A 53,897-nucleotide genomic window follows, 5' to 3' on the forward strand; every position below is an offset into this window, starting at 1 on the left:
CTCGTGACCGGCGATCCGCACGACGACGTCGATCCCGACGAGGCGACTCGGATCTCGCGCCGCGAGCGCGCCGGGTCCGGCGACAGCGCGGAAGACGTGACGGCCCGCTCGCGACGACGGGATCCGGAGCCGCCGACCCAGCTCGCGCGACGACGGATCGACGACGCGCCGACGGCACCTGCGGCCGAGCGGCGGCGTCGCCCCGACGCGACGACCGTCCGCGTGCGCGGCTCCCGCGCCGCAGACCCCGCGATCACGGCCGAACGACCGCTCGTGCGCACCGCAGCCGTACCGGACGGCGCCTTCGACCCGGTCGCGCCGCGAACCGCCGAGCCGTTCGTGGCGCGCCGCAGCCCGGCGTCGGCCCGTCGTCCGCAAGGGCCCGCCCCGGACCGCGCCGCCCGCTCGCGCGAGCGACGCCGCGGTCGGCGCCGGGCGTTCCTGCTCCTCGCCGGGATCGGGGTGGGCGTGGTCCTCGCCGCCGGCGCCCTGGTGCTTCTTCTGCTCTTGTGAGGCCGCGGGCGGATCCGACACTCGTTTGACCCCCCTCGGTGCCAGCGCGTATCATGGATCGGGTGTGCGTCCGCGCGCGCCGTCTGCCGTGTCTCGGCATGCCAGACGGGTCCGCGAGGTCGCCTCATCCCGGGAACGGTCTGCGAACAGGCCACCCCCACGGCATATCCGACAACGCGTGCAGCACGATTGTTCTGCACGTCGGATCTGTGGTGAAACCACGAACGCTGTCACCGTGCAGCACCTGTGCGACGGCTCCAGCCCCGCGCAGCACAACGAGAGTAGAGAGAACGTGCCAACCATTCAGCAGTTGGTTCGCAAGGGCCGCAGCCCCAAGGTCGCCAAGACCAAGGCTCCGGCGCTGAAGGCGAACCCGCAGCAGGCGGGCGTGTGCACCCGCGTGTACACCACCACCCCGAAGAAGCCGAACTCGGCGATGCGCAAGGTCGCCCGTGTCAAGCTCCGCAACGGCACCGAGGTCACCGCGTACATCCCCGGTGAGGGCCACAACCTGCAGGAGCACTCGCTGGTGCTCGTGCGCGGCGGTCGTGTCAAGGACCTCCCCGGTGTGCGTTACAAGATCGTTCGCGGCGCCCTGGACACCCAGGCCGTCAAGAACCGCAAGCAGGCCCGTAGCCGCTACGGCGCGAAGAAGGGTTGAGTTAGATGCCTCGTAAGGGACCCGCCCCGAAGCGCCCCGTTGTCAACGACCCGGTCTACGGTGCACCGATCGTCAGCCAGCTGGTGAACAAGATCCTCGTCGACGGCAAGAAGTCGCTCGCCGAGTCGATCGTGTACAACGCCCTCCGCGGCGTCGAGGCCAAGAACGGCCAGGACGCGGTCGCCACGCTGAAGAAGGCCCTCGACAACGTGCGTCCGACCCTCGAGGTCAAGAGCCGCCGCGTCGGCGGGTCGACCTACCAGGTGCCGGTCGAGGTCAAGCCGCACCGCGCGAACACCCTCGCGCTGCGCTGGCTCGTCAGCTACGCCAAGGGTCGTCGTGAGAAGACGATGACCGAGCGCCTCCAGAACGAGATCCTGGATGCCTCGAACGGCCTGGGTGCCGCGGTCAAGCGTCGTGAGGACACCCACAAGATGGCCGAGTCGAACCGGGCATTCGCGCACTACCGCTGGTAACCCGCGCTCCGCGTCGCCGCGTTTCGACTCGCGGCTTCGCCGCTCGCTCAACGACCGGAACCCACGGTCGTTGAGCGAGCAGCGCGAGACGAAACGCATCCATCCGTCACTACACGTAAGGACACCCCGTGGCACAAGACGTGCTCACCGACCTCAAGAAGGTCCGCAACATCGGCATCATGGCGCACATCGATGCCGGCAAGACGACGACGACCGAGCGCATCCTGTTCTACACGGGCGTCAATCACAAGATCGGCGAGACGCACGACGGCGCTGCCACCACCGACTGGATGGAGCAGGAGCAGGAGCGCGGCATCACGATCACCTCCGCTGCGGTGACGTGCTTCTGGGAGGGCAACCAGGTCAACATCATCGACACCCCCGGGCACGTCGACTTCACGGTCGAGGTGGAGCGCTCGCTCCGCGTGCTCGACGGTGCCGTCGCCGTCTTCGACGGCAAAGAGGGCGTGGAGCCCCAGTCGGAGACCGTGTGGCGTCAGGCCGACAAGTACAACGTCCCCCGCATCTGCTTCGTCAACAAGATGGACAAGCTGGGTGCTGACTTCTACTTCACCGTCGACACGATCGTCAGCCGCCTGAAGGCGAAGCCGCTCGTGCTGCAGCTGCCCATCGGAGCCGAGAACGACTTCGTCGGCGTCGTCGACCTCATCTACAAGCGCGCCCTGGTGTGGCCCGGCGACGCCAAGGGCGACGTGACCATGGGCGCCAAGTACGAGATCGAAGAGATCCCGGCAGACATGGTCGACAAGGTCGAGGAGTACCGCGAGAAGCTGCTCGAGGCCGTCGCCGAGTCCGACGACGCGCTGCTGGAGAAGTACTTCGGCGGCGAGGAGCTCGCCCCCGAGGAGATCAAGGGCGCGATCCGCAAGCTCACCATCGCCGGCGAGGCGTACCCGGTGCTCTGCGGCTCGGCGTTCAAGAACCGCGGTGTGCAGCCGATGCTCGACGCGACGGTGGACTACCTCCCCTCGCCCCTGGACGTGCCCGCCATCGAGGCGCACGACCCCAAGGACGAAGAGAAGATCATCGAGCGTCACGCCGACCGCGACGAGCCCTTCGCGGCCCTCGCGTTCAAGGTCGTCTCGCACCCCTTCTTCGGTCGCCTGACCTACATCCGCGTCTACTCGGGACACCTGGACTCCGGCTCGGCGGTCGTGAACTCGACCAAGAGCAAGAAGGAGCGCGTCGGGAAGATCTTCCAGATGCACGCCAACAAGGAGAACCCGGTCGACTCGGTCACCGCCGGTCACATCTACGCCGTGATCGGTCTGAAGGACACCACCACCGGTGACACCCTTTCGGACTCCGACAGCCAGGTCGTGCTCGAGTCGATGACCTTCCCGGAGCCCGTCATCGAGGTCGCCATCGAGCCGAAGACGAAGGCCGACCAGGAGAAGCTCTCGCTGGCCATCCAGAAGCTCGCCGAAGAGGACCCGACGTTCCGCGTCGAGCTCAACGCCGAGACCGGTCAGACCGTCATCAAGGGCATGGGCGAGCTGCACCTGGACATCCTCGTGGATCGCATGAAGCGCGAGTTCAAGGTCGAGGCGAACGTCGGAAAGCCCCAGGTGGCCTACCGCGAGACGCTCAAGAAGACCGTCGACAAGCACGACTACACCCACAAGAAGCAGACCGGTGGTTCGGGTCAATTCGCCAAGATCCAGTTCGGCCTCGCGCCCATGGAGGTCGAGGGCGACAAGATCTACGAGTTCGAGAACAAGGTCACCGGTGGTCGCATCCCCCGCGAGTACATCCCCTCGGTGGATGCGGGCTTCCAGGACGCGATGAACGTCGGTATCCTCGCCGGGTACCCGATGGTCGGTGTGAAGGCGACCCTCCTCGACGGCGCATCCCACGATGTCGACTCGTCGGAGATGGCGTTCAAGATCGCCGGTTCGATGGGCTTCAAGGAGGCCGCCCGCAAGGCCGGCCCCGTGATCCTCGAGCCGGTCATGGCCGTCGAGGTGCGTACGCCTGAGGAGTACATGGGCGACGTCATCGGCGACCTGAACTCGCGTCGTGGACAGATCCAGTCGATGGAAGACGCCGCCGGCGTCAAGGTGGTGCGCGCGAGCGTGCCGCTGTCGGAGATGTTCGGATACATCGGCGACCTGCGCTCGAAGACCTCGGGCCGCGCCGTGTACTCGATGGAGTTCGAGAGCTACGCCGAGGTTCCCAAGGCCGTGGCCGAGGAGATCATCCAGAAGAACAAGGGCGAGTAGCCCTGCTTCCGGGGCCGTCACGGCGGCCCCGGAAGCTCGCAAACTGAATACAGACCCGTCTATTAGACTGACAACCATCCCCGTAGACGACCGGTCGCAATCCAGCGCCCGGAAGATCTACACGACGTCCTGAGGAGGACCCAGTGGCTAAGGCCAAGTTCGAGCGGACCAAGCCGCACGTGAACATCGGAACGATCGGTCACGTCGACCACGGCAAGACCACGCTCACCGCGGCGATCTCGAAGACGCTCGCCGACAAGTACCCGTCGGCCACCAACGTGCAGCGCGACTTCGCGTCGATCGACTCGGCGCCCGAGGAGCGCCAGCGCGGCATCACGATCAACATCTCGCACGTCGAGTACGAAACCCCGAAGCGCCACTACGCTCACGTGGACGCCCCGGGTCACGCCGACTACATCAAGAACATGATCACCGGTGCCGCCCAGATGGACGGCGCGATCCTCGTGGTCGCCGCCACCGACGGCCCGATGGCCCAGACGCGCGAGCACGTGCTGCTGGCCAAGCAGGTCGGCGTGCCCTACCTGGTGGTCGCGCTCAACAAGGCCGACATGGTCGACGACGAGGAGATCCTGGAGCTCGTCGAGCTCGAGGTCCGCGAGCTCCTGTCGAGCCAGGACTTCGACGGTGACAACGCCCCCGTGGTGCAGGTCTCCGGTCTGAAGGCGCTCGAGGGCGACGACAAGTGGGTCCAGTCGGTCCTCGACCTCATGGAGGCCGTCGACGAGAACGTGCCCGACCCGGTGCGCGACAAGGACAAGCCGTTCCTGATGCCGATCGAGGACGTCTTCACGATCACCGGTCGTGGAACCGTCGTCACCGGCCGTGCCGAGCGCGGCACCCTGGCCATCAACTCCGAGGTCGAGATCGTGGGTCTGCGCCCGACGCAGAAGACGATCGTCACCGGTATCGAGATGTTCCACAAGCAGCTCGACGAGGCCTGGGCCGGCGAGAACTGTGGTCTGCTCCTGCGCGGCACCAAGCGTGACGACGTCGAGCGCGGCCAGGTCGTCGTGAAGCCCGGTTCGGTCACCCCGCACACGAACTTCGAGGGCACCGCCTACATCCTCTCCAAGGACGAGGGTGGGCGTCACAACCCGTTCTTCACGAACTACCGCCCGCAGTTCTACTTCCGCACCACCGACGTCACCGGCGTCATCACGCTGCCCGAGGGCACCGAGATGGTCATGCCCGGCGACACCACCGACATGACGGTCGAGCTCATCCAGCCGATCGCCATGGAGGAGGGCCTCGGCTACGCCATCCGCGAGGGTGGCCGCACCGTCGGTGCCGGCACCGTCACCAAGATCCTGAAGTGAGCCGTGCCGGGTCAATGCGCGCATAGCGCGCGTTGACGCGGCGTCGGCTCAGATCGAGTAGCCGCCGTCAGGCGGCGTATCGAGATCTCCTCGCGAGATCTCCACTCGAGATCCACGAAGCCCCCGGGGGAAACCTCGGGGGCTTCGTCGTGTCCGTACCGGCGCTCTCCGGCGTGTCGTTCCTGGGAGTCGACCCAGCGCGACACGCCCGGGTTTGCGTGGGATGTCGACCCGCGGCTAAGCTAGTCAGGTTCCACATTCCGGCGTGCGCTTCTGTGCGCCGCCGGATCACTGCCAGGGCAGTGCATAGGCGGCGCATCGAACTCTTCGAGCCAGACGCGCGAGGACCTAGGCCGCGGGTAGCAGAACACCACACCGACACCTCCTCGAGCGGGATGCACTCCCGTGCGTGCGAGTGCCGGCCGGACACCCGATGTCCGGATTGACATCAGAACAGCGGTGCAGCAGAACCCGCGAGAGCGGGACGAAAGTGCCAGGGCGCGAAAGCGCCGTGTGCGTCCGATGCCTGCGCTGTGCCCCGCAAGGGGAACACCGCGGTAAGACGCGAGAAAGAGAGTGAGCAGACAATGGCGGGACAGAAGATCCGCATTCGCCTGAAGTCGTACGACCACGCAGGTCTCGACTCCTCGGCGCGCAAGATCGTCGACACCGTGACCCGTGCGGGCGCGACGGTCGTGGGCCCGGTGCCCCTCCCGACCGAGAAGAACGTCGTGTGCGTCATCCGGTCGCCCCACAAGTACAAGGACAGCCGCGAGCACTTCGAGATGCGCACCCACAAGCGCCTGATCGACATCGTCGACCCGACGCCCAAGGCCGTCGACTCGCTGATGCGCCTCGACCTGCCGGCCGACGTCAACATCGAGATCAAGCTCTGAGGTCCGATCCATGGCTGACATCAACACCAAGGTTTCCAAGGGCCTGCTGGGCACCAAGCTCGGCATGACCCAGGTCTGGGACGCGGACGGCAAGCTCGTCCCCGTCACCGTCATCGAGGTGGCCCCCAACGTGGTCACCCAGGTCCGCTCGGTCGAGAAGGACGGCTACAACGCCGTTCAGATCGCCGCGGGCCAGATCGATCCCCGCAAGGTCAACCAGCCCCTCACGGCCCACTTCGAGGCCGCGGGCGTGACCCCGCGTCGCCACCTCACCGAGATCCGCACCGCGGACGCTGCTGACTACTCACTCGGTCAGGAGCTCACGGTGGACGGCGTCTTCGCATCGGGCCAGCTGGTCGACGTCGTCGGCACCAGCAAGGGCAAGGGCACCGCGGGTGTCATGAAGCGCCACAACTTCAAGGGCGTCTCCGCTTCGCACGGTGCGCACCGCAACCACCGCAAGCCCGGTTCGATCGGCGCCTCGGCGACCCCGAGCCGCGTCTTCAAGGGCATGCGCATGGCCGGCCGCATGGGCGGCGAGCGCGTGACCGTCCTCAACCTCACGGTGCACGCCGTCGACGCCGAGAAGGGCCTGCTGCTCGTCAAGGGCGCCGTCCCCGGCGCGCGTGGCCGCACCGTCTACGTCCGCAACGCAGTGAAGGGTGCCTGATCTCATGGCCGACTCGACTCTCGCGCTCGACGTCCGCAGCGCCGACGGCAAGAACGCCGGTTCGGTTGAGCTTCCCGCCGCGCTGTTCGACGTCAAGACGAACATCCCGCTGATCCACCAGGTCGTCGTCGCGCAGCGCGCGGCGGCTCGCCAGGGCACCCACTCGACCAAGCGTCGCGGTGAGGTCTCCGGTGCCGGCCGCAAGCCCTTCAAGCAGAAGGGCACGGGTAACGCCCGTCAGGGCTCCATCCGTGCGCCGCACATGACCGGTGGTGGCATCGTCCACGGGCCGAAGCCGCGCGACTACGCGCAGCGCACCCCCAAGAAGATGATCGCCGCCGCCCTGCTCGGTGCGCTGAGCGACCGTGCCCGTGGCGAGCGCCTCCACATCGTGGAGGCCTTCGGCACCGAGAACGGCCCGTCGGCCAAGGCCGCAGCGTCGGTCCTCACCGGCCTCGGCGCCACCAAGAACGTGCTCGTGGTCGTGGACCGCGACGACGAGCGCAGCATCCTGAGCGTGCGCAACCTCGCGTTCGTCCACGTGCTGTCGTTCGACCAGCTGAACGCCTACGACGTGCTCGTCTCCGACGACATCGTCTTCACCAAGGCCGCCTACGACGCGTTCGTCGCGTCGAAGAGCGCCGCCACCGAGGAGGTCTCGGCATGAGCACGGACAACGTCCTGCAGACGGCATCCAACAAGGACCCGCGCGACATCATCCTGAAGCCGGTCGTCTCGGAGAAGAGCTACGGACTCATCGACGAGGGCAAGTACACCTTCCTGGTGGACCCCCGCGCCTCGAAGACCGAGATCAAGGCCGCGATCGAGAAGATCTTCGGCGTGAAGGTCGCGGGCGTCAACACGATCAACCGCGTCGGCAAGGCCCGTCGCACCCGCTTCGGCACGGGCAAGCGCAAGGACACCAAGCGCGCCATCGTCACGCTGAAGTCGGGCTCCATCGACATCTTCACGGCAGTCAACTGACGGTCGGGTAAGGGACGAGACAAACATGGCTATTCGCAAGTACAAGCCGACGACCCCCGGTCGCCGCGGCTCGTCGGTGGCCGACTTCGCCGAGATCACCCGATCGACGCCGGAGAAGTCGCTGCTCCGTCCGCTGGCCAAGACCGGTGGACGCAACAACCAGGGCCGCATCACCACCCGCCACATCGGCGGTGGACACAAGCGCCAGTACCGCGTGATCGACTTCCGTCGCAACGACAAGGACGGCATCGACGCGAAGGTCGCTCACATCGAGTACGACCCCAACCGCACCGCGCGCATCGCGCTGCTGCACTTCGCCGACGGTGAGAAGCGCTACATCCTGGCGCCCGCCAAGCTCAAGCAGGGCGACATCGTCGAGTCGGGTGCCGGCGCGGACATCAAGCCCGGCAACAACCTGCCGCTGCGCAACATCCCCACCGGTACGGTGATCCACGCCATCGAGCTCCGCCCCGGCGGCGGCGCGAAGATGGCCCGCTCGGCCGGCGCCTCGGTGCGTCTGGTCGCCAAGGACGGCCCGTACGCGCAGCTGCGTCTGCCCTCGGGTGAGATCCGCAACGTCGACGCGCGTTGCCGCGCGACGATCGGCGAGGTCGGCAACGCCGAGCAGTCGAACATCAACTGGGGCAAGGCCGGCCGCAAGCGCTGGAAGGGCGTCCGCCCGACCGTGCGCGGTGTCGCCATGAACCCGGTCGACCACCCGCACGGTGGTGGTGAGGGCAAGACCTCCGGTGGTCGCAACCCCGTCACCCCGTGGGGTCAGCCGGAGGGTCGCACCCGCCACCCCAACAAGGAAAGCGACAAGTACATCGTCCGTCGTCGCACCGCCGGCAAGAAGCGCAAGTAGGTAGGAACAGAAGATGCCACGCAGTCTCAAGAAGGGCCCCTTCGTCGACGAGCACCTGCTTCGCAAGGTCGTGTCGCAGAACGAGGCGGGTTCGAAGAACGTCATCAAGACCTGGTCGCGTCGCTCGATGATCATCCCGGCCATGCTGGGCCACACGATCGCCGTGCACGACGGTCGCAAGCACATCCCCGTGTTCGTGACCGAGACCATGGTCGGCCACAAGCTGGGCGAGTTCGCGCCCACCCGCACCTTCCGCGGCCACGAGAAGGACGACAAGAAGGGCCGCCGCCGCTGACGCGGGGGCGCTGAGAGGAGAGAGAAATGGTGGAGTCCATCGCCCGCGTGCGACACATCCGCGTGACCCCTCAGAAGGCTCGTCGTGTCGTTGCCCTCATCAAGGGCAAGCAGGCCGAGGAGGCCCTGGCCATCCTCAAGTTCGCGCCGCAGGGTGCGAGCGAGCCGATCTACAAGCTCGTCGCCTCGGCGATCGCGAACGCTCGCGTGAAGGCCGACAAGGACGGCGAGTACCTGGATGACCAGGACCTGTACGTGAAGAACGCGTACGTGGACGAGGGCACGACGCTCAAGCGTTTCCAGCCCCGTGCCCAGGGTCGCGCATTCCAGATCAAGAAGCGCACGAGCCACATCACGGTCGTGCTGTCGACGCCCGAGGTCGCCGAGACCGCGCCGGCTGCCAACTCGAAGAAGGCGAGCAAGTAATGGGACAGAAAGTCAACCCGTACGGCTTCCGCCTCGGCATCACCACCGACCACGTGTCGCGGTGGTTCTCCGACTCGACGAAGCCCGGCCAGCGCTACGCCGACTACGTCGCCGAGGACATCAAGATCCGTCAGCTGCTGCAGAAGCAGCTCGACCGTGCCGGCGTGAGCAACATCGAGATCGAGCGCACGCGTGACCGCGTCCGCGTCGACATCCACACCGCCCGTCCGGGCATCGTGATCGGCCGCCGCGGCGCCGAGGCCGAGCGCATCCGCGGCGACCTCGAGAAGCTGACCGGCAAGCAGATCCAGCTGAACATCCTCGAGGTGAAGAACCCCGAGACCGACGCTCAGCTGGTCGCCCAGGGCATCGCTGAGCAGCTCGCCGCTCGCGTGGCGTTCCGCCGCGCGATGCGCAAGGGCCTGCAGGGCGCGCAGCGCGCCGGCGCCAAGGGTGTGCGCATCCAGGTGTCGGGCCGCCTCGGCGGCGCCGAGATGAGCCGCTCCGAGTTCTACCGCGAAGGCCGTGTGCCGCTGCACACCCTCCGCGCGAACATCGACTACGGCTTCTACGAGGCCAAGACCACCTTCGGTCGCATCGGCGTGAAGGTCTGGATCTACAAGGGCGATCTCACCAACAAGGAACTGGCGCGCGAGCAGGCGGCTCAGAAGCCGTCGCGCGAGCGCGGTGACCGCCGCCGTGGCCCCCGAAGCGAGGCCCCGGTCGCAGAAGGAGCGTCGGCGTAATGCTCATCCCCCGCAAGGTCAAGTACCGCAAGCAGCACCACCCCAAGCGCGGTGGCCAGGCCACCGGTGGCACCAAGGTGTCGTTCGGTGAGTTCGGCATCCAGGCGCTGACCCCCGCCTACGTGACCAACCGTCAGATCGAGTCCGCTCGTATCGCCATGACGCGTCACATCAAGCGTGGCGGAAAGGTGTGGATCAACATCTACCCCGACCGACCGCTGACCAAGAAGCCGGCCGAGACCCGCATGGGTTCCGGAAAGGGTTCGCCGGAGTGGTGGGTCGCAAACGTCAAGCCGGGCCGGGTCCTCTTCGAGGTCTCGGGCGTCAACGAGGAACTCGCTCGTGAGGCGCTGACCCGCGCAATCCACAAGCTGCCCCTGAAGGCACGCATCATCAAGCGCGAGGAGGGCGACGCGTAATGGCGATCGGCACCAAGACGCTCGCGACCAGCGAGCTGGACACGTTCGAAGACCAGCGCCTCGTCGAGGAGCTGCGCAAGGCCAAGGAAGAGCTGTTCAACCTGCGCTTCCAGTCGGCCACCGGGCAGCTGGAGAGCCACGGCCGCATCCGTGCGGTCAAGCGCGACATCGCGCGGCTCTACACCGTGATCCGCGAGCGCGAGCTCGGCATCCGTGCCACGCCCGCACCGGTGGAGACGAAGGCGAAGAAGAGCAAGGCCAAGAAGGCGGATGACGCCGACAAGGCCGAAAAGGAAGAGGCTGAGTGATGGCCACCACGAAGAAGGCAGCTGCCGAGGCCGCGGACCAGGTTCCCGGTCACGAGCACGCCGAGCACGACGTGCGTGACGCCGATGCGCGCGGCTACCGCAAGGCCCGCCGCGGCTACGTCGTCAGCGACAAGATGGACAAGACGATCGTCGTCGAGGTCGAGGACCGCGTGAAGCACCCCCTCTACGGCAAGGTCATGCGCCGCACCTCGAAGGTGAAGGCGCACGACGAGGCCAACACCGCCGGCGTCGGTGATCTCGTCGTCATCAACGAGACCCGCCCGCTGAGCGCGACCAAGCGCTGGCGTCTCGTCGAGATCCTGGAGAAGGCAAAGTGATTCAGAACGAGTCCCGGCTGAAGGTCGCCGACAACACCGGCGCCAAAGAGCTGCTGACGATCCGCGTCCTCGGCGGCTCGAACCGCCGTTACGCGGGCCTCGGCGACACCATCGTCGCCACGGTCAAGGACGCCATCCCCGGCGGAAACGTCAAAAAGGGTGATGTCGTCAAGGCCGTCGTCGTCCGCACCGTCAAGCACACCCGTCGCCCCGACGGGTCGTACATCAAGTTCGACGAGAACGCCGCCGTCATCCTGAAGAACGACGGGGAGCCCCGCGGCACCCGCATCTTCGGACCGGTCGGCCGTGAGCTTCGCGACAAGAAGTTCATGAAGATCGTCTCGCTCGCCCCGGAGGTCATCTGATCATGGCGAACATCAAGAAGGGCGACCTGGTTCAGGTCATCTCTGGTACGAAGGACAACCGCGGCAAGCAGGGCAAGGTCCTCGAGGTGCTCACCGAGCAGGACCGCGTCATCGTCGAGGGCGTGAACTTCGTCACCAAGCACACCCGCGTGGGCCAGTCCCAGCGCGGCACCAAGACGGGCGGCATCGAAACGATGGAAGCCCCGATCCACATCTCCAACGTCGCCGTCGTCGACCCCGAGACCAAGAAGCCGACCCGCGTCGGCCACCGCGTCGAGGAGCAGGTCAAGGACGGCGTGAAGCGCACGGTCCGCGTGCGCTACGCGAAGAAGTCAGGCAAGGACCTCTGAACATGAGCACCGCCATTGACGCGCAGGCTGGCCCTGCGGCCGAAGGCTCGCTTTCGGCACGTGTCCAGCCGCGCCTGAAGCAGAAGTACAACGCCGAGATCAAGAAGGCCCTGCAGGAAGAGTTCGGCTACGCGAACGTCATGCAGATCCCCGGTCTTGTGAAGGTCGTCGTGAACACCGGTGTCGGCGAGGCAGCTCGCGACAGCAAGGTGATCGATGGTGCGGTCGAGGACCTCACCAAGATCACCGGCCAGAAGCCGGTCGTCACCAAGGCCCGCAAGTCCATCGCGCAGTTCAAGCTGCGCGAGGGCCAGGCCATCGGCGCGCACGTCACCCTTCGCGGCGACCGTGCGTGGGAGTTCGTGGACCGCCTGGTCAACCTCGCGCTGCCCCGCATCCGCGACTTCCGCGGTCTGTCGGGCAAGCAGTTCGACGGCAACGGCAACTACACCTTCGGGCTCCAGGAGCAGTCGGTGTTCCACGAGATCGACCAGGACCGCATCGACCGCGTGCGCGGCTTCGACATCACGGTCGTCACCTCCGCGGGGACCGACGCCGAGGGCCGGGCGCTGCTGCGTCACCTCGGCTTCCCGTTCCGCGCGGACGACGCTCAGGCGTGACCTACCCCGTGGGCCCGGGACTTCCGGGCCCACACCCCACCACAGGTCGGCCGTCGTGTAACGGCGTACGAAACCTGGTGACAGAAAGAAGCAATCCATGACGATGACAGACCCGGTCGCAGACATGCTGACCCGTCTGCGCAACGCGAACTCGGCGCACCACGACTCCGTGTCGCTGCCGAGCTCGAAGCTCAAGACCCACATCGCCGAGATCCTCAAGCAGGAGGGCTACATCTCCGGCTGGGACGTCGAAGACGCCCGCGTCGGCCAGACCCTGACCCTCACGCTGAAGTACGGCCCCAACCGCGAGCGGTCGATCGCGGGCATCAAGCGGGTGTCCAAGCCCGGTCTGCGCGTCTACGCGAAGTCGACCGAGATCCCCACGGTGCTCGGCGGCCTCGGCGTTGCCATCCTGTCCACCTCCTCCGGTCTTCTCACCGACCGGCAGGCCGAGTCGAAGGGCGTGGGTGGGGAAGTCCTCGCCTACGTGTGGTGATCTGACATGTCGCGAATCGGACGTCTTCCCATCGACATCCCCACCGGAGTGACCGTTTCGGTCGACGGCCGCGCCGTCGCCGTCAAGGGCCCCAAGGGCGAGCTGAGCATCACCGTCGCCCGGCCCATCGAGGTCTCCGTCGAGGACAACCAGGTCGTCGTGACCCGTCCCGACGACGAGCGCGAGTCGCGGTCGCTCCACGGCCTGACCCGCACGCTCATCAACAACAACATCATCGGTGTCACCCAGGGCTACACCAAGGGCCTCGAGGTCGTCGGCACGGGCTACCGCGTGCAGCAGAAGGGCTCGAACATCGAGTTCGCCCTCGGCTTCTCGCACCCCGTGCTGGTCGAGCCGCCGGCTGGCATCACGTTCACGGTCGAAGGCAACAACAAGGTCACCGTGAGCGGCATCGACAAGCAGGCCGTCGGCGAGACGGCTGCCAACATCCGCAAGATCCGCAAGCCCGAGCCCTACAAGGGCAAGGGTGTGCGCTACGCGGGCGAGGTCGTCCGCCGCAAGGCCGGAAAGGCTGGTAAGTAAGCATGGCTGTGAAGTCGAAGAACGTCGCCCGTGCGCGTCGTCACGCCCGCCTTCGCAAGAAGATCGTCGGCACCGAGCTGCGGCCGCGTCTGGTCGTGACCCGTTCGGCACGTCACGTGTTCGTCCAGGTCGTCGACGACGCCAAGGGTCACACCGTCGCGTCGGCGTCCACGCTCGAAGCGGACCTGCGCTCGTTCGACGGTGACAAGACCGCCAAGGCGCGCAAGGTCGGCGAGCTCGTCGCCGAGCGCGCGAAGGCCGCCGGTGTCGAGGAAGTCGTGTTCGACCGTGGCGGCAACCGCTACGCCGGCCGCGTCGCCGCGATCGCCGACGGTGCCCGCGAGGGAGGGCTGAACCTGTGAGTGACAACAAGGAGACCGAAGTGACCGCCACCGAGCAGGCCGCGCCCGAGCAGGCCGCCGCCGAGGCGCCGAACGAGCGCGAGCCGCGCGAAGGCCGCCGCGGCGGTCGCGAGCGCAACAACAACCGCGACCGCGGTGCGCGCGACCGGGGCGACAACCAGTTCCTCGAGCGCGTCGTCACCATCAACCGCGTCTCGAAGGTCGTCAAGGGTGGTCGTCGCTTCAGCTTCACCGCGCTCGTCGTCGTCGGCGACGGCAACGGTGTGGTCGGCGTCGGCTACGGCAAGGCCCGCGAGGTGCCCCTGGCGATCTCGAAGGGCGTCGAAGAGGCCAAGCGCAACTTCTTCCGCGTTCCCCGTTCGGCCTCGACCATCCCGCACCCGGTGCAGGGTGAGGCCGCCGCGGGCGTCGTGCTGCTGCGTCCGGCCGCCGCGGGTACCGGTGTCATCGCCGGTGGTCCGGTGCGCGCCGTGCTCGAGTGCGCCGGCATCCACGACGTGCTGTCGAAGTCGCTCGGCTCATCGAACACGATCAACATCGTCCACGCGACAGTGGAGGCGCTGAAGCAGCTCGAGGAGCCCCGCGCGGTCGCCGCGCGTCGTGGCCTCGAGTTCGACCAGGTCGCCCCCGCCCGTCTCGTGCGTGCGGAGGCCGAGGCCACCGCTGCGAAGGCTGGTGCATGATGGCCGCACGTCTGAAGGTGACCCAGGTCAAGTCCAAGGTGAGCGAGAAGCAGAACCAGCGTGACACGCTGCGCAGCCTCGGTCTGAAGCGGATCGGCGACTCGGTCGTCCGTCCGGACGACGCGCAGACGCGCGGTTACGTCAAGACCGTCGCCCACCTCGTGAAGGTTGAGGAGATCGACTGATGGCTGAGAACGACAAGGCCGAAGCCGACAAGGCTCCGGCGAAGAAGGCGGCGACCAAGCCCGCCGCGAAGAAGTCCGCGAAGCCCGCCGAGACCGAGGCCGCTGTCTCGCGCCCCGGCGTGCTCAAGGTGCACCACCTGCGTCCGGTCCCCGGCGCCCACACCGCCAAGACCCGTGTGGGTCGCGGTGAGGGCTCGAAGGGTAAGACCGCCGGCCGTGGAACCAAGGGCACGAAGGCGCGCTACCAGGTGCGTCCCGGCTTCGAGGGTGGCCAGATGCCGCTGCACATGCGCACCCCGAAGCTGCGCGGGTTCAAGAACCCGTTCCGCGTGGAGTACCAGGTCGTGAACCTGAGCAAGCTCGCGGAGCTCTACCCCGAGGGCGGCGACGTCACCGTGAGCGACCTCGTCGCCAAGGGTGCCGTCCGCAAGAACGAGAAGGTCAAGGTGCTCGGCACCGGCGACATCTCGGTCGCCCTGACCGTCGAGGTCGACAAGGTCTCGGGTTCTGCCGAGCAGAAGATCGTCGCCGCAGGCGGTTCGATCAAGTAAGTCCCTGGCGGGGGCCGGAGATCACTCCGGCCCCCGTTCGGCTACCCTGGGTAACGGCGCGCCTGTGTGCCGCCGCGCATTCCCACCTGGAGGCATCGTCTTGTTCAGCGCCATCGCGCGGGTCTTCCGCACTCCCGACCTGCGGCGGAAGATCGCGTTCACCCTCGCGATCATCGCCATCTATCGTCTGGGAGCGCACATACCGGCCCCGTTCGTGGACTTCCCGAACATCCAGGAGTGTCTCCAGATCACCGGGACGACCGAGGGTCTGCTGTCGCTGGTGAACCTGTTCTCCGGCGGCGCGCTGCTGCAGCTCTCCATCTTCGCGCTGGGCGTCATGCCCTACATCACTGCGACGATCATCGTGCAGCTGCTGCGCGTGGTCATCCCGCACTTCGAGACCCTCTACAAGGAGGGCCAGTCGGGTCAGGCCAAGCTCACGCAGTACACGCGCTACCTCACCATCGCGCTCGCGCTGCTGCAGTCCACGACCCTCGTCACCGTCGCCCGCAGCGGTCAGCTGTTCGGCGTGACCGACGTCGCCGCGTGCCAGCAGGTGCTCACCAACGACGTGTGGTGGGCTCAGCTGCTCGTCATCATCACCATGACCGCCGGCACCGGCCTGATCATGTGGTTCGCCGAGCTCGTCACCGAGCGAGGCATCGGCAACGGCATGTCGCTGCTCATCTTCACCTCGATCGCGGCGGCCTTCCCGGCATCGATGTGGGCGATCGCGACCTCGCAGGGGTTCGAGATCTTCCTGCTCGTGCTGGCCGTGGGCATCGTGGTGGTCGCGCTCGTGGTCTTCGTCGAGCAGTCGCAGCGGCGCATCCCCGTGCAGTACGCCAAGCGCATGGTGGGCCGGCGCACCTACGGCGGCACCAACACCTACATCCCGATCAAGGTGAACATGGCCGGCGTGGTGCCCGTCATCTTCGCCTCGTCGCTGCTGTACATCCCCGCGCTGATCGCGCAGTTCAACCAGCCCCAGGCCGGGCAGGAAGCCGCCCCGTGGGTGGCGTGGATCGCGCAGTACTTCACGACGGGTGACTCGCCGATCTACATGGCGACCTACTTCCTCCTCATCGTCGGGTTCACCTACTTCTACGTGGCGATCACCTTCAACCCGGTCGATGTGGCCGACAACATGAAGAAGTACGGCGGGTTCATCCCCGGCATCCGCGCGGGGCGCCCCACGGCCGAGTACCTCGACTACGTGCTCACGCGCATCACCCTGCCGGGATCGATCTACCTGGGTCTGATCGCGCTGCTGCCGCTGATCGCGCTCGCGACAGTCGGGGCGAACCAGAACTTCCCGTTCGGCGGCGCGTCGATCCTCATCATCGTCGGTGTGGGTCTCGAGACCGTGAAGCAGATCGACGCTCAGCTTCAGCAGCGTCATTACGAAGGGCTCCTCCGATGACGGATCAGACCGCTCGTCTTCTCATCGTGGGGCCCCAGGGCTCCGGCAAGGGCACGCAGGGCGTGCGCATCGCCGACGCCTTCGGGGTACCGGCGATCTCGACCGGAGACATGTTCCGCGCGGCCGTCGCCGCCGGGTCCGACCTGGGCAACCAGGTGAAGGCGCTGATCGAAGCGGGCAACCTCGTTCCCGATGAGCTCACCAGCGCCGTCGTGGCCGAGCGCCTCGGCCAGGACGACGCGGCGAACGGATTCCTGCTCGACGGGTACCCCCGCAACCTCGGCCAGGTCGCCGACCTCGACGCGTTCCTCGCCGCGCGCGACGAGAAGATCGACGCCGTCATCGAGCTGAACGTGCCCCGCGAGGAGAGCATCTCGCGGCTGACGCAGCGTGCTCGGGAGCAGGGGCGCACCGATGACACCGAAGAGGTCATCGCCAACCGCCTCGGCATCTACGAGCGCGAGACCGCTCCGATCCTCGACGTCTACCGCGAGCGCGACGTCGTCGACACGATCGACGGCGTCGGCACGCTCGACGAGATCACCGAGCGGATCGTGGCGGCTCTCGAAGCGCGCGGTCTCGCGCGCCGCGCCCTGGCCTGACGTGTCGCCGTCGCTCCTCCCCGGTCGCCGCTCCCTCTACAAGACCCCGGCGCAGCTGCGCTCGATGATCGAGCCCGGCCGCATCACCGCCGACGCCCTGGCCGCCGTCCGGTCGCTCATCGCACCGGGCGTGACCACCGCGGAGCTGGATGCGGCCGCATCCGAGGTGATCACCTCCCGCGGGGCGAAGTCGAACTTCCAGATGGTCCGCGGATACCGTCACACCATCTGCGCCTCCGTGAACGAGCAGGTCGTCCACGGCATCCCCGGCGACCGCGTGCTGCAGCCCGGTGACATCGTGTCGGTCGACGCCGGCGCCGAGTACCGCGGCTGGAACGGTGACTCCGCCTTCACCGTGGTGCTTCCCGACCCCGACCGTCCCGAGGTCGTGGCCGCTCGCGAAGAGCTGTCGCGGGTGACGCGGGGGTCGCTGTGGGCCGGGATCGCCGCCCTGTCGACCGCGACGCACATCGGCGAGATCGGCGCCGCCATCCAGGCCTACATCGAGGCGCAGGGCGAGTACGGCATCCTGCGCGAGTACGTCGGGCATGGCATCGGTCGCAAGATGCACGAGTCGCCGTCGGTGTTCAACTACCGCGTCGCCGACCCCGGGCCGGAGGTGCGCCCGGGGCTCGTGCTCGCGATCGAGCCGATGGTCGTCGCCGGCAGCGATGTCACGTTCGTCGAAGACGACGGCTGGACGGTCTCGACGGTCGACGGCATGGCCGGTTCACATTGGGAACATAGCGTCGCCGTGCATGATGGCGGAGTCTGGGTGCTCACCGCGCCCGACGGCGGTGCGGAGGGCCTCGCGCCGTTCGGCGTCACGCCCCGAGAGATCGCATAGGAAGAGGAACACAGCATGATGGCAGCGAACGCGAAGCAGACGAACTGGTTCGCCGTCTGGGTCAGTGTCGTGGTCGTCGCGGTGCTGGTCGTCGTGACCGTGCTGGTGGTGTGGATGAACAACGCCGCCACCGATCCCGGTGAGCCCCCGCAGGGCTCCGGCATCGACCAGGAGACCGGTGCGGTCGTCGTCGGTGACGGCGAGCAGTCGATGGACACGTACATCGACTTCATGTGTCCCATCTGCGGTCAGTTCGAAGAGGCCTACGGCGACGCCATCCTCGAGCTCGTGGACGACGGCACGATCACGCTCAACATCCACCCCATCTCGATCCTCGACCGCTATTCGCAGGGCACCGAGTACTCGACGCGTGCGGCGAACGCGATGTACTGCGTCGCCGAGGCGGACCCCGACGCGGCCGTGCCGTTCATGCAGGCGATGTTCGCGGGACAGCCGACCGAGAACACCGAGGGCCTGACCGACGAGGAGATCCTCGCGATGGCCGAGGGTGCCGGCGTCACCGGCATCGACACGTGCGTCACCGAGGGCGAGTACAGCGACTACGTCACCGCGATGACGCAGGAGACCCCGATCCAGCCCGGGAACTCCGGCATCGCGACCCCGACGATCGAGGTCAACGGCGAGGTCATCGCCAACTCCGAGCTCCCCGAGCCCGACAACCTGGCGTCCCTCTTCAGCTGACCCCGCGCATCCCGCCCCGCGGGCGCTGAGGCGCCGATAAACACCGAACGCCCCGAGAAACCACGCATCGCCTGGTGTCTCGGGGTATGCGGCGTTTATCGGCGCGGGTGCTGCGTCACGGATGGCGGCCGTCGGCTCGGCGCGCCCGGAGCGTCGCGAGCATGACGGTCTGCTCCGGCCGCTCGGCGCGGAGCCCTGCGGCGTGAAGCTTGCGCCGAAGCGGTGTCACCGCGAGTGCGTCGGCCCGGTCCCAGCGGGCGAAGCCGTCGCACTGGCGCCGGAGCCTGTCTTCGCGTTGCTTCTCGGCGACGATGCCGCGCACGGCGTCGCGGGATTCTTCCGCGGCGTACTTGTCGTACCCGTCGGATTCGCCGATCACCCGTGCCCGCGGGAAGAAGAAGTCGACGCGGTCATCGAAGCCTTCGCTCGAGAACCACCGCTGAAGCTCGGGTGCCTCGAAGCCCGTCCATTCGATGACCGCGCGACTGATCGATTCCGCGGGCGACTCGGCCTGCGGATCTGCGCGGTCCACCGCCCACAGCGCCTGCGCGCGGCGGCGCGGGTTCGCTGCCGTCTCCGCGAGCGCGCGCAGATGTGCCCGACTCGTCGCGTTCGCGAGGGATGGCGCGATCGCCGCGTCGGCGACCGCGAGTGCGAAGGCCGGCGTGAGCACGCGAAGCAGATCGAGCGCGGTGTCGGCCACCGAGGTGACGCTGATCACCCCGCTGCGGATCATCTTCGGATCTTCGCTCGTGTGGACGACGACATCGCCGAAGCGCCGGGAGCGCGTCCGGTCGGGGTCGTAGGTGTGGATGTCGCGCGGCTCCCCGAAGATCGGCAGGCCGAGCAGCGCCGCGGCTGATTCGAAGGCGAAGATCGTGTCCGGGCGGCGAGCCGCCACCGCATGCACCCGTGCGAGATAGCGATCCCAGGGAGCAAGGCCCTGCCAGAGTCGCCGATCCGCGTAGACGCCCGTGCGAACGCGGACGAAGTCCGCGACGTCGCGCATCCGCCCGGCGTCGAGTTGTCGCACGGCATGGAGCGGGATGGGGGACGGGCGCAGCAACGAGATCGGAGACGGCATGACCAGACCCTCTCGCGCGCGCTGGCTTCGACGTCGCGCGAAGCGCACCGCCGTGGAAACCCCACCCGGCGAGCGTGGCTGTGGAGGAGCACCGAGAAACGCAGAACGGCGCGAGACATCGCGCAATGCGGTGTTTGTCGTGCGGAAGGGTGTTTCTCGACGACGTGGGATGCGGGGGCGAGCGGGCGCAGAGCGGGCGCGCGGGCCGGGTTCAGGGGGTGGGAGGATAGCGGCTAGTTGTGCGCGGAGGCAATACCACGTATGCTCGTTCTTTGGTGCGTTGCGCCCATCGCGGCGTGTCCGCGCACCGAACCCCATCACCGCAGACCGACCGGCTGCACGGGGCGCCGAACGGCCGCGGCCGTGACGCTGCTCCGAGCGCGCGGACTGCACGAGCGATAGTGAGTTTATGGCGAAGAAAGACGGTGTCATCGAGATCGAGGGCGTCATCTCCGAGGCTCTGCCCAACGCGATGTTCCGCGTCGAGCTGACCAACGGGCACAAGGTGCTGGCCACGATCTCCGGAAAGATGCGGCAGAACTACATCCGCATCATCCCCGAGGACCGCGTCGTCGTCGAACTCAGCCCGTACGACCTCACCCGAGGTCGGATCGTGTACCGCTACCGCTGAGCCGGTCGAGAAGTAACGGCCCGGAGGGCGGCACCAGCCGCGCGCCGAGGCACGAAGACAGCGAACAAGGAAAAGAACAATGAAGGTCAACCCGAGCGTCAAGCCGATCTGCGACCACTGCAAGGTCATCCGTCGCAACGGCCGCGTCATGGTCATCTGCAAGTCCAACCCGCGCCACAAGCAGCGCCAGGGTTGAGACAGCACCACCCACGTACAACTGAACACACCTTCGGCAGGATCAGAACCGCTTCGGCGGGGACACCTCGGGGCGGAGGCCCGGGCACCGATCCTGCTCCACACCTCCACGACACTCCTTTGGAGACGACATGGCACGTCTGGCCGGAGTCGACATCCCGCGCGACAAGCGCGTGGTGATCGCTCTCACGTACATCTACGGCATCGGCCGTACCCGCTCCGCCGAGATCCTCGCTTCGACCGAGATCAACGGCGACATCCGCGTCAAGGACCTCACCGACGACCAGCTGGTGGCACTCCGCGACTTCATCGAGGGCACCTACAAGGTCGAGGGTGACCTCCGCCGCGAGGTGGCCGCCGACATCCGCCGCAAGGTCGAGATCGGCTCCTACGAGGGCCTGCGTCACCGCCGCGGCCTGCCCGTGCGCGGACAGCGCACCAAGACCAACGCGCGCACCCGCAAGGGCCCGAAGCGCACCGTCGCCGGTAAGAAGAAGGCCCGCTAAGGCGCGCTGCAAGGTTTAGAGGAGAACACTCATGGCACAGGCCAAGACCGCTGCGCGCAAGCCGCGCCGCAAGGAGAAGAAGAACATCGCGCTGGGCCAGGCCCACATCAAGTCGACGTTCAACAACACGATCGTCTCGATCACCGACCCGTCGGGCGCCGTCATCAGCTGGGCGTCCTCCGGCGGCGTGGGCTTCAAGGGCTCGCGCAAGTCGACCCCGTATGCCGCGGGCATGGCCGCCGAGGCCGCCGCGCGCCAGGCGCAGGACCACGGCGTCAAGAAGGTCGACGTCTTCGTGAAGGGCCCGGGTTCGGGCCGCGAGACCGCGATCCGCTCGCTCCAGGCCGCCGGCCTCGAGGTGGGGTCCATCCAGGACGTCACCCCGCAGGCGCACAACGGCTGCCGCCCGCCCAAGCGTCGCCGCGTCTGAGTTTGCCGCACCCGGGTAGGTGCGTGGGTCCGCCCGCGCACCGACCCGGGATTCGGTCGTTTCACGACGGGATGCCTCGGCAGTCCGTCCCACAACTCAACAACTCAACCAGCAAGTGTCATATAGCGGGCACTTAGCCGAAAGGAACACATCGTGCTCATCGCACAGCGTCCCACCCTGAACGAGGAGAAGATCGGGGAGTTCCGCAGCCGATTCGTCATCGAGCCGCTCGAGCCCGGCTTCGGTTACACGATCGGCAACGCGCTGCGTCGCAGCCTCCTCTCGTCGATCCCCGGCGCAGCCGTCACGGGCATCCGCATCGACGGCGTCCTGCACGAGTTCAGCACCATCCCGGGTGTGAAGGAGGATGTCACCGAGATCATCCTGAACATCAAGCAGCTGGTCGTCTCCAGCGAGCGCGACGAGCCCATCACGGCCTACCTGCGCAAGACCGGCTCCGGTGAGGTCACCGCCGCCGACATCTCGGCGCCGGCCGGCGTCGAGGTGCACAACCCCGAGCTGGTCATCGCCACGCTGAACGACACCGCCAAGTTCGAGCTCGAGCTCACCATCGAGCGCGGCCGCGGCTACGTCTCGGCGAACCAGAACCGCAACGAGTACGCCGAGGCCGGCCAGATCCCGGTCGACTCGATCTACTCGCCGGTGCTCAAGGTCAGCTACCGCGTCGACGCCACCCGTGCCGGGGAGCGCACCGACTTCGACAAGCTGGTCCTGGATGTCGAGACGAAGCCCTCGATCGCCCCGCGTGACGCGGTCGCGTCGGCCGGTCGCACGCTCACCGAGCTGTTCGGTCTCGCCCGCGAGCTGAACGTCGAGGCCGAGGGCATCGAGATCGGCCCGGCGCCGGTCGCGGAGGTCGCCTCGAACGAGCTGTCGATGCCGATCGAGGACCTCGATCTGTCGGTGCGTTCGTACAACTGCCTGAAGCGCGAGGGCATCAACACGGTCTCGGAGCTGGTCGCCCTCTCGGAGACGCAGCTGATGAACATCCGCAACTTCGGTCAGAAGTCGGTCGACGAGGTGCGCGACAAGCTCGTCTCGCTCGGCCTCTCGCTCAAGGACTCGGTCCCCGGGTTCGACGGCGCCCACTTCTACGCCGGCTACGACGAAGAGAACGCCTGAGCCACGCGGAGCCGTACCGGCATCCGTCTTCGACCGACTTTCCCACCTGGAGTAACTGAGAAATGCCCAAGCCCACGAAGGGTCCCCGCCTCGGAGGCGGCCCCGCACACGAGCGCCTGCTGCTTGCGAACCTCGCTGCGGCGCTGTTCACCCACAAGTCGATCCAGACCACCGAGACCAAGGCGAAGCGCCTGCGTCCGCTGGCCGAGCGTCTGATCACGTTCGCCAAGCGCGGCGACCTGCACGCCCGTCGTCGCGTGCAGTCGATCATCGGTGACAAGGAAGTCGTGCACGTCCTGTTCGCCGAGATCGCGCCGCTGGTCGCCGAGCGTGAGGGCGGATACACCCGCATCACCAAGGTCGGCAACCGCAAGGGCGACAACGCGCCGATGGCCGTGATCGAGCTCGTTCTCGAGCCGGTCACGCCGAAGGCGAAGAGCACCAAGCGTCGCTCCGAGCCCGCGGAAGAGGCGGCCCCCGTCGCCGAGGAGACCCCGGCCGAGGAGTCCGCGGCCGAGGAGACCCCGGCTGAGGATGCTCCGGCCGAGGAGTCCGCCGACGCCGGTGCCGAGTCGACCGAGGAGGGCGAGGCCGCGGAGGCCGCCGCCGAGGACGCCGACACCACGAAGTGACCTGCTGCCGGCCCGCCCGGCACCTGCGGAACGCCCGCGACCCGTCCGGGTCGCGGGCGTTGCGCATGACGGCGCCGGTTTGACCGGCCCCGGGGGGACCCGCGTACCGTAGGAAGGTGGCCGATCAGACCCTGAACCACCGTGTGACCGCTCCCGAGACCCTCGCCCCCGCCGCGCATCCCGACGTGGCATGGCGATCCCCGACCCCTGACGACATCGACGACATCCACGCCGCTCTCGTCGCCGCCGACGAAGTCGACCATCCGACGTGGGCGTTCGCCCGCGGCGACGTGGAGGACTGGTTCGACCTGCCCCAGACGACCCGCGACGACCTGCTGGTGGGCGAGACGCCCGATGGTCGCATCGTCGCCGTCGGTGCCGCGATCAAGCAGGAGGACACCTCGCTCGAGGTGCGCGTGAGCCTGCAGGGCGCGGTCGTGCCCGAGATGCGGCGACGCGGCCTGGGCAGTGCCGTTGGCCGCTGGCAGTACGACCGGGCCCTGCAGCTCCTCGCCGCCGAGACGGATGCGACCGTCGACGGGGTGATCGAGCAGTACGTGCACGAGGACGACCCGGGAGCCGCGGTGATCGCCGGCGGTCTGGGGATGACGGTGGGACGCTGGTTCGTCGTCATGGAGCGCGACCTCACCGAGCCGGTCTTCGATGTGGAAGGCGATGTCGAACCGGGCGTCGACCTCGTTCCCCTCGCCGCAGACCGCGTCGACGACGTGCGCCTGGCCCGCAACGACGCGTTCCGCGACCACTGGGGGAGCGTGCCGTACTCGGAGGAGTACTGGAACGCCTTCACGGGTTCGGAGCACTTCAGCCTCGACCTGTCGACGGTCGCGCTCATCGACGGCGAAGTCGCCGCGTTCTGCCTCGTGACCGTCAACGAGGACAACTGGGAGCGCCGCGGACTGCCCTACGCCTACATCGAGTACATCGGCGTCGTGCGCGCGCATCGCGGCAAGGGACTCGCGCCGCGGGTGATACGCCGCTCGCTCCGGGCGATGGCCGCCGCGGAGCTCAAGGCGACGCAGCTGGATGTGGACACCGACAGCCCGACCGGCGCCAACACGCTCTACGAGAGCCTCGGCTTCGTCGAGCGCGATCGCGAGCAGGTCTTCACGCGCCACTTCTGAGCCGCCCCCGCAGCGCCGCAGCCTCCGGAGGGCGCCGTGAGGGCGTCCTGCGCGCCGACTAGAGTGTGCGGGTGACCGAGACACCTACCGGGTCGGATGCGCCGCTCAGCGCGCGCGTGACGGCTCCGGAGAACCTGCCCCACCCGTCGCACCCCGACGTGGCCGTATGGCGCGGGGCGACCGCGGCCGACATCGACGCGATCCACGCCGTCGTCGCCGCGGCCGACCGCGTTGACCACCCCACCTGGGTGACGCCACGGGAGGATGTCGCCGACACGTTCGAGCTCGCCGGTGTCGACCATCTCACCGACACGGCGCTGGGCTTCGCCGCCGACGGCACCCCGGTTGCAGTCGGGTCGGCGATCCGCCATCCCGACACCTCCGAGAAGGTGAAGGTGCACCTCGACGGTGCCGTGCATCCGCAGTGGCGTCGACGGGGGATCGGCGGCGCCCTGATGACGTGGCAGCATGCCCGCGCCCGCCAGCTTCTCGCGGCCTCCGACCTCGCCCTGCCCGGCGAGGTGCACGTGTACGTGCACGACGGCAACGACGGCGCCGTCGTGCTCGCCGAGCGGCTCGGGATGACCACCGAGCGGTGGTTCACCACGATGGTGCGCGACATGGCGCATCCGATCTCCGAGCCGGTCGCGCTCGAGGGGGTGCGGATGCTCGCGTTCGCCCCGGAGTGGGACGAGGCGACACGCGTCGCCCGCAACGACGCGTTCCGCGACCACTGGGGGAGCCTTCCGACGCCGCCTGAGCGGTGGGCGCAGTTCACCGGTGGACGGTTCCTGCGCGCGGACCTGTCGACGCTCGCCATCGTCGACGGACGCGTCGTGGCCTTCTGTCTCGCGTCGGTGAACGAGGACGACTGGGTGACGCTCGGAGCGTCGAACGCGTACATCGACCTCATCGGCGTCGTGCGCGACAGCCGCGGTCGCGGGCTCGCCCCGCGCGTGATCGCCCGCACCCTGCGCGCGATCGCCGGAGCCGGGCTCGCCAAGGCCGTGCTCGATGTGGACACGGCGAGCCCTACCGGTGCGAACACGCTCTACGAGGGTCTCGGCTTCGTCCCGACCGAGCGCGATCGCGTGCTCGTCGCGCGGATGTGAGCTCGCGCCGCTACTGCGGCACCGGCAGACGGCTGTCGCGATGCTCGTCGCGGAAGGCGCGGAGCTCCTCGCCGTAGCGGCGCATGGCGCGTTCGTACTCGGCCCCGTCGACCCCGGTCGCCACGGCGTCGGCGTACACGTCGCCACCGGGGCGCCCGGGGTGGATGCGGTCGCCCGCGAGGAGATCGACGTGCCGGTCGATCGCCCGGCTCCAATCGGCGACGCTCACATCGGAGCGCTCGTCGGCGAAGGCGCGCAGGGTGTCGTTGACCTGGGGGATCCACTCGCGGGGCGCATACGCGTTGACGAGCACGATCCTGCGGTCGGGACCCGCGATCGCCGCCATCTCGTCGAGCGTCTCGCGGTCGACCGGGCCGTTGGTGCCCAGCCCGATCACGACGACGGAGCGGAGGCGCCCTTCGTCCTCGAGCGTGCGCAGGATGCCCGGCCCCGCCCACGCGGAGCGCGACTCGGCCGCATCCACCTCGATTCCCGGGAACCGCTCCAGCAGGGAGGGAGCGGAAGCGAGCATGACCGAGTCGCCGACGGCGGTGATCTCGTCGCCCCGCACGGGGGTGGGGGAGGGACTCGGGGCCGTGGCGTCGGATGCCTCCACGGGCGCGGGCGAGGTCTCCGCGGGTGCAGGGGTCGGCGGGGCGGCGGCCGTCTCGGCGGCGAGAGCGGCGGCGCCGGCTTCGACGACGGACTGACCGGAGGAGACCGCGGGCGCCGCGGCGACGGCCGCACCCGCGCCCGCGACGAGCGCGGCGCCGGTGGCGAGACCCGCGAGCGCGGTCGCGCGTCGTGCCGCCCGGGCACGCAGCGCCGCACGCAGGCGCCGGGCACAGCCGCGGAAGCCGAACCGGCGCACCGGCGTCTCCACCCAGCGGTACGACGCCTCCGCCAGCACGAGGGTCAGCGTAAGGGCGAGCGCCCCGACGCCGATCGGCACCCCCGCCTCCGGGCCCGTGCCGGTCGTGGCGGCCAGCAGGAGCACGAGCAGCGGCCAGTGCCACAGGTAGATGCCGTAGGACCGGTCGCCGAGCCAGCGCAGCGGGACGGCATCGAGTGCCCGGCCGAGGCGGGAGCCGGGCCAGACGCCGGCGAGGATCACCATCGCGGCGCACACGCTCGCCGCCAGGAGGGCGCCGGGGAAGGTCGCCACCGTGTCTCCGGCGGGAATCGAGGCGACGGCAAGGATGCCGATCAGCCCGGCGACGCCGAGCGCGGACACCGTGGCGCGCGCACCCCCGGACCGTGCCCACGCCGGCAGGTCGCCGACGGCGAGGCGACGCAGCAGCGGCGCCATGCCGAACGCGAGAGCGACGCCGAGCAGCAGACCGAACGCGTGCGTGTCGGTGCCGAAGTACGCGCGCGTGAGGTCGCCGCCGGAGGCGACGACGGCGCCCATCCATACCGCGGATGCCGTCGCCGCGACGAGGGCGGCGGTCACCCGCGCCCAGGACCGGGGGAGCATCAGGAACAGCGGCAGCACGATCGGCCACAGCAGGTAGAACTGCTCCTCGACGGCGAGCGACCACATGTTGCGGAACAGCTCCGGGGTCGTGGCGGCGAAATAGCCGTCGCCACCGGAGAGCGCGACCCAGTTGTAGCTGAAGGTGAAGGCTCCGACGATCTGCGCGCCCAGCCGCACGAGCACGTCGCCGCCGATCATCCACGCCGCGCTCGCGCAGGCGATGACGACCAGGGTGAGGGCCGGCAGCAGGCGTCGGGCGCGTCGGCGCCAGAAATCGACGAGCGAGATGCGTCCGGTGCTGCGGTGCTCGCGCAGCAGCAGGGTCGTGATGAGGAAGCCGCTGATGACGAAGAACACGTCGACGCCGACGAAACCCCCGGGGACAAGCGCGCCGGGAAAGAGGTGGTAGAGCACGACCAGGGCGACGGCGACGGCACGCAGACCGTCGAGGCCCGCGTAGCGCGTGGGCGTCGCGGCGGGGTGCTGCGCTGGAGAGGTCATCGGTCCGGGGGAGGAGGGGGAGGAGGGGAGGAGGGGGCGACACGTCAGTGTACGACTCCCGTGCGGGAACTCCCCGAGCATCCGCCGGAAGGGCCGCCCGACATAGGCTGGAGCGGTGCGCATCCGTCTCGACATCGCCTATGACGGCACGCACTTCCGCGGCTGGGCGCGCCAGCCCGCGCATCGCACCGTTCAGGGAGAGATCGAAGACGCACTCGCGCGCGTGATCGGTGGCACCCCGCGACTGGTCGTCGCCGGGCGCACCGATGCCGGGGTGCACGCCTCCGGTCAGGTGGCCCACGTGGACCTCGATGCGGCTCAGACGGAGCGGATGCTGTCGCGCCGCGCCCGCGCCCCCCACGCCGATCCGGTCGAGGCGCTGGCCGCGCGCGTGCGCGGCGTGCTCGGCGCCTATGCGGATGTGACCGTGCACGCCTCCCGCGTGGCGCCGGAGGGATTCGACGCCCGCTTCTCCGCGGTCTGGCGGCGCTACGCGTATCGCCTGACCGATGCGCGTGCGGGATACGACCCGCTCGAACGGCTCCGCACCACGACCGTGCGCGGCGAGCTGGATGTCGAGGCCATGGACGAGGCGGCGCGGTCGCTGATCGGCCTGCACGACTTCGCGGCGTACTGCAAGCCGCGGGATGAGGCGACGACGATCCGCACGCTCCTGGAGTTCGACTGGCACCGCGACACCGCCGGGGTGCTGGTGGCCAACGTCAAGGCGGACGCGTTCTGCCACAGCATGGTGCGCGCCCTCGTGGGCGGATGCGTCGCCGTCGGCGAGGGCCGCCTGACCGCCGGTGACCTGGCGGAGATTCGCGACCGGCTGGTGCGGGTTCCCGACGTGAAGGTGCTCGCCGCGCGCGGCCTCACCCTCACCGAGGTCGGGTATCCGGCCGACGACCTGCTCGCGGCGCGCGCCGCGCAGACCCGGAACCGCCGAGACCGGGACTGACCCGGGCTCTACTCGCCGGGCTGGAAGATGGCGACGGTGAGCGTGTCGCTCGCGGTCTGCTTGGCGTACTCCTTCGACGTGGGAGTCGTCTGCACGAGGAAGTCGTAGGTGAACTGGAGCTGCACGGCGGCGGTGTCCGCGGGCACGGCGCCGACGTTGAAGGTCTGCGAATAGCTGTACGGCGAGAGCACGAGGTAGCCGGGCGAGACGGCGGATGTGTCGGTCTGCGGATCGAGGGCGTCGATCGTCACGCCGTCGGCGTCGAGGGCGACCGCGACCATCGATGCGCTCTGCAGGTACACCTTCTGGCCGTCGTCGGGGGTGACCTCGGTGACCATCGAGATGCTCACGGGCTTGACCGCCTCCGCGGTCCACAGGTCCATCGACAGCGTCGACCAGTAGTCCACGGTCGCGGTGACGGCACCGGCGACGAGCTCGCGCTGCGTCGATCCGCTCGAGAGGTCGTTCGGCACCGGCGCGGGTGCCGGGGAGGCGGAGGTGCGGGTGGGGGTCGGGGTGGCGTCGCCGCCGTCGCCGTATTCCCACGGCGCGGGGCCGCATCCGGCGAGAGCCAGGGCGAGAGCCGCGGCCGCCGTCGCCGTGCCGACGCGTCGTGCTGTTCCCATGTGCCCTCCCGGCTCCGTGTGCTCCCCAGCTTACGAGAGCCGCGACGCCCGCCGACCGATGGGAGAGGCGCGAGCCTCAAGGCTCGCTCAAGACAAGCTCAAGAACCTCAAGACGCGTGATCGGCGTGGTTGCCTGTGTGTTGTCGCGGGGAACCCCCGAGACGCCGCCGGGGACCCGAAGCCCGGCGGCACCCCTGAACCTGGAGCGGAACATCGTGAGCATCTCGTCGTCGGCCACGCGTCGCATCCTCGCCGTCGGCGCAGCCTTCGGGCTCGCCGTCTCCCTCGCCGGCTGTTCGCAGCTGGCCGAGGTGTTCAACGGGCTGCAGCAGCAGGGCGTCGCGGAGGAGCCGGTCGCCTACGCGAGCCCCACGCCGCTGACGACCGAGGACATCGCCTTCGACTCGCTGTTCACCTACGACGGCTCCGTCGCCCTCTCGACCGACGTCGCCGATCAGCTCGAGCTGCGTCTGGAGGTGTGGGCTGCGAATCCGAAACGGACGAACGAGTGGGATTCCACGACCCCGAAGACGTTCGGCTTCGCCGTCAACGTCTACGACAACTACGTGGACGAGAAGGCCGTGCTCACACAGAAGCGACGCGTGTACATCTCGTCGATCTCGATCACCTCGCAGACCGCGCAGACGTCGGGCCAGGTGCAGAACCCGTTCCAGTTCAGCTCCGACCCGCGCACGCTCGTGCCGACGGACACCCTGCGCTCGGACCGGGGTCTGCTGCTGAACAGCTACCAGGGCGGTCTGCTCGTGCCCGAGACGACCATCAACCAGCTGCCCGCGGACACGTACGGCATCACGCTGGAATTCGCGATGACGATCGCCGTGGAGGGCGTCGCCGACGACGACACGTCGTTCTCTCAGCAGACCGTGTACCAGTACCTGCCGATCGCGATATCCTCCGACGCAACGACCGAAGAGTGACCGGCGTGAGGGAGATCACCATGACGGACGTCAACAGCCCCCGGCAGATGACACCGCACGCCGTCCACGCGCCCGATTCCATCCTGCCGCGCGAGCCCCGTGCCGAGTCCGAGCCCGGCTTCGCCGACGACTTCTCGGCGGTGCTGGAGAACACCACCGGCCACCGGTCGACCATCGGATGCATCATTCCGGCGTACAACGAGGAAGAGTCGATCGCCGACGTCATCCAGTCGCTCCTCGCCCAGACGCGGGTGCCGGATGTGATCCACGTCGTCGTCAACAACACCTCCGATGCCACGGTGCGCATCGCGTCAGAGTTCGCCGGCGCCCACGAACTCGAGACCGAGATGGGCGAGCAGTTCACCGAGGTCTTCGTGCACGACATCGGCAAGAACCCCGACAAGAAGGTCGGCGCCCTCAACTACGGCTACTCGCTCGTGGAGGGCTACGACTACCTGCTCGGGGTGGACGGCGACACCACCGCCGATTCGCGCGCGGTGGAGTACCTGGAGACCGAGGCGGTGTCGGACTCGCGCATCGGCGGCATCTCCGCGATCTACTCGATCGACGACCGGCCCATCAAGGGCCTCATCGGCAAGTTCCTCATCGCCGGTCAGCGCACCCAGTTCGCGGCGTTCAACCTGCAGAACCTGCTGCGCGGGCGCAACATGGCCGTGCTGGGCGGACAGTTCTCGATCTTCTCCACCAACGCCCTTCGCGAGGTGATGCGTCAGAACCACCAGTCGACGCCGTGGGTCAAGGACAGCGAAGTGGAGGACTCGCTGCTGTCCCTGCAGATCAAGAGCGCCGGGTACCTCACCAAGATCAGCCCGTTCTCGCGGGCCGACGTCGGCGGCATGACCACGCTGCGCGGCTACGACGCCCAGCAGGTGAAGTGGACCTACGGTGCCATCGAGCTCATGTGGCCCGGCCAGCGCGGCGACACGAAGGGCCAGCCGTTCCACCCGAACCTGCGCCTGCGCTGGTTCGAGAACTTCGGCATGCTCACGAACCTCTTCGTGCGCGTCGCGTTCATCACCCTGCTGGCGGCGTCGCTGTCGATCAACGCGTTCGTCTTCTCGGCATGGTGGCTGATCCCGGTCCTCATGGCCGTGCTGCTGAACCTGCGCATCGCCTACACGATGGAGAACCGCAATTCGCGGGACGTGATGTTCGCCGGGCTGGTCTTCCCCGCCGAGATCTTCATGTGGATCCGGCTGAGCCACTTCCTGCGATCGTGGACCCGCTTCCTGTCGCGCAAGAAGGTCGACAACTGGGCGATGCAGGCCAAGGCGGAGAAGGGTGGCGGCAGCACCCACTGGATCCCGCTCATCCTGCTCGTGGCCGTGTTCGTCGCCCTCGCGGTGATCTGGTCGATGCTCGACCCGGTGGTGCAGTCGACGATCCTGTGGATCGGGTGGCCGATCGTGGGTGTCGTGACCGTCATCCAGACGCTGCTGATGTTCTTCAAGCTCATCCGCCGCCACCAGGGCTACAAGGTGTGAGGGCGACGAGGTGTGACGGATGACGCGAAGAACGGCCCCGCTCGTGCGGGGCCGTTCTTCGCGTCGGCGTCAGTTCGAGGCCGTCAGTTCGCTGGTCATGCGGTAGCCGACGCCGCGCACCGTCTCGATGTAGCGCGGATTGTTCGGGTTGTCGCCGAGCTTGCGGCGGAGGTTCGTCATGTGGGCCTCGATGGCGCGCTTGTCGGCCTCGCCGACGAAATACGACGTCACGTAGGACTCGCCGCGCAGCACCAGGGTCAGGTCGGCCTTGCTCCGCACGCGACGCTTGGACTCCATGAGCGTGGCGAGCAGGTCGAACTCGGTGCGCGTGAGCTCCAGCTGATCGCCGCCGACGACCACGACGCGGCTGTCGGGATTGACCTGCAGGTCGCGGTGGGTCATCACCGAGGGGCCCGCGAGTTCGACCGCGCCGCCGTGCGTGGCGCGTTCGATGTCGGTGCCGGGGGCGGGGCGCTCGGGCTCCGCCGCGTTCCACTGCGGCGGGGCGTCGGCGCCAGGCGGCAGGCGGTAGGTCGCGGGGTCGCCCGGGGTCTGTGCGATCTCGGGCCGCGGCGCGTCGTAGCCGTTCCGGTGCGAACCGTCGGTCCCCTCGCCGACCGCCGGGGCGACGCCCCAGCCGGAGTCGCCGTCGTATCCGGGAGGCTGTGCGCCGCGCGACGTGTTGCGGCCGCCGGGGAACGACGGACCGACCGAGTCCTGCCGGGGCGCCGCCGGGGCGGGGGCGTCCTGCCGGGGGCGACGCAGCATGGCGTCGATGCGCGCACGGAATTCGCGCGGACGGAAGGGCTTGATGATGTACTCGTCGGCGCCCGAGCCGAGCCCGAGCACGACGTCGGCCTCATCCTCGAGCCCGGTGAGCATGATGATGTAGGTGTCGCTCTGCGAGCGGATGCGGCGCGCGGCTTCGAACCCGTCGATCCCCGGCATGTTCACGTCGAGGGTGGTGATCAGCGGCCGATACGACATGACCGCGCGGACGCCGTCGATCCCGTTGCCGACGGACACCGTCGAGAACCCGGCCGCCTCGAGCACCTCGCGGAGGAGATGGCGGATGTCCGGGTCGTCCTCGACGATGACGGCGGTCTTGAGGTCGAGCGATGGGTCGGTCATCGGCGAAGCTCCGGCTCGGGGAAGGGTGCGGACCAGGGGAGGCGACAGTGCAAGATTCTGCCTTCCGGTCATGCTACACAGTGCGCGCGGGGCGCTGCGCGCAGCGGGCGGTCAGCGAACCTCGCGGGTGAGCTCGACCGCCGCTTCGGGCCACCACACGCCGGCGGCGGGACCGCCGTTGCACGTGCCGTCGCTCTCGCCGGGCGGCTTGACCCAGAGGTTGGTGTCGACCACCTCGTCGCCGAGGGTTCCGCCCGGCTCACCCACCAGCCGCCCGGAGGGATTGCACCAGTCGCCGTTGGAGCCCGCGCCGGAGCGCGATGTGTCGATGATCGCGTGGGAGCCGCCGAGAAGGTCGGACAGCTCGTGCGCGTAGGCGAACTCCTCGGTGGAGTGGTTGTAGTTGGAGACGTTGGTGGCGAACCCGCGGATGGCGTCGCTGCGGTCCAGGGCCTCGATGAGGGCGGCCATGTCGGCGGCGGGGAGCCAGTTGGAGTGTCCGCCGTCGACATAGATCCAGGTGTTCGTGCCGGTCAGTCGATCGATGGCGTTGCGCAGCTGACGGACGCGTTCCTCGACGTTGCCGCACTCGGGTGCCAGTGCCAGGCTGTCCGGCTCGAGGATGACGATCTTCTGCACGTCGGGTGCCGCATCCAGGCCGCGCGCGATCTCGTCGATCCAGGTGGCGTAGTCCTCTTCGACCAGTCCGCCCGCGGAGTAGCTGCCGCAGTCGCGTCCGGGCAGGCCGTAGACCGCGACGGAGAGCGCCGTACCCGTGTCGCGGGCCTCGGACGCGAGGTTCGACACGCGCGCGGTCGCGGTGCCGATCGGATCCTCCTCCGGCGTGAGCCAGTAGGTGGTGGGCTGCTCGGAGAGGTAGGCGGTCGCCTCGTACTCCGCGGAGCCCGCGGTGAGGTCGTCGAGCGCACGGGCGGCCTTGGACTCCTCCGGGGCGACGACGGTCGTTCCGACGGCGGGCGGTCTGGCGGACAGGGTCTGCACTCCCCACGTGATGAGCGAACCGATCCCGGCGAGGATCGCCAGGGTGACGACGGCGGCGAGGCCCAGCAGCGTGAACAGCAGCCACCGCGGCATCCCGAACCGTCGCCGCACGGGTGCCGGACGTACAGTCACGACTCGATGCTATCCCGAGCCGGTGTCACCCGAACGCGCGGCACCTACGGGTCGGCTATGGGATCACCGGATGAGCGCCGGTCGGCCGGGGAGCGGGAATAGGCTGGCGGCACCATGAAGGTCATCTCCTACAACCTGCGCAAGCACCGGGCAGCCGGTGAGCTGGCGCATCTCGTCGAGCACCACGGCGCCGACGTGCTGTGCCTGCAGGAGTACGACACCCGCGAGATCCCCCCGACGATCGGCGGCCTGAGGCTGGCCGACGCGACGCAGCGGAACCGGCTGGGGCTCGCGGTGTACTACCGGGAGAACTCCTACCGCGCGGTCGACGTGCGCTCGCTCGCCCTGAAGAAGTCCCTCCACGACATGGTGCTCAAGCCCGCCGAGGAGCGCCTGCTCGGCGTGCGCCTCCACGACATCGACGACGGGCACGAATTCATCGTGGCGTCGTTCCACGCCGCACCGTTGACCGCGTTGAACTCCCTCAGGCGCCATCAGATCCGTACCGCGCTGACCGAGCTGACCTCGCTCGGCGAGGGTCTGCCCGCTCTCATGGTCGGTGACTACAACTACCCCGTCTTCAAGGAGAACCTCGGGCAGAAGGTGCGCGAACAGGGCTACGAGCTGAGTCTCAGCGACGCGCGGACCTACACGCGGTACCGGTTCTTCCGCGGACACTACGACTTCGCCACGTCGATCGGCTTCCGCGTCGACAAGGTGCGCACGCTGCCGCAGGGGCGGTCGGACCACCTCCCGATCCTCGTCACGGCGCATCCCACCGTCGGCGGCGCTTCCGCGTCGGCGGCGCGCACCTTCGCCGCGGAGTCCTGACGCGGCCTGTGGGGGATCAGGAGTTGCGGTCGCGGGAGCGGCGCACGCCGGCGACGATCGCCAGCACGGCGCCGGCTGCCAGCAGCGCTCCGCCGCCGATCCACACGATCGCCAGCGACGACTGGTCGAGTCCGGTGGTGGGAAGGCCCTCGGCCGTCGTGATGCTTGCGGCGGCGGTGCCGCCGGCGGAGGTCGGCGAGACGGCGGCGATGTTGTAGGTTCCGCTCGCGTTGGCGGGAAGGGTGATGCGGACGGCCTCCAGCGCGCCTTCCGAGGTGGACGTGAATCCAGCGCTGGCGGTGCTGATGGCCATGCGGATCATGCCGAAGGTGCTGTCGGCGCCGTTCTCTCCCGTCACGGTGACGGTGACCGGCTCCTCTGCCGAGAACGTGCCGCCCGAGCACGCGAAGGTCACGGTGCTGCCGGCGGTCATCGTGGCGGGGCTGGTCGTGCAGGAACCGGCCGGCGGATAGATCGTCGAGGCGCTCGCCGCGCTCGGTGCAGCGACCGCGGCGATCGAGATGGCAGCGGCGATGAGGAGGCGGGTGATCCGGCGAGTCATGGGGGGTCCCTCGTGGCGGCGAGTGAAGCGCGTGGCGACGGGGACGTGTCCTCCCCTTGGCGGGAAGTCTAAGCGGGCGGGCACGTGGCGACAACTCGGGTGCCCTCGCCGATGCGGGGGGTTGACACCGCCTCGACCGTCGGTGCACCGGGTTCACTCGGTCGCGCGGTGACGAACACGCTCGCCTGCTCGCCGGATTCCAGGTCGAGTTCGAATGTGAGCACGCGCCTGCCGTCGTGGGTTCCGCCGCCGAATCCGACGTCGCCGTCGATCTCGGCGTCGACGAGGTCCCAGCCCTCCGGCAGGTAGAGGTAGCCGACGGTCCGTGCGGTGCCGGCGGGCACGCCGAATCCGCCGCCGCCGGTGATGTAGCGGGGCAGGCTGTCGGCGCCGGGGGCGGTGTTGGTGATGGTCACCCCGAGGGTCGCCTCGCCCTGCGCGTCTCCGGCGTCGTCGATCATGCACGTGTCCCAGCCGACGACGGTGTCGGCGGTGACGTAGTAGTCCATCTTCGAGCCCGTGCCGTCGTTGAGGAACACCCCGAACCGGGCCGTGTCGTCGTCGGTCACGGGCAGTCCGCCGGCGAGCGTGGTGTCGGCCAGGAGCTCCTGGTCCTCCTCGTGGTCGCTCCACAGGAGCAGTCGGTGCTCGTCGCCGGCCCGGGTGAGGGCGGAGAGGAGGGCCGCGGGGTCCGCGCCTCCGCCGGCGACGGCTTCGAACACGGCTGCGGCGGCGGCGGCGAAGAAGGCGTCCTGCTCGGCGGGGACCTCGTAGCGGAAGTAGACCTCGTTCAGCAGCAGGTCCACCGCGTTGTCGGCGGTGAGCTCGTCGCCGGTGGGGAGAGTCACCGGACCGGTCGCCTCGAGCAGGTACGACAGCGCGACGGGGTCGACGGCGATGACCCCGTCGACCGTCTCACCCGTCTCGCGTTCCCACATCTCCTGCGCGAGCGCACCCGACAGCGCGAAGTCGGGAACCTGTGTGACGTTCTGGATGTACCGGCCTGGCCGGGTGCCGTAGATGCCGAGCACCTCCTCGTCGAGGGGGAGCACGGCATCGTCGTAGCGCGGGAAGTCGCTCGAGGAAGCCTGAGCCTGGAGCGACAGGGCTCCGCCGTCGGTGCGGATGGCCGCCACCGCGCCGGTGATCCCCCCGAGGGAGCGCCACTCGGCGTTGTTCTGGAAGAGCAGCAGGTAGGTGCGCGGTCCGTCGGCGCCGAGCATGGCCGGCAGCAGTGCGGTGGCGCGCGCGACGGCGCCCGCGCCGTCGCGGGTCTCGGCCAGGAGGGCGGACAGTTCGCGCACCGCGGTGCGCACCGGCGTCACCAGGGGGTCGCGGTCGATCGCGGAGACGGTGTCGGCGGCGTCGACGAGCTCCGCGGTGCCCGCGGCGGCGGCATCCTGGATCTCCGTGAACGGCGTGAGGTCGATGCGTCCGTCCTGAGGGCGCAGCGAATCGACGTCGAACGACCCGGCGACCTCGACCAGGGGAGTCAGGGCCGACCCGGCGACGTCGTCGACCGCTGCGGTCATCGTCGACACGGCCGCGAGCTGCGGGCCCACCCACGGCAGATGCTCGGCCGCGCTCCACACCGGGTCGGTGGTGAGGCCGCGAGCGGCAGAGGTGTCGTCGGCGATCTCGGCGATCGCATCGGCGGCCGTCGCCGGATCGGTCAGCTGATCGCGTGCGAGGGCGGCCGTGGTCTGCGCATCGCGGAGGTGACCGTAGGCCAGGAAGCCGCGCACGCCCACCCACGCGGCCGCGATGATCGCCAGCAGGAGCAGCCCGCCGAGGACGGCCGCGAACACCGTTCCCGCCACCCGGACGGCGTGCGGGAGAACGGGCGACGAGGGCGGGGAAGTCACGCTGACACTCTAGGGGGCCGGCGGTGTGGAGCCGCTGTGGGTCGAGCCCTTCTCGATCGCGGGGAAGGCCGATCGCCGCGCATTCCCGACGCGGTACCAGCCGTCGCCGCCGGCGGCGCGCGCCTCTGCTTCGGCAGAGGCCGCGGCGGCGATGAGCGCTTCGAGATCGAAGCCGACCTCGCGGACCGGCGCCCATCCGATGCTGGCCGACAGCTGCGTGGCCAGCGGCTGCTCCGGCCGCATGGTGCCCAGGCGTCGCAGGAACGCGCGCATGTGCTCGCGGACCTCGTTTTCAGAGCGCGCGACGAGGATGAGGAGCGACCCCGGACCGGCGCCCGGGCCGATGTCGGACTCGGCGGGGAAGGTGGCGCGTGCATCCGCGATCAGGCGCTCCATGGTCGCGGTGAACGCACCCTCGCCCGCGGCGGCACGGATGTCGCCGACATCGTCGAGGGTCATCGTCAGCAGCGACCACGCCGTGTCGTCACGGTCCTCGGCGCGGGCGAGGCGGTCCTGCATCACGCGTCGCAGGTCGTTCCCGCGTCGGCTGAGGCCGTCGTCGCGGTTCTCGGACAGGAAGAGCAGCGACACCAGTGCGCAGATCATGTAGACGATCATCGCGACCGCGTTGATCGTGCGGACCAGTACGAGGTCGCCGCCGCCGGCCGGGTCGGTCGCGATCGTGACGACCGCGACGAGCGCTCCGAGCAGCGTGTACACGCCCGAGACGAGGGTGAGCGGCAGGAGCATCCCTCCGCCGCGGTCGGGGCGTCGGAAGAGCTCCCACGCGGTCAGCCCCGCCACGAGCGACGACGCGAAGTAGAGCAGCGCGAACCCGGTGCTGTACCCGGGCGTGCCGGCGAGCACCACGAGCACGCTGGCTGACACCAGAGCCTGCAGCGGCGCGATCCAGGCGAAGGACGCCGCGCCCCGGGCGGCGCGCAGGCCGCTCCAGATGAACGCCGGTGCGCCCAGCATGAAACCGAGTGCGGCCACGCGGGCGGACTCCTGCGTCGCCGCCTCGGCGCTGATCGAGGCATAGGAGGTGATCATCGCGAGCACGAACGCCATCGACCACAGCGCCGTGGCCGCCGAGGGTCGGCGCAGGAATCCCAGACCGATCATCAGGGCCGTCGCGAGGGTCGCGACGGTGGCTTGACTGATTCCGAGGTTCAGGGCGACGGCAGAGTTCACGCGGTGTCCTCCGGGAGGGTGATGGTGACGGTGGTGCCGCGTCCGACGGTGCTCTCGACGCGGATGGTGCCGCCGTGGGCCTCGGCGATGGCCTTGGCGATCCCCATGCCGAGTCCCGAGCCGGGGAGGCCGCTGCCCACGGCCTCCTGGGCGCGGAAGTAGTCGTCGAACAGGTGCGGGATGTCCTCCTCGGCGATGCCGAGGCCGCTGTCGCTGATCGACACCTCGATCTGCTGGTCGTGCGTACGGGCGGCGACGCGGATGGTGCCGCCGTTCGGCGTGTACTTCACGGCGTTGCTGAGGATGTTGTCGATGAGCTGACGCAGGCGGAAGGCGTCGCCGGCCAGGCGGAAGGTGCCGGCGATGTCGAGGGTGAGCGACTGGTCGCGGGTGCGCGCGGCGGCCGAGAACGACGTGACGGACTCGCGCAGCAGCGACACGAGGGAGACCGGCTCGTGCGGCACCGACGTGTCGCGATCGGTGGTGAGGATGCTCGAGATGAGGGCGAGCATCCGCTCGGCAGCCCGGTCGATCGTGTCGAGGCGTCCGGTCTGCTCGGGGGTGAGGTTGTCGTCGTCGCGCATGAGGTCGACATTGCCGAGCATGACGGTGATGGGGGTGCGCAGCTCGTGGGAGACCACCGCGGCCAGGTTCTCGCGTCCGCGCCGCTCCTGGGTGAGCTCGGTGACGTCCTGGACCATGAGCAGCGTGCTGGGGCTCTCATCGCCCACCGGAGGCAGCGGCCGCGTCGAGACGGACACCGCACGCCACTGCCCCGTGGTGTCGAACACCCAGCCGCGCTCGCCGTCGAGATGCTCGCCGCGGGCAGCGCGATGCACGGGCCGCTCGTCGGCGGAGAGCGCCCGACCGCGCTGCGACTCGTAGTCGACCGTGCGAGGGGGCTGCGTCGGATCGTCGGGGTCGATGCCGTAGAGGGTGAGGTAGGCGGCGTTGGGCGAGACGAGGTCGCCGTTGGGGGTCACCCGCGCGATGGCGATCGGCACGCCGTCGAACATCTGGGTGGCGCGCTCCTGCTGCGCCGACACGCGGGCGAGGGTGCGCTGGGTCCTGTCGGCCTGGCTGCGCAGGAGGGACTTCATGGCCGTCGTGCGGCGCGACATCTGGCGGAAGAGCACCCCGAGGAACGCCAGACACAGCACGACGATCGCGAACCGCAGGGTGATGCGCGAGGTCGCTCCCGCCCCGACCGCCTCGAAGAGGATGACGGCGGAGATGAGCGCGAAGGCGGCCCCGAGCCACCTCGCCGGGAAGTGCGTGGCGATCCACGCCACCGGGAAGCACCAGAGGAACTCCAGCCGCAGCTCACCGCCCTGCGACATCACCCCGACGGCGAAGGTGTCCACCAATGGCACGGCCACCACCGCGTCGCGCGAGACGCGATCCCACGGGATGAACATCACCGCGGCGCTGATGAGGATCAGCATCGTCGCGCCGACGATGAGGGGCGGCTCGGTGAGCCGGTCGCGGTCGAGCGTCGTGATCACCAGCATGATCACCACGACCGCCGCGGCCAGCACGAGCTGCCACAGCCAGATCGACCGTGTGCGCGTGCTGACGGCGCGCTTCGACCCGGCGGGGGTCGTGCGCGCGGCAGCGGTCGTGTCGCCGGGCCCCCGCATGCCGCCTACCCGGCTGCCGCCGCGGAGGCGTCGCCGTCGGCTTCGGTGAGGCGATAGCCCACGCCTCGCACCGTCTCGATGTAGCGCGGTGCGGCCGAGCTGTCGCCGAGCTTGCGGCGCAGGTTGGTGATGTGCGCTTCGACGGCGCGCTCGTCGGCGTCGCTGACGTAGGTGTCCTCGGTGGCGTCGCCGCGCAGCATGCGAGCCAGTTCGGCCTTGCTGCGCACGCGGCGCCGCGTGCGCAGCAGAGCCGCCAGCAGGTCGAACTCGCTGCGGGTCAGGCCCGGGTCGTCGGTGCCGAGGGAGACCATCCGGCTGTCGGCATCGAGGGTGACGTCGCGGTGCGCGAGCAGCTCGACCGGTGCGGCGACAGCGTTCGGCGCCGCCTTCTCCTGCCGCTCGAGGCGGCGGGCGAGGGCATCGATGCGGGCGCGCAGTTCGCGGGGACGGAACGGCTTGGCGATGTAGTCGTCGGCGCCGGCGCTCAGGCCGAGAACGGCGTCGACCTCGTCGGCGCGCCCGGAGATGATGAACATGTAGGCGTCGGACGCCGCACGGATGCGGCGCGCGGCTTCGAAGCCGTCGATCCCGGGGATGGAGATGTCGATGGTGATGGCGTCGGGGTCGCGTTCGACGACGGCGCGTACGCCCTCCTCGCCGTCGGCGACGGGCACCGCCTCGAAGCCGGCGCCCACGAACACCTCCGCGATCACGGCGCGCATGTCGGGGTCGTCCTCGATGATCACCGCGGTACGGCGGTCGGCTGTCGTCATCTCTCGCCTCCCCCGCTGGAACTCACGATCCGAACCTGGCCGCATCCCCATCCGCGGCGTGGCTGAATTGTCTCACATTCCTTGCGCTCATCTTGCGGTACTCACTTCCGACCGTGTCGTGTGCGGGCTCGATCGCCGCCTGCCGCGCGATCACGCTCGGATCGCCGGATCGGGATCGTTCCACCACTGCACCGTCTGAAGCACCCAGAAGGCGAGGAAGAGCGTGAGGGCGGCGACCTCGCACACGAGCACCGGAGGCAGGCCGGCGTCGTACCCGGTCGCGGTGATCACCCCGTAGGCGATGCCGGTCACCACCAGGAGCGCCGCGATGGCGATGTAGCCGGCGCGCATCCACGGGGCGACGGGGTCGGCGCGCGTGGTCGCCGCGAGCACGGCGACGGCGGCGATCAGTGCGAAGAAGACCAGCGTCGCGATCGGATGCGCCCAGCGGGCGAACGCGTCAGGCGCCGTCCACGCCGTCGCCGCGACCGCGGTGAGCACGGCCGCGGCGGCGCCGATGCTGATCCCTGCGCCGATCCGGTCGGTGCTCCTCGCCGCGGTGAGGACGATGGCGATGGCCACGGCCATCGCACCGATGACGACGTAGGTCACGACGGACGTGCCGGTCTCGACCGCGGTGCCCGACGCCGGCGGGGTCGTCGGCACGAGCGCGATGAGCGGGGCGAACAGCGCCGCTGCGTCGAGGAGCGCCCGGGACGGACCGCGCCCCGACAGGGCGAACAGCGCGAGGGAGGCTGCGATCAGGGCGCCGACGAACACGTCGCGAGCGGGGGAGTAGTAGTACGCGCTCACGGAAGGCAGAACGCCCACCGTGGTGCTCGCCGAGGCGACGGCCGTGAAGATCGCGACGACGGTCGCGGCGGTGCCGATGCGGAGGTAGCGGTAGGTGCGCTGCGACGAGGTGGCGGTGGGCGCGGCGGCGGCCAGGACGGACGTTCTGCGCGCGACGATCGAGACCGTGCGCCGACTCCCCATGCGCCGCACGGTAGCACGGCGGTGCGTCGTGTTCGATCGCGTCGCACCAGCGGGCCCTGCGGTCGCGGAGGGGTGAGAATCCTCTCATCGGCGGTCGCGCGAACCGCATGATCACGCGGATCGCTCGGTCTTGTCCCCCGAACGGATGACAGACGCATCCGCGCCTTGCGACGTATCGTCGTCGACGAAGCATCTCCCCGCTGATGCGGACCGGCGGATTTCGGGTATCCGACCGCTCCATTCGAAAGCGGAAGAGCGACCCCGGCGACCCCAGTGCCGGGGTCGCTGTCCGTTTGGGTCAGGCCGTCACGGCGTCGAGGAGATGACCCGCAGGCTCGCATGGGTCCTTCTCGACCGATCCCGGTTCGTCCTCGACGCCGCTCGGCGGAGCGTCGGCGCCGCTCGGCGCGTCCGCATCCGCCTCGGTCGACGGGACCTCCACCGGGGCATCGTCGCTCGACTCCGGCTCCTCAGCGGCGAGGTCATCCCCCGGGTCGCTGTCGCCGTCGCTGCCCGCGTCTGCCTCGTTGTCCGCGGGCTCCTCCTCTTCCTGAACGGCTTCGTCCTCTTCCGGAGGGGCTTCCTCGTCTGCCTCCTTCTCGGCGGGTGGAGGTGCGGGTGACGGATCGGCCGTCGCCGGCGCAGCCGGCGGCGGAGAAGCCGGACGCGGCGACGTCGGAGTCGGAGGATCCGGAGTCGCCACGGAATCGCGCGAATCGGCTTCTCGTTCGCCGATGGGCGCCGTGTCCGAACGCTCCGGGGGCAGGGGATCGGGAGCGGGAGGCGGCGTGGGATCGGTCGGGGCCGGATCGGCGGCGGGCGGACGGTCCTCTGCCACGCCCTCGACGGTCGCATCGATCTCGCCGTCGATGTCGATACCCGCCGTCGCGTCGTACTCGGTGGCGCCGTCGGCGAGCGACCAGCATCCGGGGAGCATGAGGGCGCCGCCGACGACGATCGCGGGAAGGCCGAACAGCCTTCGCCGTCGTCGTGACATCACGCGCACACCACTCCGCAGATCGGGAGGACGGCTCCGCATCGCGAGTCGGGGTTGTCGCCGCGGCGTCCTCGATCCGCTCACGCTATCGAAGCCGCGCGCGCTCGGCCACCCCGGGGCCGACGAATGCGGGTGAGATCCCTCTCATCGGGGTGCCGGTCGCGTGCATGAGAGGTAGGGTTTGACCTATCGGCGTCAGTTCTCGCGTAGCCGGTCTCTGCAACCTCCGCGAGGCGAAGGGATGTCATCCCATGGGCCACCTCTACTACGGCAATCTGCCCGATCCCATCGAGTTCCCCGATCGCCTGCTCGCGCACCTCAAGGTCGTCATCGCGACCAAGCTCCGTCGTCACGAGAGCTTCACCATGTCGTGGCGCAACGCCGCCGACGACGAGGGCGGGCGATCGACTCTCTGGATCGAACCGTCCATCCCGCTGCGCTTCGTCTTCGGCTCGGTCGATCCGGAACCGCTGCACGCCCCGACACTCAGCGAACTGGCCAACCGGGCCAGTTCCACGGCCGGGCTCACGGTCGACCTCGACGCGGTCATCCCTTTCGACGTCGATTCCGCGAGGGTCGCGCCTCCCGCGGCCATCGCCTAGGTCGGCTCCGCGCTCAGCCGCTGCGCGCGAGCGCATCCCAGTTCACGTCGATCGTTCCCGCGTGCGTCCGCGAGATGCGCGCGGGGAGTGTCGCACCCACACGGGGCCAGTGTCGGCGGTCGACGACGACGGCGGTCTCGACGATCGCCTCGGCGACGTCGTCGCCGGTCGCGCGCAGGCGCAGGCGGCACTCCTGGTAGCGAGCGCGGCCGTCGGGCTCGGACACCGTCAGCACGGTCACCGTGCCGCGCGCGGCCCCGGCCAGCGGATCGCCGGTGAGCTTCTCCAGCTGTTCCGCGGCGTCATCCACCCAGTCCTCCATGTCGTCGAGTGTGCCACGTCGCGGGATGTGCCACGCCGCCGCCGTCGATAGCATCGGCGTGACGGTGCCGCGGACGGCGGTGCGGAAGGGGGCGGGTCCGATGACCGAACGCATCGTGGTGGCTGTGACCGAGTCCGCGTCGACCGAGGAGGCCGTGACCTGGGCCGCGACCCGCGCCGCGGCCCGTGAGGCGCGGCTCACGCTCGTCGCGACCTCGCCGGAACGGGCCGACGACGAGGCGGTGCCGACCGCGCGCATCCTGCTCGAGGCCGAGGCGGCGCGCGTGCGCGAGATCGTCGATCGCCTCGGAGTCCCCGTCGACGTGGACGCGCAGACGGTGACGGGGGATCTCGCCCACGGGCTCGTGGCGATGTCCGAGGACGCGACGCTGGTCGTGCTCGGACACGACCACGCCGACCACCACGACGCTCTCGTGCGCCATGTCGTCTCCGGCGCGCACAGCGCCGTCGCCGTCGTGCCGCACGGATCGGTCGTTGGCCGACACGGCGTGGTGGTCGGTATCGACGACTCGGATGTAACGCCGGCGGCCGTCGCATTCGCGGCCGACGAGGCCCTGAGCCGCGGGGAGCCGCTCATCGCCGTCAGCGCGTGGCTGCCGGTCCCCGTATCCGGAGATCTCACCGGCAGCGGCGACTACCTGATCGGCTCGGCGGACCCCGCCGGCCTCACCCCGATCGACCTCGGCCCGGTCGCGACCGAGCGCGTTGAGCGTGCCCTCGCGCGGGTGCGCGCGGCGCATCCCGAGCTGCAGGTGCACACGCGGGTCGAGGAGGCCGACGCCGCGCAGCTGCTCACCGACCTGGCACGGGATGCCGCACTGCTCGTCGTCGGCACGCACGGCCGCGGCGCGCTCGCCCGCTTCTTCCTCGGCTCGGTCTCGACGTCGGTGCTCGAGGATCCGACCTCACCGACGATCGCGGTGCGCTGAGACGACGCGCTCGGGCCGCGCGCGAGCGGCGATCATCGCGCTCCTGCCTCGGCGTGCTGCGGAACCGCGGGGAACGCGAGCGTCGCCCGCACGCCGCCGTGCTCCGGCGAGGTGAGGTCGACGCGGCCGCCGTTGCGCTCGGCGAGCTCGCGGGCGATCGCGAGCCCCAAGCCGGTGCCGGGGGTGTTCTGCGTCTCGGCGTCGGGTGCGCGGTAGAACCGGTCGAAGGCCCGTGCGAGGGTGGCCGGCGACATCCCGGGTCCGGTGTCGGTGACGGTGAAGACCACCTCGCCGTCCACGCGCGACGCTTCCACGAGCACCCTCCCGCCTTCCGGAGTGAACTTCACCGCGTTGGACACGAGGTTTCCGAGGGCCCGCAGGGCGTCGCCGCGATCGACGCGCATCACGGTGTCGGCCGGTGCAGCGTGGGCGAGGTCGAGTCGGCGGGCCATCGCCAGCGGTTCGTGGGTGCAGAGAACGTCGGCGATCAGATCCGGTGCGGCCACGTCCACGGGGGTGAGCGCGCTCGGCGCGGCTTCGCCGTGGCCGAGGGCGAGAAGATCTTCGACGAGATCGCCGAGTCGCTTCGCGTTGCGGTGGATGATCTCGATCCAGTCCCGCTCGGGGGTGGCCGCCTCCGACTCGCGGAGCAGATCGCTGTAGCCGAGGATGCTCGTGATCGGGGTGCGCAGCTCGTGGCTGGTCGTGGCGACGAAATCCTGCCGCTGACGTTCCAGTTCGAGTCGGTCGGCGAGGGCGGCGGCGCGTTCGCGCTGCACCTCGGCCTGTGCACGGGTCAGTTCGAGGGCGGCGGTCGCCCGGGCGAGGGTCTCGTAGCGCGCGGAGGACAGGAGCACCGTGAGCGCGGCGAGCGAGGTCATGAACACGACCGTCACGGCGGCGGTCTCCAGTGGACTGTTCGCCCGGTCGGCGAAAGCCCCCTCGCCCAGGACGGTGAGCACGAGCACGATCACGGCGGTGGCGAGCGCCTGCGGGTAGACCACCCGGAGAGGGAAGCGCAGCACCGCCCACGTGAACAGACCGAAGATGAGGAAGGCTCCCGGCAGGCTGGTCAGCGCCGTGAACGTGATCGCGATCAGTCCGGCCAGGAGCAGGGTCTGCGCGGCGATCTCCGCCCGGCTCACCCGCGTGGCCAGGGCTGGCGGGAGAAGGGCGAACGGGGCGATCAGAAGGATCGCGGCGCAGTGCGAAACGCTCGCGAAGATACCCGGCAGCGGTGACCAGGCGCCGCTCACGACCGCGGCGGTGACGCCCACGATGACGCCCGTCGAGGCCGATCCGATGACGGCGGCGAGGGCGAAGTAGAGTGCGGCGTGCGCCGAGTCGAGCTGGAATCGGCGTCCGGTCGTGATCGGGAAATGCGCCCGTCGCGCGGTGATGCGGGTGCGCTGAGCGAGCAGCTCGACGACGAGGGCGGCTTCCAGCGCGTTCGCGGCACCGTAGATGAGCGACAGCGTCGCGTCGCGACCGGCGAGCGCGTTGGCGATCGTCGTGACGACGAAGATGACGACGACCGCGATCCACCGTTGACGCGGCGCCGCCTTCAGTGCGAACCATACCGAGAAGCCGGCGGCCGGCCACCACACCGCCAGGGGGGTGCCGGGCACGGAGAACGAGACCCCGAGGAGCGCGAGGGCGAGGATCCCGACGGCCGCGACGATCCACAGCCATGCCGGCGTCTGCGGACGCTCGGCGCGTGTCCGCGTCAGGCGCGTGTCGGGGGTCAAGCGCTCCACGGTCAGAGGGTAGCGGCGATTATGGGTCATCTTCGGCATTGGGATCAAGGGCGATGTGCCGCAGTCGAGGATTCGCCTCGCGCCGGGTAGGTTGAACAGACGCCCGCCAGGGAGGTGTCGCATGGCTCAGGTGCTGATCGTCGAGGATGACGAAGACGTCGCATCGCTCGTCCGCGACGTGCTCGCGCGCGACGGATACGACATCAGGGTGGGGCGCGACGGCGGCGAGGGGCTCGAGCTCGCCCGCGCCCAGCATCCCGATCTGGTTCTCCTCGATTGGATGATGCCGGTCAAGACGGGCATCGAGGTGTGCGAGGAGCTGCGCTCCGATGTCGACTTCGCCACGACGCGAATCGTGATGCTCACGGCGCGGCGAACCGACGAGGACCGGGCGCGGGCTCTGGCCGCGGGCGCGGACGACTATCTCGTGAAGCCCTTCCTGCCGCGAGAGCTGCGCACGCGCATCGCTGCGATCCTCTCCTCCTGACCGCCGGGCGGATGCGCCCTCACCGCCGGCCGGCGGGATGCGTGACGGTCATGCCGGCATGTTCGTCACGGTGAACGCGATGAGGCCGGCCACCGCGAGGGCGATGACGATCATGGCCCACACCGGCAGGCCTCCCACCTCCTGGCGATACCAGGGCGTGAGCACGCGGGAGCGGTGACGAGAGTGGCGCGAACGGCGAGCATGCATCGGTAATCCCCCAGGATCGAGTGACGTCTCGAGCGGCTTCCCCCGCGACCCGCGTCCGCTCGTCGGCGATGTTAGCGACCCAACGTTTCCATCCCGATACATTCGCGCATCCGCTCGGGAGATCTTGCGCAAACCTCCGGCCATCCACGCCCTGACGCCAGACCGGGCTTTCTGGCCCCGGACTAGAATCCGGTCATGGCCGGTCAGCGACGAAAGGCTACGCTCCAGGACATCGCCGACATCGTCGGGATGAGCCGGATGTCGATCTCGCGCATCCTCAACGGGAAGCAGCAGACCTCGCCGGAGCAGGAGGAGCGCATCCGCGAAGCGATCGCCGCCACCGGCTACCGGCTGAACCGCGCTGCCCGCGCGCTGCGTCAGGGGAGCATCCTGCCCACGATCGGTCTCGTCGTTCCGGCCTTCGCCGACCCCGCGTGCGCGGCTGTGGCGGAGGCGGTCGCCGAGGTGGCGGACGAGCACGGCGCCCTGCTCGTCGTTGTGCGCGCCGGCGGAGAGGCGGTCGCGATCCGCGCGGGTGTGGACGCGTTGATCTCCCGCAACGTCGACGGGGTCCTGCTCTGCGGACCGAGCCCCGACATCGACGGCTGGGCCGAGGACGCCGACCGCCCGGTGGTCGCGATGGCCGCCGCGTCGGCGTCGCGCGATGAGCTCGTCGCCTCGGCGAGGTCTGCAGCGGGCGAGCTCTTCGCCCTCATCGACGGCGGACGGTGATCCGGCCCGGTCAGGAGCCGTCGGCGCCGAGTGCGAAGGCGACCGCGGCGTCGACGTGCAGGGCCGTCGTCGGAAAGACCGGCACCGGACTGTCGCCGCGCGTGACGAGCAGCTCGATCTCGGTGCAGCCGAGGATGATCCCCTCCGCGCCCGCGTCGTGCAGTCGTGCCATCACGTCGCGATACCGCTCGCGCGCGTCGTCGGTGACGACGCCGTGCACGAGTTCGCCGTAGATGATCTCGTGCACGGTGCGCCGATCCGCTTCGTTCGGAACGAGGGCGCGGATGCCGCGTGAGGCCAGGCGGTCGCGGTAGAACGGCTGCTCCATCGTGAACGCCGTTCCGAGCAGGCCGACCGTGTGCAGCCCGGCCGCGGCGATCGCGTCGGCGGTCGTGTCGGCGATGTGCAGGAACGGGATGTCGATGGCCGCTTCGATGTCGTCCGCGACGAGGTGCATCGTGTTGGTGCACAGCACGATCAGGTCGGCGCCCGCATCCTGCAGCGCGCGTGCGCGGGTGGACAGGATCCGCGCCGTTGCTACCCAGTCGCCGGCGGCCTGCAGGGCCTCGATCTCGGCGAAGTCGAGGGAGTCGAGCAGAATGCGTGCGGAGTGATAGCCGCCGAGGCGATCGCGCACGCGCTCATTGGCGAGGCGGTACCACTCCAGCGAGGACTCCCAGCTCATCCCGCCGAGCACGCCGATGGTCCTCACGTGCCGAGTCTACGAGCGCCGGGGCCGCGGTGGCGCAGGGCGGTCAGTCTGTGTCACGCCGGGACGGAGGCGGTACCGGGTGCGGTGCTCCTCGCGATGGTTCCGTGGCGGAAATGCCGACTCAGCGCCCGGTGCCACGGGTTGGCGGGAAGGTCCGAGTGCAGCGCGGCCATGCCGGTGCCGTACTTCGACACCTTCGCGGGGCGGTGGCCCTGTCGCCACAGCGCGCGGTCGAGCGCGCCGGCACGCTGCCCGGACTTCGTCTCGACGATCACGGACGACGGCAGCTGCAGGACCGCGCCGTCGGCGGCTATCCACGTGAGCTCGGTGTCGATCGTCGCCCGCGAGGGGTCGCCGCCCGGCGTCGCCGGGAGCAGCACCGTGGCGCGGCGGTATCGAGTGACGAGCGTCGGCTGCAGCCTCTCGGCCAGGCGCGCCGCGCCGGGAATCCCGGCATCGGCGAGGAGGTCGGTGGCGTACGCGACCGCTTCGTCGTCGAGTTCGTCGCCGGTGACCGGCACCCGGTCCTTGACGGTGGCGGCGCGTGCACCTCGGGTCTTCACCTCGAGGAACGATCCGCCCGAATCCAGATACGTGCGTGCGCGCACCTTGAAGCGGCGGCGGCGTCCGCGCACCGCGCCGTAGAAGCTGTCGAGGGTGGGCGTGTCGAAGTACTGCGAGGCGTAGCGGAGCGCGTTCTCTCCGCCGATTTCGAGGACGTCACTGCCAGTGGGAAGGGCATGCAGCACCGCCGGCAGGTCGCGGGCCGGAACGATGTACTTGCGGTCGACACGGGTCTGCAGCTCCGCCCGGGCGTTGAGTTCATCCAGGCCCACGGTGCGCAGGCCGCCGAGTGCGGCGAGGGCGTTCATCGGGCCACCTGCCAGGTGTGGGCGACCGTGTCGGGCGCGCTGTCGCGCTCCGAGGGCGTGGAGCTGTCATGCGTGCTGCGGCGACGCGGCGAGGCTCCGCGGCGGGGGAGGGCGTACCGCACGTTTACCGTGGTGGTGTCGGAGACGAGGTCGAGTCCGCGCACGGTGACGCGCTGCACGGTTGTGCCGAGGAGTGTCTCGACGGCCGCTCGGGCGTCATCCTCATCCGGGTAGGCCCTATCGAGCACGAGCGTCTGCTCGCGCGAGCGACGCAGCACGAGGGGGCTGTCGACGATCGCGATCACGCCGACGATCAGCGCCGTGAGGCCGATCGCACTCCATGTGGCCGCGCCCGACAGGCCCGCGATCAGACCGAGGGCGAGGGCGGCGAGGTAGTAGGCGATCTCGCTCTGCTCGATCTCCCGGGAGCGCAGGCGGAGGATCGACAGCACGCCGAACAGGCCGAGGCCGAGGCCGGCGGTGACGGTCGAATCGGTGAGCACCATCGACACCGCCAGCACGCCGACGTTGACGCCGACGAAGGCGATGGCGAGGTCTCGTCGCCGGTGCCGGGGGTAGTAGACGGCGAACGCCAGGACGGCGATGGCGATGAGATCGAGGGCGATGACGGTGAACAGTTCCACGGGATTCTCCTGACGGGTGGTGTCGGGAGTTCCAGAGAACGCCGCCCGCCTATGCGAGTGCTATGGGAGACCTCGGGCGGGGTTACGAATCGGTAACGCGACCCGAACGCGCCGGTGAACGACGGTGCGGCCCATCCGCGTCGGCCCCGGTCTCGCGCGGGCGTCCGCGTCCGCCCTTGTCTCGCGCGGGCGTCCGCGTCGGCCCTTGTGCCGGCTTCCCGCGTTGCGCGTCCAGCGTTGAGGGGCACTAACTCAGGCTGAGCGGGCCAGCGAGGCCGAATCTGGGTCGTTTCGCGGCGTTCGCACGCTCTCAGCCTGAGTTGGGGCACGCAGGCGTTGCGGCACGGCGGGCTGATGAACCGTCCGGGCGCGCCTTGGGAAGCGACACCTCGCGGCCCCGTTCCGCCTGCGTAGCTGCCAACGGGTGTGGGGGCGGCGTCGGGCCGCTTTGGTGTCGTGGCACTAACTCAGGCTGAGGCGGGCGGCGAGGCCTGATTGGTGGCGTTTCGCGGCGTCGTCGCTCCTGCAGCCTGAGTTAGGGCACGGCGGGGCGGCGGCACCGGGGCGGCGGCGCGAGGCGGCGCGGAGGGACGACGGGAACCCCGGATGCGGCCTCGAGAGGATTAGGGGTTCCCCCGGAAGCGCGGGGGAGGCCCCGGTGCGAGACTCGATGTACCAGACGACGCACCGGGCACAACTGGGGGAGCCCGGAAGCGGCCGGCGGGATCTGTCGCTTGTCCCGCCGGCGTCTGGGGCCCGGCGCGTGTTCGGCGCGAGAATGGATGCGTGAGTGCCGCGACTTCGCTGACCGACGTGCCCGCCCCGACCTTCGTGATGTCCGAGGACGGCTTCCGCCTCGCCACCTACACGTGGGGCGAGGAGGGGCAGCCCACCGTCGTGCTCGTGCACGGATTCGCCTCGAGCACGCGGGACAACTGGGTGAACACCGGCTGGGTGCGCGACCTCACCGACGACGGATACCGCGTTCTCGCCCTCGACCAGCGCGGCCACGGGGCCAGCGACAAGCCCCACGAGTCGCGTGAGTATGACATCGCGGCCCTCGCCCGCGATGTCGAGACGGTCCTCGACACGTATCTCGTCGACACCGTCGCGTACGTCGGCTACTCCCTCGGCGCGCGCGTCGGCTGGGAGGTCGCCCGTGACCTCCCGGGGCGGATCGAGCGGGTGGTGCTGGGCGGCGTTCCCGACGGGGTGCCGTTGAGCAAGCTCGACCTCGATCAGGCGCGCGCCTACGTGCGCGAGGGCGCAGCGGTGACGGATGAGCGCACGCAGCAGTACGTCGGCCTCATCGAACGGGTCGGCGGCAACGACCTCGAGGCGCTGCTCGCGATCGCCGAGGGGCTGCGCGGCTCGGGCGCAGCCGACCCCGACCCGGCTGCGGCGCCCGCCCAGCCGGTGCTGATCGCGACCGGGTCCCGCGACGCCATCCTCGAGGGCTCCAAGGCGCTCGCCGCCGCGTGCCCGCAGGGCCGGTTCATCGAGATCCCGAATCGTCACCACTTCAACGCGCCGGGCTCGCGGGACTTCCGCGCGGCCGCGCGCGAGTTCCTCGCCGGCTGATTCGCCCTGCGTCGAGACCGGGGCCTTCGTCCGAGACCGTGCGGCGTGCGCGCGGGTTTCGGACACAGCCCCCGGTCTCGACGGCGCGGAGTCAGTCCGCCAGCACCGGATGCGCGTCGCCGAGGCGGTCGTGGCCGGGGCGCTCCGTTACGCGGGAGCGGAGGGTGTTCCCCGGAACGCCCGCGCGCAGCCGGCCGCGCTCGCGCAGGATCGGCATCACGAGGCGGCCGAAGTCCTCGAGATCGGCCGGCTCGAACACCGGCTCGAGGAGGAATCCGTCGAGATCGGTCTCGGCGGCCAGGCGCTCGATGCCGTCGGCGACCTGCGCCGGGTCTCCGACGAGCCGGAAGCCGCGCGTGCCGCGGCCGCGCAGCTGGTCGAGGATCTCCCGCACCGTGGGGGCGTTCTCGCCGAGGAAGCGCTCGATGTTGCTCGTGCCCATCTGCCCGACCGGGCCGCCCTGCCCGAGCACCTGGTGCAGCGTCTTGTCGGGGTCGAGGGCGAGCAGGTCGATGCCGGTGTTGCCGGCGTAGAGGGATGCGACGATCTCATCCGTCTGCATCGCGTCGAACTCCGCCTCATAGCGTTGCGCATCGGCCTCGGTCTCGCCGACGAAGACGGTGAGCCCGGCCATGAGCTTCACGGCCTGCGGGTCGCGTCCGCGGTCGGCGGCGAGCCGGCGGATGTCGGCGACGGCGGCGGCCGTGCGCGCGGGCGTCGTGGCCTGCACGAACACGCACTCGGCGTTGCGCGCGGCGAAGGCGCGTCCGGCGGGGGAGGTGCCGGCCTGGAACAGCACCGGCGTGCGCTGCGGCGACGGCGGGGCCCCGAAGTAGCCGCGCGAGCGGTAGTGCTCGCCCTCGAAGACGACCGGATGCACGCTCTCGCGCCGCGCATAGACACCGGCGTCGCGGTCCACGATGCGGGCGTCGTCATCCCACCCCTGCTCCCACAGCCGTGCGGCGAGTTCCACGTACTCGGCGGCCATCGCGTAGCGCGTGTCGTGCGGCACGATCTCGTCCTGTCCGAACACGTCGGCGACGGCGTTCTGCGAGGCGCCGGTGACGATGTTCCAGCCGACGCGACCGCCGGTGAGGTGATCGAGGGTCGCGAAGCGGCGCGCGAGCTGAGCCGGATGCTCGAGGCCGGTCGACATGGTCACGACGAACCCGAGCGTTTCGGTGTGCTGGGCGAGAAGCGGAAGCAGGTAGTCGGGGTCGATCGCGGAGAAGTTGATGCCCTTGGTCGCCGCGATCTCGGGCAGGTCGCCGTCCACGAGCGGGTAGCCGTAGCCGCCGGCGAAGAAGAGGAAGTCGAAGCCGGCGTCTTCGAGCACGCGCGCGATGTGGATCCAGTGCTGCGGGTCGAGGAAGTCGGCGCTGCGGCTGCGCGGATGCGCCCAGCTGAACGTGCCGCCCACCTGCGGGGCGGTCACTTCGAACACGCCGAAGTGGAGGGTCTTCGCGTCGGTCACGACAGCGCCCCCTGCCGTCGATGCGCCGCCCCTGGATGGGTGTCGGCCAGGCGCGGCCCGGCTCCGAGCAGCCGCTCTCGCAGGGTCACCTTGGGGTTCTCAGCGGCGACGAGTCCGCGCGTGCGCAGTTCGGGCATGACGAGGTCGAGGAAGGAGTCGAAGGTGCCGGTGTGGTCGGGTTGCACGAGGAATCCGTCGGCGCCGGTCTCCGCGATGGCGCGCTCGGCCGCATCGACGACCTCGGCGGGGGTGCCGACGAACGGCGTGCCCATGACGGAGTTGCGCTGGAACTCCTCCAGGATCTCGCGCACCGTCGGCGCATCCGGACCGGTGAACCGCTCGATGTTCGTGCGTCCGGTCTGCGAGCTCGACACCGCAGCGGGGTCGAGCGGCCGGTCGGGGTCCATGCCGGACAGATCCAGCCCGGTGTAGAACGCGTACGCGGCCGCGGCGTCGTCGAGCGAGCGCGCCTCGGTGACCCGTCGCTGGATATCGCGCGCGCCCTCCGCGGTCTCGGCGACGATGAACGTGCCCGCGATGAGGCACGTGACCGACTCCGGGTCGCGCCCGTAGCCCTCGGCGCGGCGGCGGATGTCGGTGATCTGGGAAGCCATCGCCGGGATCTCGGCGGCGAGGAACACCGCCTC

At 69.6% G+C, this 53,897-nt stretch carries 68 protein-coding genes (2 of these 68 running past the window's edge); 47 read left to right on the forward strand and 21 right to left on the reverse strand.

What is annotated here, in order from left to right; all coding sequences use genetic code 11:
- The 30 genes from ACGG9C_RS06705 to ACGG9C_RS06850 form a co-directional block, all read left to right on the forward strand.
- Positions 1-7, forward strand: partial view of a DUF5684 domain-containing protein gene (locus ACGG9C_RS06705; protein ID WP_194383812.1) — the 3' portion only. The gene continues 1,733 nt to the left of window position 1, outside the view; only the last 7 of its 1,740 coding nucleotides appear in the window; the start codon falls outside the window, past its left edge; its stop codon occupies positions 5-7.
- The gene (locus tag ACGG9C_RS06710; RefSeq protein ID WP_071044912.1) at positions 4-513 is read left to right on the forward strand and encodes a hypothetical protein; all 510 of its coding nucleotides are present in this window, start codon (positions 4-6) and stop codon (positions 511-513) included. The genes ACGG9C_RS06705 and ACGG9C_RS06710 overlap by 4 nt, the downstream gene beginning before the upstream one ends.
- A 292-nt stretch (positions 514-805) precedes the next feature.
- The gene (gene rpsL / locus ACGG9C_RS06715; RefSeq protein ID WP_071044913.1) at positions 806-1,174 is read left to right on the forward strand and encodes a 30S ribosomal protein S12; all 369 of its coding nucleotides are present in this window, start codon (positions 806-808) and stop codon (positions 1,172-1,174) included.
- Between the two features lie 5 nt (positions 1,175-1,179).
- Positions 1,180-1,650 (forward strand): 30S ribosomal protein S7, encoded by a 471-nt coding sequence (gene rpsG, locus ACGG9C_RS06720; RefSeq protein WP_050722490.1) that lies wholly within the window; start codon positions 1,180-1,182, stop codon positions 1,648-1,650.
- Positions 1,651-1,778: 128 nt separating this feature from the next.
- Entirely contained in the window at positions 1,779-3,893 is a 2,115-nt protein-coding gene (gene fusA / locus ACGG9C_RS06725) for an elongation factor G (RefSeq protein ID WP_390178420.1), read from the forward strand.
- Positions 3,894-4,036: 143 nt separating this feature from the next.
- A complete protein-coding gene (tuf, locus tag ACGG9C_RS06730) occupies positions 4,037-5,230 on the forward strand; it encodes an elongation factor Tu (protein ID WP_071044915.1) in 1,194 nt (397 codons plus the stop codon).
- Positions 5,231-5,817: 587 nt separating this feature from the next.
- Positions 5,818-6,126: a 30S ribosomal protein S10 gene (gene rpsJ / locus ACGG9C_RS06735; RefSeq protein WP_039403048.1), complete on the forward strand. Its 309-nt coding sequence runs from the start codon at positions 5,818-5,820 to the stop codon at positions 6,124-6,126.
- A gap of 10 nt (positions 6,127-6,136) precedes the next feature.
- Positions 6,137-6,796 carry a 50S ribosomal protein L3 gene (rplC, locus tag ACGG9C_RS06740; protein WP_286721358.1) on the forward strand — a complete coding sequence of 220 codons (660 nt, stop codon included), beginning with the start codon at positions 6,137-6,139 and terminating at the stop codon, positions 6,794-6,796.
- Positions 6,797-6,800: 4 nt separating this feature from the next.
- Positions 6,801-7,463, forward strand: coding sequence for a 50S ribosomal protein L4 (rplD, locus tag ACGG9C_RS06745; protein WP_071044917.1), 663 nt, complete (start codon positions 6,801-6,803; stop codon positions 7,461-7,463).
- On the forward strand, positions 7,460-7,780 hold the full coding sequence (rplW, locus tag ACGG9C_RS06750; RefSeq protein WP_071044918.1) for a 50S ribosomal protein L23: 321 nt from the start codon (positions 7,460-7,462) through the stop codon (positions 7,778-7,780). The genes rplD and rplW overlap by 4 nt, the downstream gene beginning before the upstream one ends.
- Positions 7,781-7,805: 25 nt before the next feature.
- Entirely contained in the window at positions 7,806-8,645 is an 840-nt protein-coding gene (gene rplB / locus ACGG9C_RS06755; RefSeq protein ID WP_071044919.1) for a 50S ribosomal protein L2, read from the forward strand.
- Positions 8,646-8,658: 13 nt separating this feature from the next.
- Positions 8,659-8,940 (forward strand): 30S ribosomal protein S19, encoded by a 282-nt coding sequence (rpsS, locus tag ACGG9C_RS06760; protein WP_045246805.1) that lies wholly within the window; start codon positions 8,659-8,661, stop codon positions 8,938-8,940.
- Positions 8,941-8,966: 26 nt separating this feature from the next.
- Complete coding sequence (gene rplV, locus ACGG9C_RS06765) at positions 8,967-9,365, forward strand: 50S ribosomal protein L22 (protein WP_071044920.1); 399 nt, start codon at positions 8,967-8,969, stop codon at positions 9,363-9,365.
- A complete protein-coding gene (rpsC, locus tag ACGG9C_RS06770) occupies positions 9,365-10,111 on the forward strand; it encodes a 30S ribosomal protein S3 (protein WP_071044921.1) in 747 nt (248 codons plus the stop codon). Before rplV ends, rpsC begins: the two co-directional genes overlap by 1 nt.
- A complete protein-coding gene (gene rplP / locus ACGG9C_RS06775) occupies positions 10,111-10,530 on the forward strand; it encodes a 50S ribosomal protein L16 (RefSeq protein WP_071044922.1) in 420 nt (139 codons plus the stop codon). Before rpsC ends, rplP begins: the two co-directional genes overlap by 1 nt.
- The gene (rpmC, locus tag ACGG9C_RS06780; protein ID WP_071044923.1) at positions 10,530-10,838 is read left to right on the forward strand and encodes a 50S ribosomal protein L29; all 309 of its coding nucleotides are present in this window, start codon (positions 10,530-10,532) and stop codon (positions 10,836-10,838) included. Before rplP ends, rpmC begins: the two co-directional genes overlap by 1 nt.
- Entirely contained in the window at positions 10,838-11,176 is a 339-nt protein-coding gene (gene rpsQ / locus ACGG9C_RS06785; protein WP_075807117.1) for a 30S ribosomal protein S17, read from the forward strand. Before rpmC ends, rpsQ begins: the two co-directional genes overlap by 1 nt.
- On the forward strand, positions 11,173-11,541 hold the full coding sequence (rplN, locus tag ACGG9C_RS06790; RefSeq protein WP_071044924.1) for a 50S ribosomal protein L14: 369 nt from the start codon (positions 11,173-11,175) through the stop codon (positions 11,539-11,541). The genes rpsQ and rplN overlap by 4 nt, the downstream gene beginning before the upstream one ends.
- Positions 11,542-11,543: 2 nt before the next feature.
- Complete coding sequence (gene rplX / locus ACGG9C_RS06795; protein WP_071044925.1) at positions 11,544-11,891, forward strand: 50S ribosomal protein L24; 348 nt, start codon at positions 11,544-11,546, stop codon at positions 11,889-11,891.
- 2 nt (positions 11,892-11,893) lie between these two features.
- The gene (gene rplE, locus ACGG9C_RS06800) at positions 11,894-12,511 is read left to right on the forward strand and encodes a 50S ribosomal protein L5 (protein ID WP_228480828.1); all 618 of its coding nucleotides are present in this window, start codon (positions 11,894-11,896) and stop codon (positions 12,509-12,511) included.
- Between the two features lie 97 nt (positions 12,512-12,608).
- Positions 12,609-13,007, forward strand: a complete 399-nt coding sequence (gene rpsH, locus ACGG9C_RS06805) for a 30S ribosomal protein S8 (RefSeq protein ID WP_071044927.1) — start codon at positions 12,609-12,611, stop codon at positions 13,005-13,007.
- Positions 13,008-13,013: 6 nt separating this feature from the next.
- Entirely contained in the window at positions 13,014-13,550 is a 537-nt protein-coding gene (gene rplF / locus ACGG9C_RS06810; RefSeq protein WP_071044928.1) for a 50S ribosomal protein L6, read from the forward strand.
- Positions 13,551-13,552: 2 nt separating this feature from the next.
- Entirely contained in the window at positions 13,553-13,912 is a 360-nt protein-coding gene (gene rplR, locus ACGG9C_RS06815; protein WP_071044929.1) for a 50S ribosomal protein L18, read from the forward strand.
- Positions 13,909-14,595, forward strand: a complete 687-nt coding sequence (rpsE, locus tag ACGG9C_RS06820) for a 30S ribosomal protein S5 (protein WP_071044930.1) — start codon at positions 13,909-13,911, stop codon at positions 14,593-14,595. Before rplR ends, rpsE begins: the two co-directional genes overlap by 4 nt.
- Positions 14,595-14,780: a 50S ribosomal protein L30 gene (rpmD, locus tag ACGG9C_RS06825; RefSeq protein ID WP_023954062.1), complete on the forward strand. Its 186-nt coding sequence runs from the start codon at positions 14,595-14,597 to the stop codon at positions 14,778-14,780. The genes rpsE and rpmD overlap by 1 nt, the downstream gene beginning before the upstream one ends.
- Positions 14,780-15,331 carry a 50S ribosomal protein L15 gene (gene rplO, locus ACGG9C_RS06830; RefSeq protein ID WP_075807118.1) on the forward strand — a complete coding sequence of 184 codons (552 nt, stop codon included), beginning with the start codon at positions 14,780-14,782 and terminating at the stop codon, positions 15,329-15,331. The genes rpmD and rplO overlap by 1 nt, the downstream gene beginning before the upstream one ends.
- A gap of 100 nt (positions 15,332-15,431) precedes the next feature.
- The gene (secY, locus tag ACGG9C_RS06835; RefSeq protein ID WP_071044931.1) at positions 15,432-16,754 is read left to right on the forward strand and encodes a preprotein translocase subunit SecY; all 1,323 of its coding nucleotides are present in this window, start codon (positions 15,432-15,434) and stop codon (positions 16,752-16,754) included.
- Positions 16,751-17,356, forward strand: coding sequence for an adenylate kinase (locus tag ACGG9C_RS06840; protein ID WP_071044932.1), 606 nt, complete (start codon positions 16,751-16,753; stop codon positions 17,354-17,356). The genes secY and ACGG9C_RS06840 overlap by 4 nt, the downstream gene beginning before the upstream one ends.
- Position 17,357: 1 nt before the next feature.
- On the forward strand, positions 17,358-18,203 hold the full coding sequence (map, locus tag ACGG9C_RS06845; RefSeq protein WP_286721373.1) for a type I methionyl aminopeptidase: 846 nt from the start codon (positions 17,358-17,360) through the stop codon (positions 18,201-18,203).
- Positions 18,204-18,218: 15 nt separating this feature from the next.
- Entirely contained in the window at positions 18,219-18,905 is a 687-nt protein-coding gene (locus ACGG9C_RS06850) for a thioredoxin domain-containing protein (RefSeq protein ID WP_286793959.1), read from the forward strand.
- 115 nt (positions 18,906-19,020) lie between these two features.
- Here ACGG9C_RS06850 and ACGG9C_RS06855 read toward each other — a convergent pair whose 3' ends face one another.
- Positions 19,021-19,989: a hypothetical protein gene (locus tag ACGG9C_RS06855; protein WP_390178421.1), complete on the reverse strand. Its 969-nt coding sequence runs from the start codon at positions 19,987-19,989 to the stop codon at positions 19,021-19,023.
- Between the two features lie 409 nt (positions 19,990-20,398).
- On the opposite strand from ACGG9C_RS06855, the gene infA reads away from it, so the two are divergent.
- The 8 genes from infA (at position 20,399) to ACGG9C_RS06895 (ending at position 25,780) form a co-directional block, all read left to right on the forward strand.
- Positions 20,399-20,620, forward strand: coding sequence for a translation initiation factor IF-1 (gene infA / locus ACGG9C_RS06860; RefSeq protein ID WP_028496510.1), 222 nt, complete (start codon positions 20,399-20,401; stop codon positions 20,618-20,620).
- 79 nt (positions 20,621-20,699) lie between these two features.
- Positions 20,700-20,816: a 50S ribosomal protein L36 gene (gene rpmJ / locus ACGG9C_RS06865; RefSeq protein WP_055821300.1), complete on the forward strand. Its 117-nt coding sequence runs from the start codon at positions 20,700-20,702 to the stop codon at positions 20,814-20,816.
- A 130-nt stretch (positions 20,817-20,946) separates the two neighbouring features.
- Positions 20,947-21,321: a 30S ribosomal protein S13 gene (gene rpsM, locus ACGG9C_RS06870; protein WP_194383805.1), complete on the forward strand. Its 375-nt coding sequence runs from the start codon at positions 20,947-20,949 to the stop codon at positions 21,319-21,321.
- 31 nt (positions 21,322-21,352) lie between these two features.
- Complete coding sequence (gene rpsK, locus ACGG9C_RS06875) at positions 21,353-21,751, forward strand: 30S ribosomal protein S11 (protein WP_071044935.1); 399 nt, start codon at positions 21,353-21,355, stop codon at positions 21,749-21,751.
- A 153-nt stretch (positions 21,752-21,904) separates the two neighbouring features.
- The gene (locus ACGG9C_RS06880; protein WP_071044936.1) at positions 21,905-22,894 is read left to right on the forward strand and encodes a DNA-directed RNA polymerase subunit alpha; all 990 of its coding nucleotides are present in this window, start codon (positions 21,905-21,907) and stop codon (positions 22,892-22,894) included.
- A gap of 62 nt (positions 22,895-22,956) precedes the next feature.
- Positions 22,957-23,526: a 50S ribosomal protein L17 gene (gene rplQ / locus ACGG9C_RS06885; protein WP_071044937.1), complete on the forward strand. Its 570-nt coding sequence runs from the start codon at positions 22,957-22,959 to the stop codon at positions 23,524-23,526.
- Between the two features lie 116 nt (positions 23,527-23,642).
- Positions 23,643-24,668, forward strand: coding sequence for a GNAT family N-acetyltransferase (locus ACGG9C_RS06890; protein ID WP_071044938.1), 1,026 nt, complete (start codon positions 23,643-23,645; stop codon positions 24,666-24,668).
- A gap of 71 nt (positions 24,669-24,739) precedes the next feature.
- Entirely contained in the window at positions 24,740-25,780 is a 1,041-nt protein-coding gene (locus ACGG9C_RS06895) for a GNAT family N-acetyltransferase (RefSeq protein ID WP_390178422.1), read from the forward strand.
- A 10-nt stretch (positions 25,781-25,790) separates the two neighbouring features.
- On the opposite strand, the gene ACGG9C_RS06900 is transcribed toward ACGG9C_RS06895, so the two are convergent.
- Positions 25,791-27,758, reverse strand: coding sequence for an acyltransferase family protein (locus tag ACGG9C_RS06900; RefSeq protein ID WP_390178423.1), 1,968 nt, complete (start codon positions 27,756-27,758; stop codon positions 25,791-25,793).
- Between the two features lie 115 nt (positions 27,759-27,873).
- On the opposite strand from ACGG9C_RS06900, the gene truA reads away from it, so the two are divergent.
- Positions 27,874-28,719, forward strand: coding sequence for a tRNA pseudouridine(38-40) synthase TruA (gene truA / locus ACGG9C_RS06905; RefSeq protein ID WP_071044941.1), 846 nt, complete (start codon positions 27,874-27,876; stop codon positions 28,717-28,719).
- 8 nt (positions 28,720-28,727) lie between these two features.
- On the opposite strand, the gene ACGG9C_RS06910 is transcribed toward truA, so the two are convergent.
- Both ACGG9C_RS06910 and ACGG9C_RS06915 read right to left on the reverse strand, forming a co-directional pair.
- On the reverse strand, positions 28,728-29,345 hold the full coding sequence (locus ACGG9C_RS06910) for a hypothetical protein (RefSeq protein WP_071044942.1): 618 nt from the start codon (positions 29,343-29,345) through the stop codon (positions 28,728-28,730).
- A 76-nt stretch (positions 29,346-29,421) separates the two neighbouring features.
- Positions 29,422-29,583 (reverse strand): hypothetical protein, encoded by a 162-nt coding sequence (locus ACGG9C_RS06915; RefSeq protein WP_176759424.1) that lies wholly within the window; start codon positions 29,581-29,583, stop codon positions 29,422-29,424.
- Here ACGG9C_RS06915 and ACGG9C_RS06920 point away from each other — a divergent pair.
- Positions 29,561-30,283 (forward strand): fructose 1,6-bisphosphatase, encoded by a 723-nt coding sequence (locus ACGG9C_RS06920; RefSeq protein ID WP_390178424.1) that lies wholly within the window; start codon positions 29,561-29,563, stop codon positions 30,281-30,283. The genes ACGG9C_RS06915 and ACGG9C_RS06920 overlap by 23 nt on opposite strands.
- Before the next feature lie 47 nt (positions 30,284-30,330).
- Positions 30,331-31,788, forward strand: coding sequence for a glycosyltransferase (locus ACGG9C_RS06925; protein WP_071045038.1), 1,458 nt, complete (start codon positions 30,331-30,333; stop codon positions 31,786-31,788).
- Between the two features lie 69 nt (positions 31,789-31,857).
- Here the strand turns inward: ACGG9C_RS06925 and ACGG9C_RS06930 are convergent, their stop codons facing one another.
- Entirely contained in the window at positions 31,858-32,919 is a 1,062-nt protein-coding gene (locus ACGG9C_RS06930) for a response regulator (protein WP_390178425.1), read from the reverse strand.
- 111 nt (positions 32,920-33,030) lie between these two features.
- Positions 33,031-34,053 (reverse strand): glycoside hydrolase family 6 protein, encoded by a 1,023-nt coding sequence (locus ACGG9C_RS06935; protein ID WP_286721398.1) that lies wholly within the window; start codon positions 34,051-34,053, stop codon positions 33,031-33,033.
- A gap of 114 nt (positions 34,054-34,167) precedes the next feature.
- Here ACGG9C_RS06935 and ACGG9C_RS06940 point away from each other — a divergent pair, with 114 nt between their 5' ends.
- Positions 34,168-34,884 carry an endonuclease/exonuclease/phosphatase family protein gene (locus tag ACGG9C_RS06940; protein WP_194383798.1) on the forward strand — a complete coding sequence of 239 codons (717 nt, stop codon included), beginning with the start codon at positions 34,168-34,170 and terminating at the stop codon, positions 34,882-34,884.
- A 16-nt stretch (positions 34,885-34,900) separates the two neighbouring features.
- On the opposite strand, the gene ACGG9C_RS06945 is transcribed toward ACGG9C_RS06940, so the two are convergent.
- The 7 genes from ACGG9C_RS06945 to ACGG9C_RS06975 form a co-directional block, all read right to left on the reverse strand.
- Positions 34,901-35,446 (reverse strand): LPXTG cell wall anchor domain-containing protein, encoded by a 546-nt coding sequence (locus ACGG9C_RS06945; protein ID WP_071044946.1) that lies wholly within the window; start codon positions 35,444-35,446, stop codon positions 34,901-34,903.
- Between the two features lie 68 nt (positions 35,447-35,514).
- The gene (locus tag ACGG9C_RS06950; protein WP_390178426.1) at positions 35,515-37,311 is read right to left on the reverse strand and encodes a DUF4012 domain-containing protein; all 1,797 of its coding nucleotides are present in this window, start codon (positions 37,309-37,311) and stop codon (positions 35,515-35,517) included.
- Positions 37,312-37,320: 9 nt separating this feature from the next.
- On the reverse strand, positions 37,321-38,505 hold the full coding sequence (locus ACGG9C_RS06955) for a hypothetical protein (RefSeq protein ID WP_286721403.1): 1,185 nt from the start codon (positions 38,503-38,505) through the stop codon (positions 37,321-37,323).
- Positions 38,502-40,145 (reverse strand): sensor histidine kinase, encoded by a 1,644-nt coding sequence (locus ACGG9C_RS06960; RefSeq protein WP_390178427.1) that lies wholly within the window; start codon positions 40,143-40,145, stop codon positions 38,502-38,504. Before ACGG9C_RS06960 ends, ACGG9C_RS06955 begins: the two co-directional genes overlap by 4 nt.
- A 5-nt stretch (positions 40,146-40,150) precedes the next feature.
- Entirely contained in the window at positions 40,151-40,918 is a 768-nt protein-coding gene (locus ACGG9C_RS06965) for a response regulator transcription factor (RefSeq protein WP_390178428.1), read from the reverse strand.
- A 150-nt stretch (positions 40,919-41,068) separates the two neighbouring features.
- Positions 41,069-41,914, reverse strand: a complete 846-nt coding sequence (locus tag ACGG9C_RS06970) for a hypothetical protein (protein ID WP_390178429.1) — start codon at positions 41,912-41,914, stop codon at positions 41,069-41,071.
- Between the two features lie 298 nt (positions 41,915-42,212).
- Positions 42,213-42,911 (reverse strand): hypothetical protein, encoded by a 699-nt coding sequence (locus ACGG9C_RS06975; protein ID WP_390178430.1) that lies wholly within the window; start codon positions 42,909-42,911, stop codon positions 42,213-42,215.
- Between the two features lie 251 nt (positions 42,912-43,162).
- Between ACGG9C_RS06975 and ACGG9C_RS06980 the strand changes: the two genes are divergently transcribed.
- Positions 43,163-43,513, forward strand: a complete 351-nt coding sequence (locus ACGG9C_RS06980) for a hypothetical protein (protein WP_390178431.1) — start codon at positions 43,163-43,165, stop codon at positions 43,511-43,513.
- Between the two features lie 13 nt (positions 43,514-43,526).
- Here ACGG9C_RS06980 and ACGG9C_RS06985 read toward each other — a convergent pair whose 3' ends face one another.
- Positions 43,527-43,949, reverse strand: coding sequence for a hypothetical protein (locus ACGG9C_RS06985; RefSeq protein ID WP_390178432.1), 423 nt, complete (start codon positions 43,947-43,949; stop codon positions 43,527-43,529).
- On the opposite strand from ACGG9C_RS06985, the gene ACGG9C_RS06990 reads away from it, so the two are divergent.
- A complete protein-coding gene (locus ACGG9C_RS06990; RefSeq protein WP_194383792.1) occupies positions 43,936-44,784 on the forward strand; it encodes a universal stress protein in 849 nt (282 codons plus the stop codon). The genes ACGG9C_RS06985 and ACGG9C_RS06990 overlap by 14 nt on opposite strands.
- Positions 44,785-44,816: 32 nt before the next feature.
- On the opposite strand, the gene ACGG9C_RS06995 is transcribed toward ACGG9C_RS06990, so the two are convergent.
- Positions 44,817-46,541: an ATP-binding protein gene (locus ACGG9C_RS06995; RefSeq protein WP_390178433.1), complete on the reverse strand. Its 1,725-nt coding sequence runs from the start codon at positions 46,539-46,541 to the stop codon at positions 44,817-44,819.
- 121 nt (positions 46,542-46,662) lie between these two features.
- On the opposite strand from ACGG9C_RS06995, the gene ACGG9C_RS07000 reads away from it, so the two are divergent.
- Positions 46,663-47,028: a response regulator transcription factor gene (locus ACGG9C_RS07000; RefSeq protein ID WP_071044956.1), complete on the forward strand. Its 366-nt coding sequence runs from the start codon at positions 46,663-46,665 to the stop codon at positions 47,026-47,028.
- A 48-nt stretch (positions 47,029-47,076) separates the two neighbouring features.
- Here the strand turns inward: ACGG9C_RS07000 and ACGG9C_RS07005 are convergent, their stop codons facing one another.
- Positions 47,077-47,235 (reverse strand): hypothetical protein, encoded by a 159-nt coding sequence (locus ACGG9C_RS07005; RefSeq protein ID WP_176759428.1) that lies wholly within the window; start codon positions 47,233-47,235, stop codon positions 47,077-47,079.
- A gap of 195 nt (positions 47,236-47,430) precedes the next feature.
- On the opposite strand from ACGG9C_RS07005, the gene ACGG9C_RS07010 reads away from it, so the two are divergent.
- Complete coding sequence (locus ACGG9C_RS07010; RefSeq protein WP_286721417.1) at positions 47,431-47,967, forward strand: LacI family DNA-binding transcriptional regulator; 537 nt, start codon at positions 47,431-47,433, stop codon at positions 47,965-47,967.
- A 10-nt stretch (positions 47,968-47,977) separates the two neighbouring features.
- Here the strand turns inward: ACGG9C_RS07010 and ACGG9C_RS07015 are convergent, their stop codons facing one another.
- The 3 genes from ACGG9C_RS07015 to ACGG9C_RS07025 are packed head-to-tail and all read right to left on the reverse strand — an operon-like array spanning position 47,978 to position 50,195.
- Positions 47,978-48,679 carry an aspartate/glutamate racemase family protein gene (locus ACGG9C_RS07015; protein WP_286721418.1) on the reverse strand — a complete coding sequence of 234 codons (702 nt, stop codon included), beginning with the start codon at positions 48,677-48,679 and terminating at the stop codon, positions 47,978-47,980.
- 53 nt (positions 48,680-48,732) lie between these two features.
- Positions 48,733-49,551, reverse strand: a complete 819-nt coding sequence (locus ACGG9C_RS07020; protein WP_286721419.1) for a polyphosphate polymerase domain-containing protein — start codon at positions 49,549-49,551, stop codon at positions 48,733-48,735.
- Positions 49,548-50,195, reverse strand: a complete 648-nt coding sequence (locus tag ACGG9C_RS07025) for a DUF4956 domain-containing protein (RefSeq protein WP_286721420.1) — start codon at positions 50,193-50,195, stop codon at positions 49,548-49,550. Before ACGG9C_RS07025 ends, ACGG9C_RS07020 begins: the two co-directional genes overlap by 4 nt.
- A gap of 834 nt (positions 50,196-51,029) precedes the next feature.
- Between ACGG9C_RS07025 and ACGG9C_RS07030 the strand changes: the two genes are divergently transcribed.
- Entirely contained in the window at positions 51,030-51,776 is a 747-nt protein-coding gene (locus tag ACGG9C_RS07030; RefSeq protein WP_390178467.1) for an alpha/beta fold hydrolase, read from the forward strand.
- 91 nt (positions 51,777-51,867) lie between these two features.
- Here the strand turns inward: ACGG9C_RS07030 and ACGG9C_RS07035 are convergent, their stop codons facing one another.
- On the reverse strand, positions 51,868-53,250 hold the full coding sequence (locus ACGG9C_RS07035) for an NtaA/DmoA family FMN-dependent monooxygenase (RefSeq protein ID WP_390178434.1): 1,383 nt from the start codon (positions 53,248-53,250) through the stop codon (positions 51,868-51,870).
- Positions 53,247-53,897 carry the end of an NtaA/DmoA family FMN-dependent monooxygenase gene (locus ACGG9C_RS07040; RefSeq protein WP_390178435.1) on the reverse strand. The gene runs 711 nt beyond the window's last position, so the window shows 651 of its 1,362 coding nt (coding positions 712-1,362); its start codon lies off the right edge, out of view — the gene reads right to left on this strand; its stop codon occupies positions 53,247-53,249. The genes ACGG9C_RS07035 and ACGG9C_RS07040 overlap by 4 nt, the downstream gene beginning before the upstream one ends.

This window comes from Microbacterium sp. MTN4-26, from assembly GCF_042846595.1.
In the GTDB taxonomy this organism is placed as follows: domain Bacteria; phylum Actinomycetota; class Actinomycetes; order Actinomycetales; family Microbacteriaceae; genus Microbacterium; species Microbacterium luteum.

Coding starts and splice junctions, on each gene's coding strand:
- rpsG (WP_050722490.1), top strand. CDS start 1,180: ATGCCTCGTAAGGGACCCGCCCCGAAGCGCCCCGTTGTCAACGACCCG.
- rpsJ (WP_039403048.1), top strand. CDS start 5,818: ATGGCGGGACAGAAGATCCGCATTCGCCTGAAGTCGTACGACCACGCA.
- rplC (WP_286721358.1), top strand. CDS start 6,137: ATGGCTGACATCAACACCAAGGTTTCCAAGGGCCTGCTGGGCACCAAG.
- rplD (WP_071044917.1), top strand. CDS start 6,801: ATGGCCGACTCGACTCTCGCGCTCGACGTCCGCAGCGCCGACGGCAAG.
- rplW (WP_071044918.1), top strand. CDS start 7,460: ATGAGCACGGACAACGTCCTGCAGACGGCATCCAACAAGGACCCGCGC.
- rplB (WP_071044919.1), top strand. CDS start 7,806: ATGGCTATTCGCAAGTACAAGCCGACGACCCCCGGTCGCCGCGGCTCG.
- rpsS (WP_045246805.1), top strand. CDS start 8,659: ATGCCACGCAGTCTCAAGAAGGGCCCCTTCGTCGACGAGCACCTGCTT.
- rplV (WP_071044920.1), top strand. CDS start 8,967: ATGGTGGAGTCCATCGCCCGCGTGCGACACATCCGCGTGACCCCTCAG.
- rpsC (WP_071044921.1), top strand. CDS start 9,365: ATGGGACAGAAAGTCAACCCGTACGGCTTCCGCCTCGGCATCACCACC.
- rplP (WP_071044922.1), top strand. CDS start 10,111: ATGCTCATCCCCCGCAAGGTCAAGTACCGCAAGCAGCACCACCCCAAG.
- rpmC (WP_071044923.1), top strand. CDS start 10,530: ATGGCGATCGGCACCAAGACGCTCGCGACCAGCGAGCTGGACACGTTC.
- rpsQ (WP_075807117.1), top strand. CDS start 10,838: ATGGCCACCACGAAGAAGGCAGCTGCCGAGGCCGCGGACCAGGTTCCC.
- rplX (WP_071044925.1), top strand. CDS start 11,544: ATGGCGAACATCAAGAAGGGCGACCTGGTTCAGGTCATCTCTGGTACG.
- rplE (WP_228480828.1), top strand. CDS start 11,894: ATGAGCACCGCCATTGACGCGCAGGCTGGCCCTGCGGCCGAAGGCTCG.
- rpsH (WP_071044927.1), top strand. CDS start 12,609: ATGACGATGACAGACCCGGTCGCAGACATGCTGACCCGTCTGCGCAAC.
- rplF (WP_071044928.1), top strand. CDS start 13,014: ATGTCGCGAATCGGACGTCTTCCCATCGACATCCCCACCGGAGTGACC.
- rplR (WP_071044929.1), top strand. CDS start 13,553: ATGGCTGTGAAGTCGAAGAACGTCGCCCGTGCGCGTCGTCACGCCCGC.
- rpmD (WP_023954062.1), top strand. CDS start 14,595: ATGGCCGCACGTCTGAAGGTGACCCAGGTCAAGTCCAAGGTGAGCGAG.
- rplO (WP_075807118.1), top strand. CDS start 14,780: ATGGCTGAGAACGACAAGGCCGAAGCCGACAAGGCTCCGGCGAAGAAG.
- ACGG9C_RS06840 (WP_071044932.1), top strand. CDS start 16,751: ATGACGGATCAGACCGCTCGTCTTCTCATCGTGGGGCCCCAGGGCTCC.
- ACGG9C_RS06850 (WP_286793959.1), top strand. CDS start 18,219: ATGATGGCAGCGAACGCGAAGCAGACGAACTGGTTCGCCGTCTGGGTC.
- ACGG9C_RS06855 (WP_390178421.1), bottom strand. CDS start 19,989: ATGCCGTCTCCGATCTCGTTGCTGCGCCCGTCCCCCATCCCGCTCCAT.
- infA (WP_028496510.1), top strand. CDS start 20,399: ATGGCGAAGAAAGACGGTGTCATCGAGATCGAGGGCGTCATCTCCGAG.
- rpmJ (WP_055821300.1), top strand. CDS start 20,700: ATGAAGGTCAACCCGAGCGTCAAGCCGATCTGCGACCACTGCAAGGTC.
- rpsM (WP_194383805.1), top strand. CDS start 20,947: ATGGCACGTCTGGCCGGAGTCGACATCCCGCGCGACAAGCGCGTGGTG.
- rpsK (WP_071044935.1), top strand. CDS start 21,353: ATGGCACAGGCCAAGACCGCTGCGCGCAAGCCGCGCCGCAAGGAGAAG.
- rplQ (WP_071044937.1), top strand. CDS start 22,957: ATGCCCAAGCCCACGAAGGGTCCCCGCCTCGGAGGCGGCCCCGCACAC.
- ACGG9C_RS06900 (WP_390178423.1), bottom strand. CDS start 27,758: ATGACCTCTCCAGCGCAGCACCCCGCCGCGACGCCCACGCGCTACGCG.
- ACGG9C_RS06910 (WP_071044942.1), bottom strand. CDS start 29,345: ATGGGAACAGCACGACGCGTCGGCACGGCGACGGCGGCCGCGGCTCTC.
- ACGG9C_RS06925 (WP_071045038.1), top strand. CDS start 30,331: ATGACACCGCACGCCGTCCACGCGCCCGATTCCATCCTGCCGCGCGAG.
- ACGG9C_RS06930 (WP_390178425.1), bottom strand. CDS start 32,919: ATGACCGACCCATCGCTCGACCTCAAGACCGCCGTCATCGTCGAGGAC.
- ACGG9C_RS06940 (WP_194383798.1), top strand. CDS start 34,168: ATGAAGGTCATCTCCTACAACCTGCGCAAGCACCGGGCAGCCGGTGAG.
- ACGG9C_RS06945 (WP_071044946.1), bottom strand. CDS start 35,446: ATGACTCGCCGGATCACCCGCCTCCTCATCGCCGCTGCCATCTCGATC.
- ACGG9C_RS06960 (WP_390178427.1), bottom strand. CDS start 40,145: ATGCGGGGGCCCGGCGACACGACCGCTGCCGCGCGCACGACCCCCGCC.
- ACGG9C_RS06965 (WP_390178428.1), bottom strand. CDS start 40,918: ATGACGACAGCCGACCGCCGTACCGCGGTGATCATCGAGGACGACCCC.
- ACGG9C_RS06970 (WP_390178429.1), bottom strand. CDS start 41,914: ATGGGGAGTCGGCGCACGGTCTCGATCGTCGCGCGCAGAACGTCCGTC.
- ACGG9C_RS06975 (WP_390178430.1), bottom strand. CDS start 42,911: ATGTCACGACGACGGCGAAGGCTGTTCGGCCTTCCCGCGATCGTCGTC.
- ACGG9C_RS06980 (WP_390178431.1), top strand. CDS start 43,163: ATGGGCCACCTCTACTACGGCAATCTGCCCGATCCCATCGAGTTCCCC.
- ACGG9C_RS06990 (WP_194383792.1), top strand. CDS start 43,936: ATGACCGAACGCATCGTGGTGGCTGTGACCGAGTCCGCGTCGACCGAG.
- ACGG9C_RS06985 (WP_390178432.1), bottom strand. CDS start 43,949: ATGCGTTCGGTCATCGGACCCGCCCCCTTCCGCACCGCCGTCCGCGGC.
- ACGG9C_RS07000 (WP_071044956.1), top strand. CDS start 46,663: ATGGCTCAGGTGCTGATCGTCGAGGATGACGAAGACGTCGCATCGCTC.
- ACGG9C_RS07005 (WP_176759428.1), bottom strand. CDS start 47,235: ATGCATGCTCGCCGTTCGCGCCACTCTCGTCACCGCTCCCGCGTGCTC.
- ACGG9C_RS07010 (WP_286721417.1), top strand. CDS start 47,431: ATGGCCGGTCAGCGACGAAAGGCTACGCTCCAGGACATCGCCGACATC.
- ACGG9C_RS07020 (WP_286721419.1), bottom strand. CDS start 49,551: ATGAACGCCCTCGCCGCACTCGGCGGCCTGCGCACCGTGGGCCTGGAT.
- ACGG9C_RS07030 (WP_390178467.1), top strand. CDS start 51,030: ATGTCCGAGGACGGCTTCCGCCTCGCCACCTACACGTGGGGCGAGGAG.